This window comes from Pedococcus sp. P2_D7 (genome assembly GCF_056404295.1).
In genome coordinates this window covers 283,514-338,837 of sequence record NZ_JBFUEH010000006.1, presented here as the reverse complement: position 1 = coordinate 338,837, position 55,324 = coordinate 283,514, and the positions used below count along the sequence as shown (strand labels likewise).

Annotated in this window: 53 protein-coding genes (2 of these 53 cut by a window edge); 32 read left to right on the top strand and 21 right to left on the bottom strand. The window is 71.4% G+C overall.

Translation table 11 applies throughout. The features are described from left to right. Both groL and AC1DWJ_RS16585 read left to right on the top strand, forming a co-directional pair. On the top strand, positions 1 to 1,036 hold the 3' portion of the coding sequence (gene groL / locus AC1DWJ_RS16590; RefSeq protein ID WP_457252733.1) for a chaperonin GroEL. The gene continues 584 nt to the left of window position 1, outside the view; only the last 1,036 of its 1,620 coding nucleotides appear in the window; its start codon lies off the left edge, out of view; it ends in the stop codon at positions 1,034 to 1,036. 233 nt (positions 1,037 to 1,269) lie between these two features. Further along, on the top strand, positions 1,270 to 2,757 hold the full coding sequence (locus AC1DWJ_RS16585; protein ID WP_477621386.1) for a SigE family RNA polymerase sigma factor: 1,488 nt from the start codon (positions 1,270 to 1,272) through the stop codon (positions 2,755 to 2,757). A 24-nt stretch (positions 2,758 to 2,781) separates the two neighbouring features. On the opposite strand, the gene AC1DWJ_RS16580 is transcribed toward AC1DWJ_RS16585, so the two are convergent. Together AC1DWJ_RS16580 and AC1DWJ_RS16575 are read right to left on the bottom strand one after the other, a co-directional pair. Further along, positions 2,782 to 3,006, bottom strand: coding sequence for an RNA-binding S4 domain-containing protein (locus AC1DWJ_RS16580; protein WP_477621385.1), 225 nt, complete (start codon positions 3,004 to 3,006; stop codon positions 2,782 to 2,784). A 19-nt stretch (positions 3,007 to 3,025) separates the two neighbouring features. Then, positions 3,026 to 3,319: a WhiB family transcriptional regulator gene (locus tag AC1DWJ_RS16575; RefSeq protein WP_457252730.1), complete on the bottom strand. Its 294-nt coding sequence runs from the start codon at positions 3,317 to 3,319 to the stop codon at positions 3,026 to 3,028. A 236-nt stretch (positions 3,320 to 3,555) separates the two neighbouring features. Here AC1DWJ_RS16575 and guaB point away from each other — a divergent pair, with 236 nt between their 5' ends. From guaB to AC1DWJ_RS16555, 4 genes are all read left to right on the top strand, one after another. After that, a complete protein-coding gene (gene guaB, locus AC1DWJ_RS16570; RefSeq protein ID WP_457252729.1) occupies positions 3,556 to 5,157 on the top strand; it encodes an IMP dehydrogenase in 1,602 nt (533 codons plus the stop codon). A gap of 362 nt (positions 5,158 to 5,519) precedes the next feature. Next, complete coding sequence (locus tag AC1DWJ_RS16565) at positions 5,520 to 6,641, top strand: GuaB3 family IMP dehydrogenase-related protein (protein ID WP_056923048.1); 1,122 nt, start codon at positions 5,520 to 5,522, stop codon at positions 6,639 to 6,641. An 81-nt stretch (positions 6,642 to 6,722) separates the two neighbouring features. Then, positions 6,723 to 8,315, top strand: a complete 1,593-nt coding sequence (locus AC1DWJ_RS16560) for a succinic semialdehyde dehydrogenase (protein WP_477621384.1) — start codon at positions 6,723 to 6,725, stop codon at positions 8,313 to 8,315. Next, positions 8,312 to 10,030 (top strand): GMC oxidoreductase, encoded by a 1,719-nt coding sequence (locus tag AC1DWJ_RS16555; protein WP_477621383.1) that lies wholly within the window; start codon positions 8,312 to 8,314, stop codon positions 10,028 to 10,030. The genes AC1DWJ_RS16560 and AC1DWJ_RS16555 overlap by 4 nt, the downstream gene beginning before the upstream one ends. 214 nt (positions 10,031 to 10,244) lie before the next feature. On the opposite strand, the gene AC1DWJ_RS16550 is transcribed toward AC1DWJ_RS16555, so the two are convergent. Continuing rightward, the gene (locus AC1DWJ_RS16550) at positions 10,245 to 12,008 is read right to left on the bottom strand and encodes an ABC transporter ATP-binding protein (protein ID WP_477621401.1); all 1,764 of its coding nucleotides are present in this window, start codon (positions 12,006 to 12,008) and stop codon (positions 10,245 to 10,247) included. Positions 12,009 to 12,046: 38 nt separating this feature from the next. Next, positions 12,047 to 13,774 (bottom strand): ABC transporter transmembrane domain-containing protein, encoded by a 1,728-nt coding sequence (locus AC1DWJ_RS16545; protein WP_477621382.1) that lies wholly within the window; start codon positions 13,772 to 13,774, stop codon positions 12,047 to 12,049. A 122-nt stretch (positions 13,775 to 13,896) separates the two neighbouring features. Here AC1DWJ_RS16545 and AC1DWJ_RS16540 point away from each other — a divergent pair, with 122 nt between their 5' ends. The 7 genes from AC1DWJ_RS16540 (at position 13,897) to AC1DWJ_RS16510 (ending at position 19,702) form a co-directional block, all read left to right on the top strand. Beyond that, entirely contained in the window at positions 13,897 to 15,150 is a 1,254-nt protein-coding gene (locus tag AC1DWJ_RS16540; protein ID WP_477621381.1) for a YncE family protein, read from the top strand. 4 nt (positions 15,151 to 15,154) lie between these two features. Beyond that, entirely contained in the window at positions 15,155 to 15,898 is a 744-nt protein-coding gene (locus AC1DWJ_RS16535) for an SURF1 family protein (protein WP_457252724.1), read from the top strand. Next, complete coding sequence (locus tag AC1DWJ_RS16530) at positions 15,891 to 16,241, top strand: DUF3817 domain-containing protein (RefSeq protein ID WP_457252723.1); 351 nt, start codon at positions 15,891 to 15,893, stop codon at positions 16,239 to 16,241. Before AC1DWJ_RS16535 ends, AC1DWJ_RS16530 begins: the two co-directional genes overlap by 8 nt. A gap of 63 nt (positions 16,242 to 16,304) precedes the next feature. Next, complete coding sequence (guaA, locus tag AC1DWJ_RS16525) at positions 16,305 to 17,915, top strand: glutamine-hydrolyzing GMP synthase (RefSeq protein WP_477621400.1); 1,611 nt, start codon at positions 16,305 to 16,307, stop codon at positions 17,913 to 17,915. Positions 17,916 to 17,969: 54 nt separating this feature from the next. Then, positions 17,970 to 18,665: a lysophospholipid acyltransferase family protein gene (locus AC1DWJ_RS16520; protein WP_477621380.1), complete on the top strand. Its 696-nt coding sequence runs from the start codon at positions 17,970 to 17,972 to the stop codon at positions 18,663 to 18,665. Positions 18,666 to 18,771: 106 nt separating this feature from the next. Then, a complete protein-coding gene (locus AC1DWJ_RS16515) occupies positions 18,772 to 18,894 on the top strand; it encodes a hypothetical protein (protein ID WP_457252721.1) in 123 nt (40 codons plus the stop codon). Between the two features lie 346 nt (positions 18,895 to 19,240). Continuing rightward, positions 19,241 to 19,702, top strand: a complete 462-nt coding sequence (locus AC1DWJ_RS16510) for a hypothetical protein (protein ID WP_477621379.1) — start codon at positions 19,241 to 19,243, stop codon at positions 19,700 to 19,702. Between the two features lie 9 nt (positions 19,703 to 19,711). Here AC1DWJ_RS16510 and AC1DWJ_RS16505 read toward each other — a convergent pair whose 3' ends face one another. Then, on the bottom strand, positions 19,712 to 20,479 hold the full coding sequence (locus AC1DWJ_RS16505; RefSeq protein WP_457252719.1) for an IclR family transcriptional regulator: 768 nt from the start codon (positions 20,477 to 20,479) through the stop codon (positions 19,712 to 19,714). Between the two features lie 127 nt (positions 20,480 to 20,606). On the opposite strand from AC1DWJ_RS16505, the gene AC1DWJ_RS16500 reads away from it, so the two are divergent. Genes AC1DWJ_RS16500 through ptsP form a run of 4 tightly spaced genes read left to right on the top strand, consistent with a single transcriptional unit; the run spans position 20,607 to position 25,676 of the window. Then, positions 20,607 to 21,398 (top strand): MIP/aquaporin family protein, encoded by a 792-nt coding sequence (locus AC1DWJ_RS16500; RefSeq protein ID WP_457252718.1) that lies wholly within the window; start codon positions 20,607 to 20,609, stop codon positions 21,396 to 21,398. A gap of 37 nt (positions 21,399 to 21,435) precedes the next feature. Next, on the top strand, positions 21,436 to 22,437 hold the full coding sequence (gene dhaK, locus AC1DWJ_RS16495; RefSeq protein WP_457252717.1) for a dihydroxyacetone kinase subunit DhaK: 1,002 nt from the start codon (positions 21,436 to 21,438) through the stop codon (positions 22,435 to 22,437). Positions 22,438 to 22,439: 2 nt separating this feature from the next. Continuing rightward, positions 22,440 to 23,078 (top strand): dihydroxyacetone kinase subunit DhaL, encoded by a 639-nt coding sequence (gene dhaL / locus AC1DWJ_RS16490; RefSeq protein ID WP_457252716.1) that lies wholly within the window; start codon positions 22,440 to 22,442, stop codon positions 23,076 to 23,078. A 57-nt stretch (positions 23,079 to 23,135) separates the two neighbouring features. Then, on the top strand, positions 23,136 to 25,676 hold the full coding sequence (gene ptsP / locus AC1DWJ_RS16485) for a phosphoenolpyruvate--protein phosphotransferase (protein WP_477621378.1): 2,541 nt from the start codon (positions 23,136 to 23,138) through the stop codon (positions 25,674 to 25,676). A gap of 64 nt (positions 25,677 to 25,740) precedes the next feature. Here ptsP and AC1DWJ_RS16480 read toward each other — a convergent pair whose 3' ends face one another. After that, positions 25,741 to 25,977, bottom strand: a complete 237-nt coding sequence (locus AC1DWJ_RS16480) for a hypothetical protein (protein ID WP_477621377.1) — start codon at positions 25,975 to 25,977, stop codon at positions 25,741 to 25,743. 159 nt (positions 25,978 to 26,136) lie between these two features. Between AC1DWJ_RS16480 and AC1DWJ_RS16475 the strand changes: the two genes are divergently transcribed. Beyond that, on the top strand, positions 26,137 to 30,264 hold the full coding sequence (locus tag AC1DWJ_RS16475) for an nSTAND1 domain-containing NTPase (RefSeq protein ID WP_477621376.1): 4,128 nt from the start codon (positions 26,137 to 26,139) through the stop codon (positions 30,262 to 30,264). A gap of 34 nt (positions 30,265 to 30,298) precedes the next feature. Then, positions 30,299 to 30,640, top strand: a complete 342-nt coding sequence (locus tag AC1DWJ_RS16470) for a hypothetical protein (protein WP_457252712.1) — start codon at positions 30,299 to 30,301, stop codon at positions 30,638 to 30,640. 20 nt (positions 30,641 to 30,660) lie between these two features. Here AC1DWJ_RS16470 and AC1DWJ_RS16465 read toward each other — a convergent pair whose 3' ends face one another. Both AC1DWJ_RS16465 and AC1DWJ_RS16460 read right to left on the bottom strand, forming a co-directional pair. Next, entirely contained in the window at positions 30,661 to 31,011 is a 351-nt protein-coding gene (locus AC1DWJ_RS16465; RefSeq protein WP_457252711.1) for a VOC family protein, read from the bottom strand. Positions 31,012 to 31,143: 132 nt separating this feature from the next. Then, positions 31,144 to 31,659, bottom strand: coding sequence for a cupin domain-containing protein (locus tag AC1DWJ_RS16460; RefSeq protein WP_457252710.1), 516 nt, complete (start codon positions 31,657 to 31,659; stop codon positions 31,144 to 31,146). A gap of 32 nt (positions 31,660 to 31,691) precedes the next feature. On the opposite strand from AC1DWJ_RS16460, the gene AC1DWJ_RS16455 reads away from it, so the two are divergent. Further along, a complete protein-coding gene (locus AC1DWJ_RS16455; protein ID WP_457252709.1) occupies positions 31,692 to 32,375 on the top strand; it encodes a TetR/AcrR family transcriptional regulator in 684 nt (227 codons plus the stop codon). A gap of 77 nt (positions 32,376 to 32,452) precedes the next feature. Here the strand turns inward: AC1DWJ_RS16455 and AC1DWJ_RS16450 are convergent, their stop codons facing one another. After that, positions 32,453 to 33,214: an alpha/beta fold hydrolase gene (locus AC1DWJ_RS16450; RefSeq protein ID WP_477621375.1), complete on the bottom strand. Its 762-nt coding sequence runs from the start codon at positions 33,212 to 33,214 to the stop codon at positions 32,453 to 32,455. A 220-nt stretch (positions 33,215 to 33,434) separates the two neighbouring features. After that, positions 33,435 to 34,436: an AraC family transcriptional regulator gene (locus tag AC1DWJ_RS16445; protein ID WP_477621374.1), complete on the bottom strand. Its 1,002-nt coding sequence runs from the start codon at positions 34,434 to 34,436 to the stop codon at positions 33,435 to 33,437. A gap of 75 nt (positions 34,437 to 34,511) precedes the next feature. Between AC1DWJ_RS16445 and AC1DWJ_RS16440 the strand changes: the two genes are divergently transcribed. The 3 genes from AC1DWJ_RS16440 to AC1DWJ_RS16430 all read left to right on the top strand — a co-directional run bounded on the left by AC1DWJ_RS16440 (position 34,512) and on the right by AC1DWJ_RS16430 (position 36,429). Next, positions 34,512 to 34,787, top strand: coding sequence for a hypothetical protein (locus tag AC1DWJ_RS16440; RefSeq protein ID WP_477621373.1), 276 nt, complete (start codon positions 34,512 to 34,514; stop codon positions 34,785 to 34,787). A 275-nt stretch (positions 34,788 to 35,062) separates the two neighbouring features. Then, a complete protein-coding gene (locus tag AC1DWJ_RS16435; RefSeq protein ID WP_477621372.1) occupies positions 35,063 to 35,638 on the top strand; it encodes an ArsR/SmtB family transcription factor in 576 nt (191 codons plus the stop codon). After that, complete coding sequence (locus tag AC1DWJ_RS16430; RefSeq protein ID WP_477621371.1) at positions 35,638 to 36,429, top strand: SRPBCC family protein; 792 nt, start codon at positions 35,638 to 35,640, stop codon at positions 36,427 to 36,429. Before AC1DWJ_RS16435 ends, AC1DWJ_RS16430 begins: the two co-directional genes overlap by 1 nt. A 149-nt stretch (positions 36,430 to 36,578) precedes the next feature. Here the strand turns inward: AC1DWJ_RS16430 and AC1DWJ_RS16425 are convergent, their stop codons facing one another. Continuing rightward, positions 36,579 to 36,929, bottom strand: a complete 351-nt coding sequence (locus AC1DWJ_RS16425; protein WP_457252702.1) for a hypothetical protein — start codon at positions 36,927 to 36,929, stop codon at positions 36,579 to 36,581. Between the two features lie 203 nt (positions 36,930 to 37,132). Between AC1DWJ_RS16425 and AC1DWJ_RS16420 the strand changes: the two genes are divergently transcribed. Then, complete coding sequence (locus AC1DWJ_RS16420; RefSeq protein WP_477621370.1) at positions 37,133 to 37,465, top strand: hypothetical protein; 333 nt, start codon at positions 37,133 to 37,135, stop codon at positions 37,463 to 37,465. Between the two features lie 39 nt (positions 37,466 to 37,504). On the opposite strand, the gene AC1DWJ_RS16415 is transcribed toward AC1DWJ_RS16420, so the two are convergent. Beyond that, a complete protein-coding gene (locus tag AC1DWJ_RS16415) occupies positions 37,505 to 38,731 on the bottom strand; it encodes an AGE family epimerase/isomerase (protein WP_477621369.1) in 1,227 nt (408 codons plus the stop codon). A 77-nt stretch (positions 38,732 to 38,808) separates the two neighbouring features. Here AC1DWJ_RS16415 and AC1DWJ_RS16410 point away from each other — a divergent pair, with 77 nt between their 5' ends. Both AC1DWJ_RS16410 and AC1DWJ_RS16405 read left to right on the top strand, forming a co-directional pair. Beyond that, complete coding sequence (locus tag AC1DWJ_RS16410; protein ID WP_477621368.1) at positions 38,809 to 40,161, top strand: DUF1727 domain-containing protein; 1,353 nt, start codon at positions 38,809 to 38,811, stop codon at positions 40,159 to 40,161. Beyond that, on the top strand, positions 40,158 to 40,967 hold the full coding sequence (locus AC1DWJ_RS16405; RefSeq protein WP_457252698.1) for a type 1 glutamine amidotransferase: 810 nt from the start codon (positions 40,158 to 40,160) through the stop codon (positions 40,965 to 40,967). Before AC1DWJ_RS16410 ends, AC1DWJ_RS16405 begins: the two co-directional genes overlap by 4 nt. On the opposite strand, the gene AC1DWJ_RS16400 is transcribed toward AC1DWJ_RS16405, so the two are convergent. From AC1DWJ_RS16400 to AC1DWJ_RS16385, 4 genes are all read right to left on the bottom strand, one after another. Then, positions 40,957 to 42,342, bottom strand: a complete 1,386-nt coding sequence (locus AC1DWJ_RS16400; RefSeq protein ID WP_477621367.1) for an HNH endonuclease — start codon at positions 42,340 to 42,342, stop codon at positions 40,957 to 40,959. The genes AC1DWJ_RS16405 and AC1DWJ_RS16400 overlap by 11 nt on opposite strands. Before the next feature lie 136 nt (positions 42,343 to 42,478). Beyond that, positions 42,479 to 42,916 (bottom strand): hypothetical protein, encoded by a 438-nt coding sequence (locus AC1DWJ_RS16395; protein ID WP_477621366.1) that lies wholly within the window; start codon positions 42,914 to 42,916, stop codon positions 42,479 to 42,481. Beyond that, positions 42,909 to 44,009 (bottom strand): lysylphosphatidylglycerol synthase transmembrane domain-containing protein, encoded by a 1,101-nt coding sequence (locus tag AC1DWJ_RS16390; protein WP_457252695.1) that lies wholly within the window; start codon positions 44,007 to 44,009, stop codon positions 42,909 to 42,911. Before AC1DWJ_RS16390 ends, AC1DWJ_RS16395 begins: the two co-directional genes overlap by 8 nt. Continuing rightward, positions 44,006 to 44,827 (bottom strand): PIG-L deacetylase family protein, encoded by an 822-nt coding sequence (locus tag AC1DWJ_RS16385; protein WP_477621365.1) that lies wholly within the window; start codon positions 44,825 to 44,827, stop codon positions 44,006 to 44,008. Before AC1DWJ_RS16385 ends, AC1DWJ_RS16390 begins: the two co-directional genes overlap by 4 nt. Positions 44,828 to 44,868: 41 nt before the next feature. Here AC1DWJ_RS16385 and AC1DWJ_RS16380 point away from each other — a divergent pair, with 41 nt between their 5' ends. Together AC1DWJ_RS16380 and AC1DWJ_RS16375 are read left to right on the top strand one after the other, a co-directional pair. Continuing rightward, a complete protein-coding gene (locus AC1DWJ_RS16380; RefSeq protein ID WP_477621364.1) occupies positions 44,869 to 45,990 on the top strand; it encodes a glycosyltransferase family 4 protein in 1,122 nt (373 codons plus the stop codon). Positions 45,991 to 46,043: 53 nt separating this feature from the next. Continuing rightward, positions 46,044 to 46,715, top strand: a complete 672-nt coding sequence (locus tag AC1DWJ_RS16375) for an NUDIX hydrolase (protein WP_477621363.1) — start codon at positions 46,044 to 46,046, stop codon at positions 46,713 to 46,715. 31 nt (positions 46,716 to 46,746) lie between these two features. Here AC1DWJ_RS16375 and AC1DWJ_RS16370 read toward each other — a convergent pair whose 3' ends face one another. Then, entirely contained in the window at positions 46,747 to 47,196 is a 450-nt protein-coding gene (locus AC1DWJ_RS16370; protein WP_477621362.1) for a hypothetical protein, read from the bottom strand. Positions 47,197 to 47,201: 5 nt separating this feature from the next. Next, positions 47,202 to 48,671, bottom strand: a complete 1,470-nt coding sequence (locus AC1DWJ_RS16365; protein ID WP_477621361.1) for a PspC domain-containing protein — start codon at positions 48,669 to 48,671, stop codon at positions 47,202 to 47,204. 125 nt (positions 48,672 to 48,796) lie between these two features. On the opposite strand from AC1DWJ_RS16365, the gene AC1DWJ_RS16360 reads away from it, so the two are divergent. Beyond that, positions 48,797 to 50,176: an ATP-binding protein gene (locus AC1DWJ_RS16360; RefSeq protein WP_477621360.1), complete on the top strand. Its 1,380-nt coding sequence runs from the start codon at positions 48,797 to 48,799 to the stop codon at positions 50,174 to 50,176. After that, positions 50,163 to 50,843 carry a LuxR C-terminal-related transcriptional regulator gene (locus AC1DWJ_RS16355; protein ID WP_457252688.1) on the top strand — a complete coding sequence of 227 codons (681 nt, stop codon included), beginning with the start codon at positions 50,163 to 50,165 and terminating at the stop codon, positions 50,841 to 50,843. Before AC1DWJ_RS16360 ends, AC1DWJ_RS16355 begins: the two co-directional genes overlap by 14 nt. 7 nt (positions 50,844 to 50,850) lie before the next feature. On the opposite strand, the gene AC1DWJ_RS16350 is transcribed toward AC1DWJ_RS16355, so the two are convergent. From AC1DWJ_RS16350 to AC1DWJ_RS16340, 3 genes are all read right to left on the bottom strand, one after another. Continuing rightward, positions 50,851 to 51,945, bottom strand: coding sequence for a DNA polymerase IV (locus AC1DWJ_RS16350; RefSeq protein WP_477621399.1), 1,095 nt, complete (start codon positions 51,943 to 51,945; stop codon positions 50,851 to 50,853). Between the two features lie 102 nt (positions 51,946 to 52,047). Next, a complete protein-coding gene (locus AC1DWJ_RS16345; protein WP_477621359.1) occupies positions 52,048 to 53,052 on the bottom strand; it encodes a quinone oxidoreductase family protein in 1,005 nt (334 codons plus the stop codon). Positions 53,053 to 53,118: 66 nt separating this feature from the next. Next, on the bottom strand, positions 53,119 to 54,222 hold the full coding sequence (locus AC1DWJ_RS16340) for a hypothetical protein (protein WP_477621358.1): 1,104 nt from the start codon (positions 54,220 to 54,222) through the stop codon (positions 53,119 to 53,121). A gap of 145 nt (positions 54,223 to 54,367) precedes the next feature. Between AC1DWJ_RS16340 and AC1DWJ_RS16335 the strand changes: the two genes are divergently transcribed. Both AC1DWJ_RS16335 and AC1DWJ_RS16330 read left to right on the top strand, forming a co-directional pair. After that, positions 54,368 to 55,087: a response regulator gene (locus tag AC1DWJ_RS16335; RefSeq protein ID WP_457252685.1), complete on the top strand. Its 720-nt coding sequence runs from the start codon at positions 54,368 to 54,370 to the stop codon at positions 55,085 to 55,087. Then, a protein-coding gene (locus AC1DWJ_RS16330; protein ID WP_477621357.1) for a HAMP domain-containing sensor histidine kinase crosses the window boundary here: on the top strand, positions 55,084 to 55,324 show its 5' end (the start). 1,115 nt of this gene lie beyond the right edge of the window; the window shows 241 of its 1,356 coding nt (coding positions 1-241); it begins with the start codon at positions 55,084 to 55,086; the stop codon falls past the right edge of the window. The genes AC1DWJ_RS16335 and AC1DWJ_RS16330 overlap by 4 nt, the downstream gene beginning before the upstream one ends.

Genomic DNA, 55,324 nt, shown 5'->3' with positions numbered 1-55,324 from the left:
GGGCTACATCTCGCCCTACTTCGTCTCCGATGCCGAGCGCATGGAGGCCGTGGTCGAGGACGCCTACATCCTCATCAACCAGGGCAAGATCTCGGCCATCGCCGATGTCCTCCCGGTGCTGGAGAAGGTCGTCAAGACCGGCAAGCCCCTGCTGATCATCGCCGAGGACATCGACGGCGAGGCGCTGTCGACCCTGGTGGTCAACAAGATCCGTGGCACGTTCAACGTGGTCGCGGTCAAGGCTCCGGGCTTCGGCGACCGCCGCAAGGCGATGCTCCAGGACATGGCGACCCTCACGGGTGGCCAGGTCATCTCCGAGGAGGTCGGCCTCAAGCTCGACCAGGCTGACCTCGACGTCCTGGGCCAGGCCCGCCGCGTCGTCGTCACCAAGGACACCACCACGATCATCGACGGCGGCGGCAACTCCGACGACGTCACCGGCCGGGTCAACCAGATCAAGGCCGAGATCGAGCGCACCGACTCCGACTGGGACCGCGAGAAGCTCCAGGAGCGCCTCGCCAAGCTCGCCGGTGGCGTCTGCGTCATCAAGGTGGGCGCCCACACCGAGGTGGAGCTCAAGGAGAAGAAGCACCGCATCGAGGACGCCATCTCGGCGACCCGCGCGGCCATCGAGGAGGGCATCGTCGCCGGTGGCGGCTCCGCCCTCGTCCACGCCTCCACCGTCATCGACGACCTCGACCTCGAGGGCGACGAGGCGACCGGTGCGCTGATCGTCAAGAAGGCCTCGGCCGAGCCGCTGCGCTGGATCGCCGAGAACGCCGGCATGGAGGGCTACGTCGCCGTCTCCAAGGTGCGCGAGCTCACCGCCGGCAACGGCCTCAACGCTGCGACGGGCGAGTACGGCGACCTCATCAAGGCCGGCGTCATCGACCCGGTCAAGGTCACCCGCTCCGCCCTGGTCAACGCCGCCTCGATCGCGTCGATGGTGCTCACCACCGACACGCTCGTCGTGGAGAAGAAGGAAGAGGAGCACGAGGCCGCCGGTGGCGGCCACGGTCACGGCCACGGTCACTGACCAAAGCACCTCTCGTCGAAGGCCCGTCCCCGTTCGGGGGCGGGCCTTCGCCATGCTGCGGCGGACCTGTGGTTGGCCGCGCTATGCCGTGCCCCTGAGGGTGGGGCACGGCATAGCAAGCCCAACCCCCGCGACCGCGCAGATCGCGGCCGGTCCGCTGCCGGGCCGCGCGGCATACGATGCGGTCGGCATACGATTCGGGCAGTGCAGGGTGGCGCAGAACGAAGGTGGCCATGGCGGACCGGTTCGCCGAACCCCCCAGCTTCGACGAGTACGTCGTCGCCCGGGGTGCCGACCTGCTGCGGACCGCCTGGCTGCTGGTGGGGGACGACCGGGGCGCGGAGGACCTGGTGCGCACCACGTTCGCCCGCAGCTGGCCGCAGTGGCGACACCTGTCGCACGTCGGCGCAGGCTCGTACGACGCCGAGCTGAGGCGTGCGCTCGTGGAGACCTACCTGCGGCGCCGCCACGTCCGGGTCCGCCGGTCGGAGCAGCGCGCTCCCGTGGCTGACCCGCCGTCGCGCGCTGATGTGCTGGGTGCCCTGGCCGGGCTGGGGCCGCGCGAGCGGGTGGCCCTGGTGCTGTGGACCTTCGACGGACTCTCCGACGGCCAGGTCGCTGCGGCGCTCGACGACGACGTCGCCGCGGCCCGGCGACACCGGCTGCACGCCCTCGACACGGTCGGTGGCCGGCTCGGTCTCGACGAAGAGCGGCTCCGGGTGGTGCTCGACGCGCTGCCACCACAGGACCCGTCCGTGGCCGGGCTCCTCGAGCAGACCAGACCGTATGCCGCCCGCTGGCGGGGCGCCCGCGGCTGGGCGTTGGGGGGAGTCGCCCTCGTGGCGGCGGTCACCGTCGGAGGCCTCCTCGCGGGGGGAGACCCAGACCGGGTCACCCCCCTTCCCAGCCCGAAGCCGTCGGGCGTGACCTGCCGCGACTCCGTCGCGCCGCCCACCCCACCGCCGGTCACGACCGAGCCCCTGAGCCGCTCCGTGTCGGCGGTGTTGGTGTGCGCGCAGACCGACGAGGGCTCGGTGTGGTCGGGCTCCCTGCCGCCCGATGCGCCGGTGAGCGTGCCCCTCGCCGTGGACGCGCTCGTGCTGGCGCCTCGCACGACCGGTGCGGAGTGCCCGGCCCTGCCGATCGGGCCGGCTTTCCGGTTGCTGCTGCTCGGCACCGACGGCGCGGTGCGCACCTACGCCAACGAGGGGCTGGCCTGCAACGGCTGGCCGGCGCTCGCGAGCTACTACGCCGCCCTGGCCGAGCAGGGAGCCATGGCCGACTCGGGGTCCGACGCGACCGACAGCGGGTTCCTCGGCTGCCCGTCAGTGCTGGGGAAGTCGCTCGCGCCCCCCGGGGTGGCCCCGCCGAGCCTGGCCCGTGGCACGGTGCTGGTGGCCGCGACCGCCTGCCTGCACCCGCGGGCCGTGGCGACCGCCGTTCCGCGGTTCCGGCCGGTCCGCACCAACGTCATGGGCACACCGCAGCTGGCCCAGCTCAATGCCGACCTCGCCAGGGGCGGGTCGAGGACGCAGGCGGGGAGCACCTGCACCACAGGGACGTCGCTGTTCGTCGTCGAGGCGCGGATGCAGAACGGGCGGATGCTCGAGCTGAGCAGCAACTGCGCAGACGTCTTCTCGGTGGACTGGCAGTCGCGGGACAACTGGGCGGCCAGCAGCCAGACCCGCGACATGCTCCGCGCCCTGCTCGTCGCCCAGTGACCTGAGGTGAAGGGACGGCGGCGCTCAGCCGCCGGCGACGACGTGCAGTGACTCCCCGGCATACCTCACGACCTGGCCGGGACGCACCTGCGCGCCGCGTCGCACCTCGACGGTGCCGTCGACGGTCACCTCGCCGAGCTCGATGACCGAGCGCGCCATCGCGCCGTCGTCGACCACGCCGGCGAGCTTGAGGAGCTGGCCGAGCCGGATGGACTCGTCGCGGATGGGGACGTCGACAGGGCTGCTCACGCAGCCGAGTCTAGGTCGGTCAGCTGGCGGCGGGGACGGCGTGGCCGGCGTAGTGCGCCTCACGCTCGTCCTCGGTCATCGCGCCCCACACGCCGTAGGGCTCGCGGACCCGGAGGGCGTGCTCGCGACACTGCTTGAGCACCGGGCAGGCGAGACAGACTTCCTTGGCCTGCGAGTCGCGCGAGCGGCGGGCCGGGCCACGCTCACCCTCGGGGTGGAAGAAGACCTCTGGGTTGATCTGCCGACACGACCCGTCGAGCTGCCAATCCCACAGGTCGGCGATGGGTCCCGGAAGCCGTGACAACTCAGCCATGTCGTCCTCATCTCCCCGCGGCACGATGCCGCACGTCTCGGACGCTACCGCCGTGTGACCTGCGGAAACAGGCCCGTAACGTAAGGGTTTGTTCAAGGCCGTTCACACCAAAGCGGGCTGTCCCAGATGCTGGACGGGGCAGCCGGCCCCGGTCTCGTGACTGGCGGTGGCCCGCTCGGGTTGGGTCGTGCGGTGGGTCGTCACGGGCCGGTGGTGGCGCCCGTTACGATTGGGCAATGAGCCTTGGTGTGGACCTCGACGACCGTCACCGCCTGGAGGAGTCCGCTCCTTCCCCTGCATCAGGTCCCGCCCCCTCCGAGGCCGCCGCTCCTGAGCCCGAGGAGCACGACCCGTTCGGCAAGCTCGGACTCACCTACGACGACGTCCTGCTGCTGCCCGGCGAGACCGACGTGATCCCCTCCGACGTCGACACCACCGCGCGGCTGACCCGCGAGCTGTCGCTGCGCATCCCGCTGGTCTCCGCAGCCATGGACACCGTCACCGAGTCGCGGATGGCCATCGCGATGGCCCGGCAGGGCGGCATCGGCATCCTGCATCGCAACCTCTCGATCGAGGACCAGGCCTACCAGGTCGACCTCGTGAAGCGGACCCAGACCGGCATGATCAGCAACCCGGTGACGATCGGCCCCGACGCCACGCTCGAGGACCTCGACCGTCGGTGTGGCGAGTACCGCGTGTCCGGTCTCCCGGTCGTGGACGAGGGCGACCACCTGCTCGGCGTGATCACCAACCGCGACCTGCGCTTCACCCCGGTCGCCGAGTGGGCGACCACCCGGGTGCGCGACGTGATGACCCCGATGCCCCTCGTGACCGGTCGGGTCGGCATCTCGCGGGAGGACGCCACGGCCCTGCTGCGCCAGCACAAGCGCGAGCGCCTGCCGCTGGTCGACGGCGAGGGTCGCCTCGCCGGACTCATCACCGTCAAGGACTTCGTGAAGTCCGAGCAGTTCCCCCACGCCAGCAAGGACGACCACGGCCGGCTGCTCGTCGGTGCCGCCATCGGTTTCTTCGGCGACGCGTGGGAGCGGGCGACCACCCTCGTCGAGGCCGGGGTCGACGTCCTCGTCGCCGACACCGCCAACGGCCACGCCCGGCTGATGCTCGACATGGTCCGCCGCCTCAAGACCGACCCGGCCACGCGCCACGTCCAGGTGATCGGCGGCAACGTCGCCACCCGCGCCGGCGCGCAGGCCCTCGTCGACGCTGGCGTCGACGCCGTCAAGGTCGGCGTCGGCCCGGGCTCGATCTGCACGACCCGCGTGGTCGCCGGGGTCGGCGTGCCGCAGGTGACGGCTATCTACGACGCCTCACTCGCCTGCCGCAAGGCCGGGGTCCCGGTCATCGGTGACGGCGGCCTCCAGTACTCCGGTGACATCGCCAAGGCGATCGTCGCCGGGGCCGACACGGTCATGCTCGGCTCGCTGCTGGCTGGCTGCGAGGAGTCCCCGGGCGAGCTCATCTTCGTCAACGGCAAGCAGTTCAAGTCCTACCGCGGCATGGGGTCGCTCGGCGCGATGGCCTCGCGCGGCAAGAAGTCCTTCTCGAAGGACCGTTACTTCCAGGCCGACGTCGCCAGTGACGACAAGATCGTGCCCGAGGGCATCGAGGGCCAGGTCGCTTACCGCGGCCCGCTCGGCAACGTCGTGCACCAGCTCGTCGGCGGCCTGGCGCAGTCGATGTTCTACGTCGGCGCACCCACCATCCCCGAGCTCAAGGCCCGCGGCAAGTTCGTGCGGATCACCTCCGCGGGGCTCAAGGAGAGCCACCCGCACGACATCCAGATGACCGTCGAGGCGCCCAACTACAGCGGTCGCTGACCGCCCGTCCGGCTGCGTCACCGCCGCCGGTATGCCCGCGCGGCCGGCCCCGCGCGCGTCGCGGCGACGGGAGTCTGGAAGCCGTCCAGACCGGCATACGCAATCTGGGTGAGTCGCCTCGCGAGCGCGCAACCTAGGGTTGCGACACGGACGTTCACACGCCCCAACAGGGGTGCCTCTGAACGTCGTCGCTGACGGGCCGCGGTCGGTCGCGACGATCCAAAGACGTCCCGTCGCCGGTCGCCCCCCTCACCCGGCGACGGGGCGTCGTCCCTTTCCGGGCGCTGGAGCGCGGCCCGTGCGGTGGCCGATGCGGTGGCCCATGGCGCGGCGCACCCGTCGGCTGCCGATAGCCTTGCGCGGTGACTGAGATCGAAATCGGCCGAGGCAAGCGCGGTCGCCGCGCGTACTCCTTCGACGACATCGCCGTGGTGCCGTCGCGCCGCACCCGCGACCCCGAGGACGTGTCAGTGGGCTGGCAGATCGACGCCTACCACTTCGACATCCCCGTCATCGCCGCGCCGATGGACTCGGTGATGTCGCCCGAGTCCGCGATCGCCCTCGGTCGGCTCGGTGGCCTGCCGGTGCTCGACCTCGAGGGGCTCTGGACCCGCTACGAGGACCCGACGCCGTTGCTGGCCGAGATCGCCACCCTCGACCCGGCGCTGGCCACCGCGCGGATGCAGGAGATCTACGCCGCCGAGATCCAGCCCGAACTCATCACTGAGCGGCTGCGCCAGGTGCGCGAGGCCGGCGTGACCGCGGCCGGGGCGCTCAGCCCGCAGCGCACCCAGCAGTTCTGGAAGACCGTCGTCGACGCCGGGGTCGACCTGTTCGTCATCCGTGGCACGACCGTCAGCGCCGAGCACGTCTCCGGCCGGGCCGAGCCGCTCAACCTCAAGCGGTTCATCTACGAGCTCGACGTGCCCGTCATCGTCGGTGGCGCCGCGTCCTACACGGCGGCCCTGCACCTGATGCGCACCGGTGCCGCCGGGGTGCTGGTCGGGTTCGGCGGGGGAGCGGCGCACACGACCCGTCGCACCCTCGGCATCCACGCCCCGATGGCCAGCGCCATCGCCGACGTCGCCGCCGCCCGTCGCGACTACCTCGACGAGTCCGGTGGCCGCTACGTCCACGTCATCGCCGACGGCGGCATGGGTGACAGCGGCGACATCGTCAAGGCCGTGGCCTGTGGCGCCGACGCCGTCATGCTCGGCGCCGCGCTCGCCCGGGCGACGGATGCTCCCGGCCGCGGGCTGCACTGGGGCTCCGAGGCCCACCACCCCGAGCTGCCGCGAGGCGAGCGGGTCGAGGTCGGGGCGCTCGCGCCGCTCGAGCAGATCCTCTTCGGTCCCGGTCGCACGGCGGACGGCAAGAGCAACCTGATCGGGGCGCTGCGCCGGGCCATGGCTACCACCGGCTACTCCGACCTCAAGGAGTTCCAGCGGGTCGAAGTCGTCGTCGCCCCCTACCAGCGCAGCTGACCGACCCGTCGGTCCGCGGTGTGGGGAAGGTCGCTAACTTACTACTGGTAAGAAGCGCTCGCCGGACCTAGGCTGCGAGGCATGGCTCACGACGTCGTCGCCGACCCCGAGACCGACCCCACCGCCACGTATGCCGTGGACCCGGCACTGGTCCGACGGCTGGCCCGGCGGGTGGTGGCGGCGCCCCGTGCCGCGCACCACGTCAGCCACACGCCGCTCACCGGCGCGCCGCTCGGCTCGCTGCCGCTGTCGACCCGTGAGGACGTCGTCGTCGCGGTGGACGCCGCACGAGCGGCCCAGCGCGAGTGGGCGCGGACGCCGATGGAGCTGCGCGAGCGGATCTTCCTGCGCTACCACGACCTCGTCCTGGAGCGGCAGGTCGAGCTGCTCGACATCGTGCAGCTGGAGTCGGGCAAGACCCGCCGCCAGGCGTTCGAAGAGGTCGCCGACGTGGCGATCGTGGCGCGGCACTACGCCCGCTGCGCCGCCGCATACCTGCGTCCGCGCCGTCGCGCGGGGCTGTTCCCGGTGCTGACCCAGAGCACGGTGCACCACCACCCCCGAGGGGTCGTCGGCATCGTCAGCCCCTGGAACTACCCGCTGTCGCTCGCGATCACCGACGCCATCCCGGCGCTCATGGCGGGCAACGCCGTCGTGCTGCGCCCGGACCTGCAGGCGTCCCTGACCGCCCTGCAGGCGGTTCAGCTGCTCACCGAGGCGGGGCTCCCCGAGTCGGTGCTGCAGGTCGTTCTCGGCGACGGGCCGTCGGTGGGTCAGGCGGTCGTCGACCTGACCGACTACGTCTGCTACACCGGCTCGACCGACACCGGGCGACGCGTCGCCACCTCGGTCGCGGGGCGCCTGGTCGGCTACTCCCTCGAGCTCGGCGGCAAGAACTCGATGTACGTCGCCGACGACGCCGACCTCGACAAGGCGGTCGAGGGTGCGGTGCGGGCCTGCTTCTCGTCGGCCGGCCAGCTCTGCATCTCGATCGAGCGGCTGCTCGTGCACGGCGCGGTGGCCGACGAGTTCACCCGGCGGTTCGTGGCGGCGGTCGAGGAGATGAGCCTCGGCGCCGAGCTCGCCTACGGCACCGACATGGGATCGCTGGTCTCCGCCCTCCAGCTCGAGCGCGTCTCGGCCCACGTCGAGGACGCCCGCTCCAAGGGCGCTCGGGTGCTCACCGGTGGACGCGCCCGCCCCGACGTCGGCCCCTACTTCTACGAGCCCACCGTCCTCGAGGGCGTGACGGCCGCGATGGCGCTGCGCGACGACGAGACGTTCGGCCCGGTCGTCGCGATCTACCGGGTGCACAGCGACGAGGAGGCGATCCGCTTCGCCAACGACACCGACTACGGCCTCAACGCCGCGGTCTACACCCGCGACGTCACGCGCGGCCGCCGCATCGCGACCGCCATCAAGGCCGGCACCGTCAACGTCAACGAGGGGTATGCCGCCGCGTGGGGGAGTGTCGCGTCCCCGATGGGTGGCATGAAGCAGTCCGGCGTCGGCCGGCGGCACGGCAGCGAGGGCATCCTCAAGTACACCGAGTCGCAGAACGTCACCGCGCAGTACGTCCTCCCCATCGCTCCGGTCGCCGGGATGAGCGAGGAGACCTACACGCGCCTGATGACCGCCGCCCTCCGAGTGCTGAAGTCCGCGGGGCGCGCGTGACAGGTGCGGGTCCGGGCGGCAGGGGCAGCGACTACGACGTCCTGGTCGTCGGGTCAGGGTTCGGCGGCTCGGTCACGGCGCTGCGGCTGGCCGAGAAGGGCTATCGCGTCCACGTCGTCGAGTCCGGCCGCCGGTTCCGCGACGAGGACTTCGCCAAGACGTCGTGGAACCTGCGCAGCTACCTGTGGGCGCCCAAGCTGAAATGCTTTGGCGTGCAACGGGTGCACCGGCTGCCCGACGTGATGATCCTCGCCGGAGCGGGCGTCGGTGGCGGTTCGCTCAACTACGCCAACACCCTCTACGTGCCTCCGGCGTCGTTCTTCGCCGATCGCCAGTGGGGTGACATCACCGACTGGCAGTCGGAGCTGGCGCCCCACTACGACACCGCCTCGACCATGCTCGGCGTCGTCACCACCCCGTGCGAGGGCGTCGTCGAGGGCGTCATGCGCCAGACCGCCGAGGACCTCGGGGTCGGCGACACCTTCCGCAAGACCCCGACCGGTGTCTTCTACGGCATGCCCGGCAAGCGCGTGCCGGACCCCTACTTCGGGGGCGCCGGCCCCGACCGCACCGGCTGCACCGAGTGTGGCAACTGCATGGTGGGCTGCCGGGTGGGTGCGAAGAACACCCTCGTGAAGAACTACCTGGCCCTGGCCGAGCAGCTCGGGGTCACCATCGAGCCGATGCGCACCGTCGTCCGCGTCGCCCCGCGCCGCAGTGGTGGGTATGCCGTGACGCACGAGGCGAGCGGCGCGTGGTTCCGGCGGGCGCGGCATACCGTCACTGCGGACCAGGTGGTGTTCGCGGCGGGGACGTGGGGCACCCAGAAGCTCCTGCACGCCATGCGCCAGACGGGCGTGCTGCCGCGCCTGTCTGCCCGGCTCGGCCACCTCACCCGGACCAACTCCGAAGCCGTCAACGGCGTGATGCTCGAGAAGGTCAAGCCCGGCCAGGACCTCTCGCACGGGGTCGCCATCACGTCGTCGTTCCACCCCGACGCCGACACCCACGTGGAGAACGTGAGGTATGGCAAGGGCTCCAACGCGATGGGTCTGCTCGCGACGATCCTCGTGCCCGGGGGTGGGCTGCCGCGGCCCGTCCAGTTCCTCGTCGAGGTGGTGCGGCACCCGGTGGTCTTCCTCCGCTCGCTGTCGCAGTACCGCTGGAGCGAGCGGACCGTGATCGGCCTGATCATGCAGTCGCGCGACAACTCGCTGCAGGTCACCGGCAGGAGCGGGCTCTTCGGCGGGCGGGGCCTGACCTCGCGCCAGGGGCACGGCGAGCCCAACCCCACCTACATCCCGGCCGGTCAGGAGGCGATGAAGGCGCTGGCGGTGCGGCTCAGTGCGGCGACCGGGCTGAGGGCCTTCGCGGGCAGCAGCGTCAGCGAGATCGCCAACATCCCCCTGACCGCCCACTTCCTCGGCGGGGTGACGATCGGGTCGAGTCCCGAGCGTGGGGTGCTCGACGCCTACCAGCGGGTCTGGGGCTACCCCGACCTGCACGTCGTCGACGGCTCGGCCGTCTCGGCGAACCTCGGCGTCAACCCGTCGCTGACGATCACCGCGCAGGCCGAGCGAGCCATGTCGCTGTGGCCGAACAAGGGCGAGACCGACCCGCGTCCTGCGCAGGGTGAGGCCTACCGCCGGCTGGAGGCGGTGAAGGCCGCCAACCCGGCCGTCACGCGGTACACCCACGAGAGCGCCAAGGTCTGACGGCTCCGCACCTCTGGCCACCCAGGTGGCACGGGACGCGGTCTTCGCCGGTCCGGTGGGGCATGGCTGGCCAGCAGTGCGGGAATGGAGAAAGACGGTGGGCGACGCACGCCCCTGCGCTGCGTCGACCACCGTCCCAGCGGTGTGGCTGGAGACGAGCCGGGGGGTGGGTCTCCAGCCACACCACCCAGACAACGACGCTGGTGAGCGGGGGTTACGGCGCCCCTGAGACATTTCTCCCGGTGGCCCCCGAGGCCGCCCCGGGCTGGTCGCGCCACGAGGCCCACAAGGCGGCATACGGACCGTCGGCGGCGACCAGCTCGTCGTGCGTGCCGATCTCGGTGACCACGCCGTCCTCGACCACGGCCACCCGGTCGGCGTCGTGGGCGGTGTGCAGCCGGTGGGCGATCGCGACCACGGTGCGTCCCTCGACCACGGCAGCGAGCGAGCGCTCGAGGTGGCGCGCGGCACGCGGGTCGAGGAGCGAGGTGGCCTCGTCGAGGACGAGCGTGTGCGGGTCGGCCAGCACCAGGCGGGCGAGCGCGACCTGCTGCGACTGAGCCTCGCTGAGCGGGTGGCCGCCGCTGCCCACCCGGGTGTCGAGGCCCTCGGGCAGCCCGGCTACCCACTCGTGGGCGTCGACGGCGCGCAAGGAGTCGTCGAGCTCCTTGCGGGACGCACCCGGTCGGGCGAGCAGCAGGTTGTCGGCCAGCGTGCCGACGAAGACGTGGTGTTCCTGGGTCACCAGGGCCACCTCACCGCGCAGCCGGCCGAGGGTGAGGTCGACCAGGGGCACGCCCCCGACCTCGACGCTGCCCTCGCGAGGCCCGTCGATGCCGGCCATCAGGCGGCCGAGGGTCGACTTGCCCGCACCCGACGGGCCCACGATGGCGAGCCGTTCGCCGGGTCGCAGGTCGAGCGAGACGCCCCGCAGCACGTCGTGCCCGGGTCGGTAGGCGTAGCGCACGTCGTCGACCGCCAGGTCGGAACCGTCGGGCTCCTCCCCGGTGGCGACGCGGTCGGGCGGCACGTCGCCCACGCCGATCACGCGCGCCAAGGAGGTCGCGCCGACCTGGATCTCGTCGAGCCAGCCGAGCACCTCGTCGAGGGGGTTGGTCATCTGGTGGATGTAGAGGGTGACCGCCGTGGCCGCCCCGGCGCTGATGTGGCCGTTGATCGCCAGCCAGCCGCCCCAGAGCACCGCGCCCGCCGTCGGCACGTAGTAGCCGAAGACCACCGCCGGGAACCAGTGCAGCCGCAGGTTCAGGGTGTAGCGCTCGGCCTGGAAGCACTCCCGCAGGGCCCCGTGGAACCGCGCCCGCCGCGCCTCGCCGAGCGAGAGCGCGTCGATCGTGCGCGCCCCGTCGACGGTCTCGGCGACGACGCCGTTGAGCTGGGCGTAGGTCGCGCGCTCCCAGAGGTAGCCGTCCGACGCGTGCCGCAGGTAGCGCCGCGTCGAGAACCAGTAGAACGGCAGCCCCAGCAGGATCGGCAGGGTGGCCAGGGGCGAGGTGAACAGCGCCGCGACCGTCGTCATCAGCACCGTCATCGAGGCGACGAACAGCGACGGGATGCCGAACCGCACCACGTGGGACAGGGCCTCGACGTCGTTCGTGGTGCGGGCCACGAGGTCACCGGTGCCCGCTCGCTCGACCGTGGACAGTGGCAGGTTGACCGCGCGGCCGACGAACTGCTCTCGCAGCTCGGCGAACACGGTCTCCCCGAGGATGAACGACCACCGGCGCGCGGCCCAGGTCAGCGCCGTCTGCGCGACGACGGCCACGGCCAGGCCGATCGCGATCTTGTCGACGGTGCCGGTGTCTCCCCGGTGGCCGCTGACGACGTCGACGAGCCGGCCCACCAGCCACGGAGCGGCCAGGGCCGCGAGCGCGGCGAGGGCGTGCAGCCCCAGGACTCGCGTCACGAGCCCGCGGTGCTCGCGCACGAGTCCGTGGGTGTGCTGCCAGACCCCAGCCATGTCGGCGATCGGCAGGGTGCGTCGGGCGTGGTCGGTGATCACTGGTCGTCCTCCTCTCCGCGGATCACGATGTGTCGGTATGCCGCGTGGTCCAGCAGCTCGCGGTGCGTGCCGGTGAGCGTGGCGAGCCCGTCCTCGAGCACCACGACCACGTCGGCCTGGCCGAGCAGCAGCGGGCTGACGGTGGTGACCACGGTCGTGCGACCGCGCCGGTGCTCGGCGAGCCGGCCGGCGATGCGTGCCTCGGTGTGGGCGTCCACCGCGCTGGTCGGCTCGACCAGCACGAGGACGGGGGCCTCGGTGAGCAGCGCCCGCGACAGCGCCAGGCGCTGGCGCTGGCCGCCCGAGTAGGACCGACCGCGCTCCTCGACGGTGCCGTCGAGGCCGTCGGCGACCGCGTCGAGCACGTCGAGGGCGCTCGCCGTGGTGAGGGCGGACAGCACTTCGCGGTCGGCTGCAGCGCGTCCGTGGGCGTGGCCCCCGAGCTGCTCGCGCAGCACCCCGGTGAACAGTCGGGGGTCGGGTTCGCTGACCACGACGTGCCGGCGGACGTCGGCGATCGACAGGTCGTCGAGGCGCACGCCACCCCAGGTCGTCTGGTGCGGACCGGGTCCGTGTCGGCCCAGGCGGTCGGCCACTGCCGACGACTCCTCCGGCCGCGCGGACACGATGGCCGTCAGCAGGCCGCCGCGGATGACCGTGCCGGACAACGGGTCGACGAGGTCGGCGTCGGCGGACGGCACCGGGACCGTGCCCGGCCTCGCGGCGTCATGGTCGGGTTGGACCGCCATGACGCGCAGCATCTTGCCCGCGGCGATCTGCGCCCGGATGCCCCGGTCGACGACCTCGATCGCGGTCTGGAGCGGCATCGTGAGGAACGCCGTGTAGCCGTAGAAGGCCACCAGCTGACCGGCGGTGATGTCACCGGTCACCGCCTCGCGCGCGCCGAGCCAGGTCACCAGGACCACGAAGATGCCGGGGATGAGCACCTCGGCGGAGTCGAGGGCCGCCTGGATGCCGGCGACCTGGAACCCGCGCTCGCGGACCCTCGCCGACTGCTGCTCGTAGCGGCGCAGGAAGGTCTGCTCGCCACCGATGCCACGCAGCACCCGAAGCCCGGCGACGGTGTCGGCGCCGAGGGTGGTCAGGCGCCCGGCCTCCTCGCGCTGCCTCGCCTGGCGTCGCTGGAGCGGCCGGACGATGAGGCTCAGGCTGGCCAGCATGACCGGACCGCCGAGCAGCACCAGCCACCCGAGGGCGGGCGATGCGGCCAGCAGGATGGCGCCGACCACCGCGTAGCTCACCACGGCGCCGGAGAACCGACCCATCACGTCGTAGAGGCCGCCGAGCCGCATCACGTCGTTGGCGAAGACCGCCACGACCTCACCCGAGGGCATCGTGCGCGTCAGGGCCGGCCCGGCGCGCTCGGCTCCCCGGGCGGTGAGCTGCGCGCCGCGGTAGGAGGCGAAGAGCCAGTTGTAGACAGCGAAGTAGTGCCGGATGGCGGCCGTGACCGCGCAGATCGCGCCGAGCCCGATCAGCACCAGGGCCCAGCGGACCAGACCACCGAGGTCGCCCGGGACGATGCCGTCGTCGACGCCCTTGCCAACTGCGGCCGGCACCAACGCGATCGCCAGCATCCAGGCCATGCCCGCGAGCATCCCGAGCACCTGGGTGCGCCACTGCTGCCGACCGACCCAGAGCATGAACTGCGTGGTGCTGCGGGTGTCGGGTCGGCCGGGGTCAGGGAACGGGATCGTCTGCATCAGGGTCCCCACCGTATGCCGCGGCGACGACACCCCGACACCGATTTTCCGCCCGCCCGGTGAGCCTTCGGGGCGGCCGCGAGCACGCGGCATACCGTGACCTGCGGAAGGGGTGACTGGCGATGATGGTGCGCAAGGAAGCCGTCTACGTGCGCCGCAGGCGCGTTGCGCTCCTCGTCGTCGTGGCCTTCGTGGCGCTCAGCGTCCTCGGGGTCAGCCGGCTGGTCGGCGTCCTCTCCGGCGGCCCCGCTGAGGCCGCTGCTCCCCGGCCCGCGGCCGCCAAGCCGGCGGCTCCCATGCCCACCATCGCGGTGCCGACACCCCACCCGGTCGAGGTCCAGGGCGCCCCCGGTCCCGCGGCGAAGACGGCCATGGTGCGGGTCCTGCGCCTGAGTGGCGACCTGACCCCGAAGTCCGTGGTGGCCTCGAAGCAGGGCCTCGTCTTCGCCCAGAACATGATGTACAAGCACACCATCACGGCCTTCCGGGCCGACGGCGCGCGGCTCAAGTCCATCGACGACTCCGTCGACCTCGCGTCGTTCGGCGTCAAGGGGCACGAGGGCACCTCGAAGGGCTCGCCCGTCGAGGCGGCCTTCACCCCGGACGGGCGCTACGCGTGGGTGTCTAACTACTCGATGTCCGGCAAGGGCTACGGTTCCGAGGGGCTCGACACGTGCACCAAGGGCGACGGCACGTCGCCCAGCACGGTCTACCGGGTCGACACGACCACCTTAGCCATCGACAAGGTCGTGGCGGTCGGGTCGGTGCCCAAGTACGTCGCGGTGACGCCCGACGGCAAGACCGTGCTGGTCACCAACTGGTGCTCGTGGGACCTGTCCCTGATCAGCGCCTCCACCGGGAAGGAGGCGGCGCGGATCCCGTTGGGCGGCAAGTACCCTCGCGGCATCGCGGTCTCTCCCGACAGCCGCACTGCCTACATCGCGCTGATGGGTTCGGACCGGGTGGTCCGGGTCGACCTCGCCGCCCGGACGGTGCACCCCTTCGCGCAGACCGGGGACGGCCCGCGACACGTCGTCGAGAGCCCGGACGGGAAGTTCCTCTACGTCACCAACAACGGCGACGGCACCGTGAGCAAGGTCGAGCGACGCACCGGCACGGTGCTCGAGTGGGTCCGCACCGGCGAGCAGCCGAGGTCGCTGGCGATCTCGACGGACGGGGCAGCCATCTACTCGGTGAACTACGCGTCGTCGACGGTCACCAAGCTGCGCACGTCCGATCTCGAGGTCGTCGACGAGGTCAAGACCGACTACCACCCGATCGGCATCACCTACGAGCCGACCAGGAAGATGGTGTGGGTCGCCTGTTACGGCGGCAGCATCCTCGTCTTCGACGACTCGAGGCTTCCCGTAGCCTGACCCGGTGCTGCGAACCGCCCTGAAGCCTCGCTGGCTGGGCCTGTTCGCCCTGCTGCTCGCGATCATGGCCGCCTGCGCCCAGCTCGGGCTGTGGCAGCTGCACGTCGCTCAGGACAAGGGGCTCGCCGATGCGCTGCGCAAGGCGCACGAGGCGCGCCCCGCGCTGCTCGACACGGTCATCCGACCGCACGAGGCGTTCCCGAACCCGCAGTCCAACCGTGCCGTCACCGCCATCGGCAGGTATGCCGCGTCGGACCAGTTCCTCGTCGGGCCGCGCCGCCTCGGCGGGGTCACCGGCTACTGGGTCGTGACGCCGCTGGACGTGACCGAGACGGGTGCGCGGCTCGCCGTCGTGCGCGGCTTCGTCACTGACACGACGACCCCGATCGACCCGCCTGCCGGGGTGGTGTCGGTCGACGGCACCCTCGCGCCGGGGGAGGCGCCGGCCGACCCGCCTGCCGGTCTGCCCGCCTGGCCGCAGGAGGCTCGCGGATCGATCGACTTCTCGCTGCTGGTCAACGAGTGGCCGGGAGAGCTCTACAACGCGTTCGTCTTCGCCCAGGCGGAGAAGACCGGTGCGGGAGTCGGGATCCCGGCACCGGACGGGGTGAAGCGGGTGCCGCCGCCCGAGGTGACGGGCGGCCTGAAGTGGCGCAACGCGGCATACGCGCTGCAGTGGTGGATCTTTGGCGGCTTTGCCGCGTTCATGTGGTTCAGGATGGTGCGAGAGGATGCCCAGCGTGACTGAGACCGGTGTGAGTGAGATCAAGGACGTCGAGGCCGCCCGCAAGGCGCTCGGCTTCTTCAAGGTGATGGCGTTCGTCGTCGGCGTGGGGCTGTTGGTCCTCGTGACGGAGATGGTGCTGCGCTACGGGTTCGACAACCACGTCCTGGACTGGTGGCCCCAGCCGCACGGGTTCATCTACATCGTCTACCTCGTCGCCACCGCGAACCTCGGGTTCAAGGTCGGCTGGTCGCTCGGGAAGATGGTGCTGGTCATGCTGGCCGGGGTCGTGCCGTTCCTGTCGTTCTGGGCAGAGCGCAAGGTCGCCAGTGAGACCGAGGCGCGGCTGGCTGGGGCACGCCGGTAGCCTGTGCGCGTGAGCGACCCCGCAGCCGCCGACGTGGTGACCCAGGCCCAGGACGACGACCGGGTGGAGGCCCCCGACGCCGAGCGTTCGGACGAGCCGGCCACCCCTCTCCAGGCTCGGCCGGTGCTGGTGGTCGACTTCGGGGCGCAGTACGCGCAGCTGATCGCGCGGCGCGTGCGTGAGGCCAAGATCTACAGCGAGGTCGTGCCCCACACGATGGCGGTGGCCGAGATGCTCGCCAAGGACCCTGCGGCCATCGTGCTCTCCGGTGGCCCCTCCTCGGTCTACGAGGAAGGGGCCCCCGAGCTCGACCGGGCCCTGCTCGAGGCCGGCGTGCCGGTGTTCGGCATGTGTTACGGCTTCCAGGCGATGTCGCAGGCGCTCGGCGGGACCGTCGCCCACACCGGGCTGGGTGAGTACGGCGCGACGCCGGCGAACGTCTCCGACACCGAGTCGACGCTGTTCAACGGCCAGCCCGTCGACCAGTCGGTCTGGATGAGCCACGGCGACTCGGTCACCGAGGCCCCCGCCGGCATGTCCGTCACCGCGACCACGGCTGGTGCCCCGGTCGCGGCCATCGAGGACGACGAGCGGCACCTCTACGGCGTGCAGTGGCACCCCGAGGTGATGCACTCGACGTTCGGGCAGCGCGTGCTGGAGAACTTCCTCTACCGCGGGGCCGGGCTCTCGCCCGACTGGACCGCCTCCAACGTGGTCGACGAGCTGGTCGACGCGATCCGCGAGAAGGTCGGCGACTCCCGGGTGCTCTGCGCGCTGTCCGGTGGCGTCGACTCGTCCGTCGCGGCGGCCCTGGTGCAGAAGGCCGTCGGCGACCAGCTGACCTGTGTCTTCGTCGACCACGGTCTGCTCCGCGCCGGGGAGGCCGAGCAGGTCGAGAAGGAGTTCGTCGCGGCGACCGGGGTCGACCTGGTGGTCGTGGACGCGCGCGAGCAGTTCCTGTCGGCGCTGGCCGGGGTGTCGGACCCCGAGGAGAAGCGCAAGATCATCGGCCGCGAGTTCATCCGCGTCTTCGAGCAGGCCGCCCGTGACGTCGTAGGGTCGCGCGGTGACTCCGACCACCCCGTGGAGTTCCTGGTCCAGGGCACGCTCTACCCCGACGTCGTCGAGTCCGGCGGCGGCACGGGCGCAGCCAACATCAAGTCGCACCACAACGTGGGCGGGCTTCCCGAGGACCTGCAGTTCAAGCTCGTCGAGCCGCTGCGTTCGCTCTTCAAGGACGAGGTGCGCCAGGTCGGTCTCGAGCTCGGGGTGCCGGAGGCGATCGTGTGGCGCCAGCCCTTCCCGGGGCCGGGGCTCGGCATCCGCATCGTCGGCTCGGTGACTGCCGAGCGGCTGGAGATCCTGCGGGCCGCTGACGCGATCGCGCGACACGAGCTGTCGGCGGCTGGGCTCGACCGCGACATCTGGCAGTGCCCGGTGGTGCTGCTCGCCGATGTTCGTTCGGTGGGCGTCCAGGGTGACGGGCGCACCTACGGTCACCCCGTCGTGCTGCGCCCGGTCTCGTCCGAGGACGCGATGACCGCCGACTGGACCCGCGTGCCCTACGACGTGCTCGCCAAGATCTCCACGCGCATCACCAACGAGGTCCGTGAGGTCAACCGGGTCGTGCTCGATGTGACCAGCAAGCCGCCGGGCACCATCGAGTGGGAGTAGTGCGTGCGGCCAGGTAGGGCGCGCGGTCTCAGCACGGCCAGCGTCAACGACGCCGTGAGCCGTGCCGTGATGCGCCATGTGCTCATCGGGCCCCCGCTCAAGCTGCTCACCGGGCTGCACGTCGAGGGTCGCGAGAACGTGCCGCGCGAGGGTGGGCTCATCGTCGCGTCGAACCACCTGTCGTTCATCGACTCGATCGTGATCCCGCTCGCCTCGGGACGACAGGTGCACTTCCTCGGCAAGGCCGAGTACTTCCAGGGGTCTGGTCTGCGTGGGGCTGCCGTGCGCTGGTTCCACTCGACGGCCGGCACCATCCCCGTAGACCGCTCCGACCCGCGGGCCGCCGGTGCGTCGCTCGAGCTGTCGGAGGACGTGCTGCGCCAGGGGGAGGCCTTCGGCGTCTATCCCGAGGGCACCCGCTCGCCCGACGGGCGGCTGCACCGCGGCCGCACCGGCGTGGCCCGCATGGCGCTCTCCACCGGGGCGACCTTGCTGCCCTGCGCCGTGATCGGCACCGACCACGTGCAGCCCTCTGGTTCCAACGGTTTCCGCCCCGCGAAGGTCACCGTCAAGTTCGGTATGCCGGTCGACGTCGGCGGTCTCTCGGCTCGCTTCCAGAAGGCTGCCCTGTTGCGAGCCATCACGGATGCCACGATGGACGCGATCGGTGAGCTGTCAGGGCAGGAGCGTTCCGGTCTCTATGCCTCCGACGTGAAGGCCGCCATGGAGGCGAGCAAACCGTCCGCGTGAGCGTGGCCCACTGAGCCCCAGTTGGAAGGCGGACGCTGCCAGGACGGGGTGCGCCCCGACTCCCGCGCATGGTGTGAACGGAGGCAGCGCGGGGTAGACATGCCGCATGCGTATGGGAAGAGTCGACGTCCGGCCCCTCGGGGGCGCCGCAGGCTGCCTCATGATGATCCTCGTGTCAGTGCTCCTGTCGGTGGTGCTGACAGTCGGCCTCAACCTGCTCTTGCGCTGAGGCCCTCCCGGTTCGTCAGGGGTCCACCTGTTCGGCCACGGAGCCGACGTCCGCAATCTCCCACGCTTCGGAAACCTTGCCATCGCGCGAACGCCTCGACGTCTCCCGGGTCCCCGGCGGCCAGCCAGCGGGCAACCACAGTGAGGCGCTGATCCTCCTCCCCATTGTCGCGCCTCATGGGCAGTGACGTCAGGCCGATGGAGCGGGTCTGTGTCGTCCTCGGGTCCACAACGGTGGCCCCGCGGATGACGCACTCGGACCGTGCGGCTGATGACATGCGTCGTGGCCGGCGAGATGGTTTGTGGGTAACCCGTTGCAGGACAGAGAAGACTTCTCAGGAGCTGCCATGCAAGCGTTCGCGAGTCTGATCCGACGGGTGATGCCGCAGCCTTGGAACGGATACCTGCTCGCGGCGCTGGTGTTGTGGCTCCTTGCGCTGGTCGCTACCCAGGCGGCGGCGTTCTTGACCGCCCCGGAGCCTTCCGCCTCGGCCTATCACCTGGCGGCTGGGCTCATGGTCACAGTGTGGGTGGCCACGGTCCTGTTCGGGTTCGCCATCGGCTGGACGAGACGCGCCTCGAGCATCGTGCGGTGTGCCCTCTTCGGCGCGTTCGTGCTGACCACGGCGCAATTTCTGCTCACCCACTGGGTGCCTGGAGGTGGCGAGCCCGTCTTCCCCATGCCCGTCAACTTCCTCATTGCCATGGTGATCAACGGAATCTGTGCAGGAGTCTTGCTGGGCCTTGGTGCCCTCGCCGCGGCAGGAGCTCACCGGTGGGGGCGCCCTCGCACCACACACCGCGTGTGATGGTGCGCTCTAGTTGCGCCCATCCACGCGTGGGGGCCACGCCTGCGCGCCCAGCTCCCGCGACACGGATCGCGCCGTGTCCCGAACCAGGTCACGCGACTCGTGGCGGGCAACGTCGCCATCCGAGGGGATCACGACCCCCACGGCCCCGACGGCCTCTCCGTACGAATCGAAGACAGGGCTCGCCAGCGAGCTCTCACCAAGCACAGCCTCGTCCTGCTCGAGGGCGATGCCGGTCGAACGGATCTCCTCCAGCTGCTCGCGAAGCTGGTCGGCGGAGGTGATCGTCTCGCCGGTCATGCTGCGCAGCTCTCCTGAGGTCAGCACTCGCTTCTCATCCTCAGGCAGGAAGGCGAGCAGAGCCTTGCCGAGGGCGCTCGCATGGGCCGGGATGACAATGCCCACCTCCGGCATCTGGCGACTGCCATCCGGGCGCGGCTCGTGGTGGATGATCACGACGTCGTCGACGAGGAGCACGCCGGTGCGCACGGCCAGACCCGTGCGCCGGGCGAGGTCTTCGGCCCAGGGGATGGCCTTGGACCTGAGCTCCAACGTGTCGAGATAGACGTTGCCGAGCCGAAGAACGGCCGGGCCGAGCTGATAGCGACTCGAACCGCGCTCCTGCACCACCATCCCGTGCTCGACCAGGCTGCGGACGATCCCGTGAGTGGTCGAGGGCGCGAGATCGAGGCGGGCGGCCAGCTCCGACAGGCTCATCCGCCGCGCTCCCTGAAGCGCGCTGAGAACCCGGATGGCGCGATCGACCGATTGGATCACGTTTGTCCTCTCCGCTGTGACCTACTTCACGAAAACTCTTGCCGTCCAGTGAATCATAGGGGTAGCCTCCAAATCACGTTCGACAATATCGAATACAATTCAGACAACTTGCAAAGGGGCAAGGGCGATGCTTGACGAGACCAATCTCCTCCAGCGTTTGGGCGCTGAGGTCATCGGAACGGCTTTCCTGGTGTTCATCGGCGTGGGATCCGTCCCCGCCACTCTCATCGTCAACGGCAAGGCGCCGTTCACCATGGCCGACCTGGGCGTCATCTCCCTGGCGTTCGGCACCGTGGTCGTTGCCACCGTCTACGCCTTGGGGCATGTCGGCGGCAACCACATCAACCCGGCGGTCACCCTGGGCCTGGCCGTATCCGGCAAGTTCCCGTGGGCCCAGGTGCCGGCCTACATCGGAGCCCAGGTCGTCGGTGCGATCGTCGGGGCTGCCGCGATCATCGGTGTCCTCGGTCACAAGGCGAGCGACGTGGGCCTGGGTGTTGCTTCCTACGGCGACATCAGCTGGCTGCAGGCCTTCACGGCCGAGTTCGTGGGCACCTTCATCCTCGTGTTCACCATCTTCGGGGTCATCCACCGCAAGGCCGCCGCGGGGTTCGCCGGCGTTGCCATCGGCCTGGTCGTCTTCGCGGCCATCATCCCTGTCGCTCCGGCAACGGGCGCATCCATCAACCCGGCTCGTACCGTGGGTCCCATGCTTGTCCAGCAGCTCGCGGGTGGCGAGGTGAAGTGGGCCCAGCTCCCGGTGTACCTCGCGGCCGAGCTCCTCGCCGGAGTGGTGGCCGCCCTGCTGTACGGCCTGCTCACCCGCACCCCGGCTGACCGTGCCGTCGCGGCTCCCGGGCTGGACCTCGGAGACCCCGACCCGCAGGCCACCATCTCTCGTCAGACCAGCACCGTCTGACGCCTCTCGAACCCGTTGACTGCGAAAAGAGACTCTGATGAAGAAGTTGATCAACGACCCGAACGACGTCGTCGTGGAGGCACTGCGCGGCATCGAAGCCGCTCACCCCGACCTGCGGGTCGACCACGACAGCAAGGTCATCTACCGCGGTGACGCGCCCAAGCAAGGCAAGGTGGGCCTCATCTCCGGTGGAGGGTCCGGGCATGAACCGCTGCACGGCGGATTCGTCGGCCTGGGCATGCTCGACGCGGCGTGTGCCGGTGAGATCTTCACCTCCCCGGTGCCGGGGCAGATCCTGGCCGCGACCAAGCTGGTTGACGGAGGGGCAGGGATCCTGCACGTCGTGAAGAACTACACCGGCGACGTGATGAACTTCGAGATGGCGGCAGAGATGGCGGCCGCGGAGACCGGAGCCCGCATCGTGTCGGTGGTCACCGACGACGACGTGGCGGTCCAGGACAGCACCTGGACCGCTGGGCGACGGGGAGTCGGCGTCACCGTCCTCCTGGAGAAGATCGCCGGAGCGGCGGCGGAGCAGGGTCGTGACCTCGACGAGGTCGCCCAGGTCGCGCGCACCGTCAACGAGAACGGTCGAAGCATGGGCCTTGCCCTCACCTCGTGCACGGTGCCGGCTGCAGGCCGCCCGACCTTCGACCTGGGCGACGACGAGATGGAGCTCGGTGTCGGCATCCACGGAGAACCCGGCCGGGCGCGGTTGCCGCTCGCCCCGGCGAGCGAGATCGCCGCCCTTTTGGTCGAGCCGATTCTGGCCGACCTGCCGTTCGCCAGGGGCAACCCCGTCATCGCGTTCGTCAACGGTCTCGGCGGCACCCCGCTCATCGAGCTCTACGTGATCTTCAACGAGGTCCAGAAGATCCTCGGCGGGCGCGGCGTGCCCATCGCCCGGTCGCTCGTCGGCTCCTACATCACCTCACTCGACATGGCCGGCGTCTCGATCACCCTGCTCAGGGTCGATGACGAGCTGCTCTCCCTCTGGGACGCTCCTGTCAACACCGCAGCATTGAGATGGGGCATCTGAGCATGAGCGACACCGTGACCACGGCGGTCTTCGAGCAATGGGTGCGCGGATTCGCACATCTCATCGCCACCAACCGCGAGCACCTGACCGAGCTCGACGCAGCGATCGGCGACGCCGACCACGGGTCGAACATGGACCGGGGCATGAAGGCCGCCGTGGCTGCGCTCGATGAAAGCCAGCCGCCGACGGCGGGCGCGCTGCTGACCAAGGTGGGGATGACGCTGGTCTCGACGGTAGGCGGGGCCAGCGGGCCTCTCTTCGGGACGTTCTTCATGAGGATGGGCGGCTCGCTGGGGCCCACCGCCGAAACGGTCTCGGCAGGCGACGTCGCAGCGGCGCTGCGAGCCGGTCTCGGAGGCATCGTCGATCGAGGTAAGGCCGCCCCCGGCGACAAGACGATGTATGACGCCCTGGCGCCTGCCGTCGATGCGCTGGAGGCAGCGCTCGCCGACCACGCCTCCCTGGCCACCGGGCTCAAGGCGGCCCGGGATGCCGCCGCTGCGGGTCGCGATGCCACCACACCCATGCTGGCGCGCAAAGGGCGGGCCAGCTACCTCGGGGAGCGCAGCGTGGGCCATCAGGATCCCGGGGCGGCGAGCGTGGCGCTGCTGCTCGAAGCTGCAGCCGATGCGGCCTCCTGAGCCGGCCCGCCATCGAACACTCACGTTCAGCACGAGCAGCAGCGGAGGGCAGTACCAATGACCGAGGGCACATCCGCCAACCCGCCCGCAACAGACACCGAGTGCCGTGTCGGCCTGGTCGTGGTCTCCCACAGCCGCGCGCTCGCCCTGGCGGCCGTGGCGCTGGCCGGGGAGATGCTCCATGGCCGCCCGGTGAAGATCGAAGTGGCGGCCGGCCTTGATGGAACGACCTTCGGCACCGACGCGGTCAGCATCATGCAGGCGATCGAACGGGCGGACGGCCCAGGCGGCGTCGTGGTCCTGATGGACCTCGGCAGCGCGGTACTCAGTGCCGAGCTGGCGCTCGACCTCCTTCAGGACACCTCCATCCGCGATCGTGTGACGCTGTCGCCGGCCCCCTTGGTCGAAGGCCTCATCGTTGCCGCTGTCGCCGCAGCGGGAGGCGCCAGCAGGGCGGAGGTCGCGGCTGAGGCGCGAAACGCGGTGATGGGTAAGGCAGCGCACCTGTCGCCCCCGGAGCCCGGGATCACGCCGGAACCCGGCGACGAGGCTGGAGCAGCCGTCGTCGGAGTGTTTCCAGTGGCCAACCCCCACGGCCTGCACGCCCGACCGGCCGCCCGACTCGTCAGCGAGGTGCGCGCCCTCGATGCGTCCGTCCAGCTGCGCAACCTCACCACCGGCGCCGGGCCTGTTCCTGCCGCCAGCCTGAGCCGAGTCGCAACGCTCACGGCGCTGCAGGGGCACGACGTCGAGGTTCGTGCCACCGGGCCGCAGGCCCAGGAGGCCGTCGAGCACGTCCTCGCGCTCGCCAGGCGACGGTTCGACGAACCCCCCGAGCAGGTCCCAGCACGACTCGCTCTGCCCCGACCCACCCCCCGTCGCAGCGGACCGCTGCCAGCCTCCCCAGGAATCGCCATCGGGCCGGTCCGCCGCCTTGCCGCAGCGCCCGTCGACCTGGACCAGCAACCCGCGGGGGAGCCGGCCGCGGAATGGCGGCGGGTCCTGGAGTCTGTGGCGGCCGTACGCCGCGAGATCGAGCACGTCCGGGTTCTCACCGAACGCGAAGTCGGGCCTGACCAGGCCAGCATCTTCGACGCGCACCTGTCCCTTCTCACCGACACCGAACTGCTCGGCGACGTCAAGGCCCGCATTCGTCCCGGCACTGGCGCGGTTGCCGCCTGGGCCGGCGCACTTGCCGACATCGAACGACAGTGGGCCGAGCTTCCCGACCCCTACCTCCGGGAGCGAGCAGCCGACGTCCACGCGGTGGGCGAACAGGTGCTGCAGGCTCTGACCGGCCAACCAGCACGCCAGATGACGGGACAGGGTGTTCTGGTTGCCAGCGACCTCACGCCCGCCGAGACCGCAGGCTTGGACCTCGCTCAGGTGACCGGAGTGGTCCTCGCCCAGGGGAGTGCCACCTCGCACGCGGCCATCCTGGCGCGGGCCCGCGACATCCCGGTCGTCGTCGCGGCCGGCCCCGAGGTACTGGGCATCCCCGAAGGCACGACGATCCTCCTGGACGGCGGGACCGGCGCGCTGCACCTCGATCCCGCGCCCGAGCTGATCGACGAGTACCAGCGCCGGGCCGCCGAGGCCGCGCAGCAACGTGTTCGGCAGGTTGCCCTTGCCGACCAGCCCGCGGTATCCCGTGACGGCACGCGCATCCTCGTCGCTGCCAACCTCGGATCCCTGAGCGACGCGCGGGCCGCGCTCTCGGCCGGGGCGGACGGCGCCGGCCTGGTGCGCACGGAGTTCCTCTTCCTCGACCGGACCGCCGCTCCCGACATCAACGAACAGCAGAACCAGTACGACTCCATCGCCGAGGCCATGGAGGGTCGGCGCATCACCCTGCGAACCCTCGACGTCGGCGGAGACAAGCCACTGCCATACCTGCCCATGCCACAGGAGGCCAACCCGTTCCTCGGCCAGCGCGGCATACGGCTGAGCCTGACGCACCGGGACCTGCTGCGCGATCAGATGGCCGCCATCTGCCACACGGCGCGGCACTCCCCGACCAGCATCATGCTCCCCATGGTCTCGACCCCCGACGAGATGATCGAGGCGAGACAGGTCCTCATCGAAGCTGCCGGACCATTGGGCCTGCCTTCCGGTCTGCACATCGGCACGATGATCGAGGTCCCCGCCGCTGCGCTCAAGATCGAGGCCTTCCTGCCGTACGTCGACTTCGTCAGCATCGGCACCAACGACCTGACCCAGTACACGCTCGCGGCAGAGCGCGGGAACGGCGCCGTCGCCGCCCTCTCAGACGCCCTCGACCCGGGCGTGCTCCGCCTGATCGACCACGTCTGTCGAGCAGCGAAGGGTCGAATCGACGTTGCTGTCTGTGGCGAGGCGGCTTCCGACGAACTAGCCATTCCGGTCCTGGTCGGGCTCGGCGTTCGAGAGCTCAGCGTCTCGCCTCCCGCGGTTCCCAGGGTCAAGGCGGCCATCCGTCAGCTCGACGTCGAGCAGTGCGCATCCCTGGCGCGGCAGGCACTGACGTTGCCGGGCGCCAACGAGGTCCGCAAGCTCGTCCTCGCCACCATGGCGGAGACGCAGGGCGACCCGGAAAGCGCAGATCCTGGCGCGATGTAGGGCTTCACTCATGAACCAGAACCGGGAAGGCCAAGGTTGAGCGGCATCCCGAAGCGACGGATGGTCAGGCGAGAGGGATCCAGCTCGGAGCGGGCACACCATTGCCGGTGAGGTTGTCGCACTTGACGAACTGGGTCCCCACCCGGGCGAGTGCGCAGGGGCGGTCGTCGGGAATGATCTGGACGACCTTCGGGCCCGGGTCCTGGCGGGCGCTGGCGGGGAGGGTTCCGGCGCCGAGGAGGCTGGTCATGACGATGGAGGTGGCGATCGTTGTGGCGATGGTGCGGCGAGTGGTGAACATGATCGGTTCCTTTGAGACTCGAGGGCGGTCGACCTGGGTGCCGGACCTCCCGTGGTCAGACCGTTCTGACACGAGGTGGTTCCAGCCCGGTGCTGGGGCGGTATCAGCGGGGTATCAGCACGATTGACCGCGGTCTCAGGCCGGAGGACTGTGAGGCGCATGGACATTGGCGTCCTCGGGCCACTCGTGGTGACCGGAGCGCTCGAAAACCTCCCTCGTGGCCTGCCGCCACGAGACAGGGTCGTGCTGGAAGCCCTGGCGGTGTGGCCGGGCGAGGAGCTGAGCCTGGAGGTGCTGGCCGACGCGCTGTGGGGTGACGCGCCACCGGAGTCATGGCCCAAGGTCGTGCAGGGGTGTGTGATGCGGCTGCGCAAGGCGTTGGGGGCCGAGGTCATCGAGACGACGCCACACGGATACCGTCTCGTCGTTCACGCTGACGGCCTCGATCACCGTCGCTTCGAGCGGCTGGTGGCACTCGCCGGGGAACACCTGGCCCGTGGTGAGCCGGAGCGGGTGGCCTTCCTCGCGGGTGAGGCGTTGGACCTCTGGCGCGGCCGACCACTGGCGGACCTCGAGGAGTGGGCACCTGGCCGCGCCTTCGCCGAGCGGCTGTCCGAGCTGCGCCTCGACGCAGAAGACCTGCAGACAGAGGCCGCCCTCCGGGTCGGGCGCCAGCGGGAGGTGCTCCAGAGCGCTCAGGCGCGGGTCGTCGATGCGCCGATGCGGGAACGCCGGTGGGCGCTCCTCGCGCTGGCGCAGTACCAGTCAGGGCGGCAGGGCGACGCACTGCAGACCCTGCGGCGTGCCCGGTCGATGCTCGGCACGGAGCTGGGGCTGGACCCGGGCCCCGAGCTGGTGCAGCTCGAGCAGGCCATCCTGCGGCAGGACCCCTCCCTGGTAGCGGCGACAGCCATGCCCGAGTCGAGCGTCACGTGTCCCTATCCCGGCCTTCTGCCCTACGAGCTGTGGGACAGCGAGGTGTTCTTTGGTCGGGACACCGACGTGACCTCCTGCCTGGCACGGCTGGACACGGCGGGCGTCCTGGCTGTGGTGGGCCCGTCCGGATCCGGGAAGTCGTCCCTCGTGCGCGCCGGGGTGGGGGCTGCGCTCCAGCGCGATGGCCGACGGGTGGTGGTGGTCACCCCTGGCGCCCATCCGCTCGACGCCCTCAGCGCGCTGCGGTCCAAGCGGGCCGTCCTCGTGGTGGACCAGTGCGAGGAGGCGCTCGCCTCAGACGGCGACGCCACGGAGCAGTCGGCGTTCTTCGACGCGCTGGTGCAGCACTGTGAGACGGGCGCCCTGGTCGTCGCCTTCAGAGCGGACCGGCTGGGCGGGCTATCTGAGCACCTCGAGCTGGCACGGCTCGTCGAGCGCGGCCTCTATGTGTTGGGAGGAATGGGAGTCGAGGACCTGCACAGCGCTGTCGAAGGCCCCGCCCGGCGGGCCGGCCTTCGGCTCGAACCCGGACTCGTGGACCTCGTGGTGCGGGAGGTCGAGGGCGAGCCGGGCGCGCTGCCCCTGCTGTCGCACGTGCTCCGCCAGACCTGGGAGCGCCGCGAGGGCAGCACGCTGACCGTGGGCGGCTACACGGCCTCTGGTGGGGTGCGCGAGGCGGTGGCGCAGTCCGCGGAGGCGGTCTACGAGCAGGTCGAGCCGGACCAGCGAGGCATGCTGCGAGATCTCATGCTCCGCCTGGTTTCCCCGAATCCTGACGGCGACCCGGTCAGGACGCGGATGGCCCGGCACCAGCTCGCCATCGACGAGCAGCACGAAGCGATCATCGAGCAGCTGGTGCGCGCCCGTCTGGTCAGCAGCGACGACGGTTCCCTCGAGATCGCTCATGAGGCGCTGGCGCGGGTGTGGCCACGGCTGCGCGCTTGGCTGGACGACGACGTCGAGGGCCAGCGGATTCTGCGTCACCTCGTCGTGACGGCGGAGACCTGGTCGTCGATGGGCAGACCCGATAGCGAGCTCTACCGAGGGGTCCGGCTCGACAGGGCGGTGGAGTGGCGCCGGGCCGCGGCACCCGACCTCACGGCGGCCGAACAGGAGTTCCTCGACTCATCGGAACGGACGGCCGAGCAAGAACGCAGGAACGCCGAAGCACAGATCCGGCTCGAGCGCCGCACGAACCGTCGCCTGCGGACGCTGCTTGCCGGTGTGGCCGCCCTCCTGGCGGTGGCCATCGTCGCCGGCTCCATAGCCGTGACAGCAGCGCAACGCGCCGACACCCAGGCCCTGGCCGCCGATGCCAGACGCGTCGGCGCCCAGGCTTTGGCCTCCGGGGAGGCAGACACCTCGCTCATGCTCGCGATGGCCGGCGTCGCGGCGTACGACTCCGTTGACACGCGCAGCAACCTCCTGGCCGAGGTCGACAGGCTGCCCGGCCTGCTGAGATCCGTGCACGCCGACGTCGGGGCGATCTTCACCGTCTCGACCAGTGCCGTGCACGGGCGCGTCGCCGTGGGGGCCCTTGATGCGGGAGTGGTCGTCTTCGACGGGACGACCCTGCGCGAGCTTGGTCGCAACCGGGTGGGGGGTGCCCTGGCCGCCGAGTACAGCCCGGACGGCACGCTGCTCGCGGTCTCCGCGGGCGACCTGACCAGCCAGCAACAGGGTGAGGGTCGCACCAACCCACTACCGGTTCGCCTGCTCGACGTGCAGGGGCGGCTGGCGCCGCGCCAGCCACGCGGCATACCGGCGGGTTTCTTCGCCTACGACCGGGCCAGCTTCAGCCCCGACGGACGCTGGCTGGCAGTCGCGCTCCGCAAGGACGAGCGGTGGCTCGTGGCGGTGTGGGACGCGCGCGCCCCCGACACGCCGGCAGCCCTGCTGACCATGCCCACATGGGTCAGGTTCGTCGGTGTCAGCAAGGACGGCAGGACGCTCTACACCGAGGGCACCGACTTCCGGATGTGGGACCTGCCCGCCGGGACGCTGCGCCACGCCGTGACCTTTGAGGAGCTCGGCTTCGCCGGACTCCCCGAAGACTTCAGGCTCAGCCCGGACGGCCGAACCATCGCCATCCCCCTGGGCATTGACGTGGCGCTCCTCGACACCGCCACGCTGCGGGTGCGCCAACGCGCTGTCACCAAGGGTCGCCCGGGCAATGTGAGCTTCTCCGCCGACGGCACCCGGCTGGCCAGCAGCGACGACGGATATGTCGTCTGGGACCTGAGCGGCCCTGAGCCCGCCGAGATGTTCCGCACCGACCGGTGGGGCACGATGGCACCGGCCCTGAGCCCTGACGGGCGGACGCTGTACACGGCCGGGATCAACGGCCGCGTCCTGGCGTGGGACGTCGAAGGCAGCCGGCGATTCCTGCCCGTGAGGCCGGGCCCTCCGCGGGACGAGCCGGACGGCCCCGCACGCGTGTCGGACGACGGCCAGGCGATCGCCTACTGGGGTGGCCAAAAGCTCCAGGCGCGCGACGTGGCGACCGGAAAGGTCGGCCCGCTGATCCGCCCGGGAACGACCGGGGGGCGGTGGGCGGACCTCGCCTGGTCACCCGACCACCAGCGCCTGGTGGGGGTCTATGGCGATGACCTCGTGCAGGTGTGGGATCCATGGACCGGCCGCAGGATCGCCAGGGCGAGCGTCGCCCCCGATGCCGTCAGCACCGCAGGCTTCACCAGGGACGGCAGGCTCCTCCTCGTCGGCACCGCAGGCGGGATGATCCACGTGTTGGACGCATCCACCCTGAAGCTGATCCGGTCGGCCGTCCCCGTGGGAGTCGGCGCGATCGTCTCCCTCGACGCCAGCCCGGACGGGCACACCGTCCTGGTCAACGGGAGGGACGGCCCCCGTTTCGTGGACTTCCGCTCCGGACGGGTGGATCCCACTCCACCACCCGCGTCCGGGATCTACTCACCGGACGGCCAGCGGATCGGCGCGACCAAGGGCGACCAGATCGGGTTGCTCGACGCGGAGTCTCGTGACTGGATCGCGCGACCGAGCGCCGCCCAGCCGTATGGCGGTCCGTACAGCGCCTTCTCCAGCGACGGAAGTGCGTTCGCCACCAGTGACCTCAAGAAGGTGGCCGTCTGGAACGGCCGCACCGGCGAGTTCATCGGTGCAGTTGCTGTTGCCGAGGCGGCCATGGGGTTCCTGAACCCGTCAACCCTGGTCATCGCAGGCGCCGACGGCTCGGTCAGGACGTGGGACCTCCGTGCCGAAACGTGGACAGCGAAGACGTGCCAGATGGCAGGACGCGGTCTCACGAAGGACGAATGGAACATCTTCCTCCCCGACCGTGCCTACCGGGACCCATGCCGAGCCAGGCGATGATGAGATTGCCTGCCGTTTCGAACGGGAAGGTGACATGACCGTTGAGCCGTCGAGAGACGCCGCACGCCACGTCCGGCGTGCTGCTCTCCTCCTTGCCCTGGCGAGCCTTCCGTCTGTGGTGGCAACAGCCCTAGAGCGTGGCTGGGTCCCGGAGTCCGGTATGACCCGATGGATGTTTGACAGCGACTTCGTCCTGCTCGGGATCTGCCTCACGCTTGGGCTGGCCATTGCCGCCTGGCGCTCTTCGCTGGCCGCCATGAATGCTCGCCCGGCCGGGAGCGTCGCTTCCCCGATGTCGTCAGTCGTGTTTCTCCTCTCGGTCCTGGTCACCATCGCCACGGCGCTCGTGGCCATCGGGTTACTCCTCCTGAACTAGGACCGGGGCCGCGGCGCCGGTCACACTTGCTGGGCCAAACCGACGACATGACCCTGAGGGTCGGCGATCAGCGCGAATGACACGCCGGGAACGCTGACCGGCTCCTGGACGACACGTCCGCCGAGGCGAGTCGCGTCGGCGATGGCGCTGGCCATGTCCTCGACGCCGACGAAGAACGTGACCAGGTCGCCGTCGCCCTGCAGCGGGCTGATCGCGGTGTACAGGGCGTCGGGCACGCCTGTCTCGACGAAGGTGTAGCCGGGGAAGGCGCCTTCGGTGGGGTAGGTCCACCCGAACAGCTCCCCGAAGAATGCTCGTGTTGCGTCGGGGTCGCTCGAACGGATCTCGGCGTGCACGATCGAATGACTCATGATGACCTCCGGCTCTGCGGGGCCACCGGGCGTGGCCTCCAACCAGATGACGTTCGAGCCCGGCCCGAATCGACAGTGGTCAGCGACCAGTTGCCCGAGCGACTGCGACGATTCCCGCTGCAGGCAATCGGCTCAGCGGGTGCCGGGCGGCGGCGTGAGGTCGTAGCGGGCGATCACGTCGTCCAGCCACGGCGCGCCCCCCATCTCAAGGCCGTGTCTCCGCGCGAGAGCTGCGATGACCTCGGGGTCTGGTGGGCCGTCGGCCGCGGCCTCGCCGACTCCCCAGAAGAAGTGCTCGAAGCCAGCCGGGCTGATCACCTCGATCATGCGAGCCGGGACCTTGCCCGCGTTCCACATCGTGTGGGTCTCGCCCCGGGGCTTCGTGATGTAGCCGCCCGGACCCAGGACCACCTCCCGGTCCCCAGAACGGAAGCCGATCTCGCCTTCGGTCACGATGGAGTACTCGTCCTCCTTGGTGTGCAGATGCGGCGGAACGCAGGCGCCGACGGGGAACGGGTGCTCGACGATCGACACGAGCCCGTTGGTCTGCTCGCCGAACAGCTTGAAGACCACCCCGATCGTGCCGAGGAAGGTCTCCTGTCCCTCGCCTGGCTGAAGGATCGTCAGTTCCGGTGCCTCGATGCTCATGCGCGGGCTCCTCATCATTACCGCGTACAGTGGTGTACTACGAAATCGTCGCGCTCACGAGAGTTGGTGTCAAGACTTTGACTGAACACACTAGTTCGGCGAAACAACGTGCGTATCGCAAGGTGAAGCGCGCCGAAGACGAGCAGCGAACTCGGGCCCGCATCGTCGACGCCGCCGAAGCCCTTCATGCCGAGGTGGGGCCGGCTCGTACCACCATCTCCGCGATCGCCGAGCGGGCCGACGTCACCCGGGCCACCGTGTACCGGCACTTCCCCGACGACGAGTCCCTGTTCCTGGCCTGTTCGGGGCAGTGGCTCTCTCGCCAGACGCTCCCAGACCCCGACGCGTGGGAAGTCGGTGGCGACCCCTTTGCCGTGCTGCACTCCGGCCTCACCGACATCTACCGCTACTTCCGCGACGGCGAGTCGATGCTCACCTCGGTCCATCGGGACGCGGCCGTCGTGCCAGCCAGGATCAAAGCGGCCCGGCTTGCCCGGGAAAGCGAATGGCTGGCGCGGCTGACCCGTGGGCTGCCCATGCGGCGGCGCAAGAGCGTGCAGGCGGCGGTCGCGCACGCCCTGTCGTTCGGCACCTGGCGATCGCTCTGCGTGGACCTAGGGCTGTCGAACGCCGCAGCGATCGACCTGATGGTCGCGATGACGGCTGCAGCAGCCAGTCCAGCTGATCAGGTGCGTGGCCGAATGGCGCGAGCCTGACGAGTACTTGCGCGCCCGAGACGACCCTGACCGATTCTTCGCCCAGAGCCGACCTACCGCGTCCCGTGATCGGGTGGTCAGGTCGCTCGCGACAGGGCGGTGGCGATCACCGCGGCTGTCTGTTGAGGCGCCTCGTCGGGCAGGAGGAACACCGAACCGGGGATCGTCACCAGGGTCACGTGGGCAGCCGCCTGGAGGGTGGCGCGCTCCGCCTCGGTGAGCCCCCCATCCCCTTTCTCGGCGTGGACGACCCACGCCGGTGTGTCCGATGCAGCCAGCCGGGTGGCGTAGTCGGTGTCCGCGGCGATGTAGTCCAGGTAGTCGCGGCATACACGGACCGAGTCCCGTGCGTTGTTCTGCCTGAGGTCCTCGACCAGCTCGCGACGGTGCTGCTCAGGCAGCTTGGCGGACCGGGCCATGAGGGGCAGGAGGCCAAGCATGCCGGCCATCGGCCAGCGGCCGACCCGCTGTGATGCCCGCACCACTGCGCGGAAGAACCACGCCTCGTCCTCAGTCGTCAGACTGATGCCGAGCAAGACGACCGGACCGCGGAAGTGACCCGACAGCAGCGCCTCCAGCGCGACCGTGGCGCCGTGCGAGAAACCCACGAGGACATCGCAACGGTGCAGCTCCGCCAGCTCGCCGGCCCGACGGGCCATGCCGGGGACGGATGGATCCTCGCCCAGCGGCGCGCCAGCCATACCCGGAAGGGTCGTGGCCACCAGGCGCACCCGCGACAGCGCCGGCTCAGCCATCACCAGGTCGAACGAGCGGGCCGCGTTCGCCCCGCCCGGCAGGAGCAGCACGGACTGGACCGCATCCTCGGGTCCCGAGGTCACGAGCTCCCAGGCTTCCCTCATCGCGCCTCCGCAACGATCGGCTCGTTCGCCAGACCGGTGTGCTGGCGGCGGCCCTTGTCCCTGTTGCTCAGGCGATCCCTGCGGTCGTCCTGTCCAGCGTATGCCGTGAGGCGGGCGGGCGCGTCGGGCAAAGTGGCTACGACCCGGGGACGAGCGCCGGTGCCTAGCGACACCGAGCCGCGGCGCGTCCTGGGGCGGGTCAGGGTGCGACGCGCCAGACGCTGGGGGCGGTCCCGTGGTCGCGCTTGAAGGCGCGGCTGAAGGCCTCCTCCGACTCGTACCCGACCCGCGGCGCGATCGCGGCGACCGGCAACGTCGTCGTGCGCAGGAGGTCCTCGGCCACGTGCATCCGCCAGCCGGTGAGGTAGCGGATAGGCGCCAGTCCGAGCGCTGCCCGGAATCGTTCGTCGAGGACGCTCGACGACGTGGTCGCCGCGCGGGCGAGGTCTGTCAGGGTCCACTTGCGGCCTGGGTCGCCGTGTATGGCGGCGAGCGCCGGTGCGACCACGGGGTCGCGTAGCGCGGCGAGCCAACCGCTGTCTGTGGCCGGCGCGTTGGCCAGGTGCAGCTTGAGCACCTCACGAAGCAGGAGCTGCGGTATGTCGGTCGGTGCCGCGATGCGGTCGTCGGCGACCTGGCTCGTCTGCTGGAGGACCAGGTCGCTGCTGGCCTTGACCCACGAACGGATCGGTCCCTCCGGCGGGGTCACGACGAACACGGGCGGGAAGACGCCCAAGCTCGGGTCGAACAACCGGTCGTCACAGGCGAGGAAGCCGCACACGAGCTCGCTGCGCGCCCCTCCGAGGCCGTGGACTATGTGCGGCAAGGCATTCCACGGCGGCGGGTCGATGAGCTGCATGACCGGGACGATCTCAGCCGTCTCCTGGCCACCCATCCGGTGCTGGTCGTTGTAGGGCAGCACGATCACGTCGCCCTCGTGGGCCCAGACCATGTGGGACCCGGCCTCGATCCAGCAGCTGCCGGAGACGACGACGTGGAAGATCACGATCTGCGCGGCGTCGGGGGCCAACACGGCGGCCAGGTCCTGCGACGCCATCGACTCGTAGGCCCAGGCCTCGGTGTACTCGCTGTGCAGGAAGATCGCGCCGGACAGCTTGACCCGTGCCAAGGCAGTCGCCAGGGCGGTGGATCGATCAGCTGCCGCGGCATCCCGGTCATGGTGGGGCCCAGCGCTCCTCATGAGACTGAGTCTGTCAGCAGGAAGCACGTGGAGACAGGAGACAGCGATGGCGCTCAACCCGGGTGCGGGGCTCTGATGGCCAGGGCCGATCGGTTCAACGCAACCGCATTCTCGCAGTGGGTCAACGGGCCGAGTGGCCTGGCGTTCCGGATGGCAGCCGGCGCGGCCTGGCTCCTCTTCGCCCTGGTCGCCCGCGATCACTGGTGGGGGATCCTGGCGGGAGCCTGGGGTCTTTTCCCCCTCACCGCAGGACTTTTCGACATCTGCTGGATCAGTTTGTTCCTCGGCGGGCCGCTGCAGGGGAGGGCCATCCGCGCCGGGCAGGCGGCGATCCGCGAGGTCAGACAGTAGGGACCTCCTAACCGGCGACGTGCTGGAAGCCGAGCGACACCAGGACACCGGTTGACGGGTTCGGTCCGGGCAGCGTGTGGGCGGTGACGTGGTCGACCTCGCCGGTGGAACGGCACGGTTGCCGCCGGGACGAGCCAGACCTGTGGATCGAATGACATTCCCAGTCTCCCGTCGTGGTGCCTCCCATCGGAACCATCCAGCATCCTCCGGCCCACGCAGTTGGGGCAGGCAAGAACCCTTGACAAGAATATTTGTCAAGGGGCACCATCGACACCATGCACGACGTCGAAGTCATCGAGAGCGCGGATGCAGCCGCGGCCGCGCTGGACCCGGTCCGGGCCCGGCTGCTCGGCGAGCTGGCCACCCCGGCCTCCGCCGCCGGCCTCGCCGCGAAGGTCGGCATCACCCGCCAGAAGGTCAACTACCACCTCAAGGCCCTCGAAGGGCACGGCTTGGTGACGCTGTCCGAGGAGCGCCACCACGGGGGCATCACCGAGCGCGTGTTGCAGGCTTCCGCAGCCTCGTATGTCGTGTCGCCGGCTGCCGTGTCCGCGTCAGCGGCTGACCCCGACGCCAACGACGACCACCTCTCGGCGGCATACCTCGTCGCGTTGGCCGGTCGGCTGGTGCGTGAGGTCGGCGCGCTGTCCCGCCGCGCGGGCGCCACCGGCAAGCGCCTGCCCACCCTCACGATCGACACGCAGATCGGTTTCCGGTCGGCCGCCGACCGCGCCGCGTTCGCCGACGACCTGACCGCCGCGGTGCTCGACCTGGCCGCCCGCTACCACCATGACGACGGGCGTCCGCACCGGCTCGTCGTCGCCGCCCACCCACTTCCCGAGGAGAGCTGATGAGCACCACCCCGAACGTCCCGTACCGCCTGGAGTTCAGCGTCGAGGTGCCAGGCACCCCGGAGCAGGTCTGGCAGGCCATCGCCACGGCGAAGGGCATGAGCGCCTGGTTCCTGCCGACCGAGCTGGAGGAGCGCGAGGGAGGCGCCCTGCACTTCGAGATGGGTCCCGAGATGGGCTCCGACGGCCACGTCACCGAGTGGGACCCGCCGCGCCGCATCGTCTACGAAGAGGACTGGGCCGCCCTCATGGGGCAGGACCCCGATGCCCTGAGCCCGCTGACCTCGGAGTTCCTCGTCGAGGCGCAGTCGGGTGGCACCTGCGTCGTGCGGGTCACCAGCAGCGGCTTCGGGACCGGCGCCGACTGGGAGGCGGAGTTCTGGGACGACATGGGCACGAGCTGGATGCCGTTCTTCGACAACCTGCGCCTCTACCTCTCGCACTTCCCCGGACAGGAGGCCACCCAGCTCGAGGTCAGCGCCTCCCACCCCGGTGATGCAGAGTCGGTCTGGTCGACCCTGCGCGAGGCGCTCGGGCTGGGCGCCGAGGGGTCGGCCGTCGAGGTGCGGGGAACCACCGGCACGGTCGAGCGCGTCGGCCAGCGGCAGACGCTGGTCCGGCTCACCGGACCCGTGCCGGGGATGCTCACCGCCTTCGCGCACGGTGCGGGCGAAGGGACCTCGACTGCGGGCGTGCGCGCCTACCTGTTCTCCGCGGACGCGGCCGGCTACGTGCAGCGAGAGCAGCCCGGCTGGCAGGCCTTCCTGCAAGGACTGTCCGTCCCGGCCTGACAGCTCCAGCGGAGGGTCCGCCAGCCGGTGAACCGTCGACGGCGGTCAAGGCGAACAAGGAGGGATAGGCCTCCGCCTCGCTCTGACGAACGAGGCGGAGGCGCCGGAGTCCAGGTCTACGTCTGTCCAGGTTTACGTCCGTCTCGGGTTTACGGCTCCCCGCCGCCGCCGGCCAGGAAGCCGGTGTGACCGTTGCAGGAGTCGCCGGGCTGGAAGCCGGACGCCTTCAGGTCCTGCACGGTGGCGCCGTTGGCACGCTCGACCTGCTGGACGTGACCCCAGTTCTGGGGCGGTGCTCCGCCGGGTCCGGGGAAGCCGGCGCCGTCGCCGTCCTCCAGTCCGGAGAAGGCACAGATGGAGTTGGCGTGGGCCGACCCGAGGCCCTCGCCGCCAGGTGGCTTGCCGTTGCCGGTGATCTCACCGGCACTTGCGGCGGACATGCCGAGAAGTACGAGCGCACCGGCTGCCGCCGGGACGATGACCAGACGAGTGAGGCGCATGGTGCTCCTTCATAGACGGACGACCACCCTGCCCAGCGCAGGGCGTCACTCGACGCTAGAACCGGCCAGCCGCAGACCGCCTCCACCGGCACGGTGACTCCGCCTAGAACATCTGCGGTGATCGATGATCCAAATCGGGGCAATCGGACGCGGTCGGCGCATATTCGCTTGCCTGCGGGCGATCGGCGTTGGACCCTCGGCGCATGACCACCCCTGCGTTCAACCCGCCCTACGACCAGCTGCTCGCCACCGCCGAACGGGTGGCAGCGGAGCGCCCGGAGGTCGACCTCGACATGGCGCGGGAGGTGTTCGAGGAGGCGGCGACCCTGCTGTACAACGGCCTTGCCCTCGAAGGCCTGGACGACCACGACGCCCACCTGGTCGTCGCGGGCCTGTGTGACGACCTCGTGTCCGGCGACCCCAGCGCAGCCGTGCGTCGGCGTCCGCAGGCGGTGCTGGCCGACCCCGGTGAGGTGCACGACCCGAGGAGCGTCGCCGCGGCATACGAGATCAGCGCACGGATCCTGCAGCTCTAGGCGACTCGCGCGCCACGCCCACCCAGGCGCTGGGGCGGGCTAGCGACGGGCGAGGGCGCCGGCGAAGGACGCGGCGGGCTCCAGCGACGGCAGCAGCGCGGCCTGGTAGGCGTGGTAGACGTCTGGCTTGCCGGACCAGACCGTCGCTGCGGGTCGGTTCGACGGGTCCAGCTCGTGCCGCCAGGAGCCGGCCTCGCGGTCGATGAAGTACCGCTCCGCCTGACCCCACCACGCGGCATACCAGTCGTCGTAGGACGGGTCATCCACGGCACGCCCCAGGGCCCAGGCCGCGCCGATCCCCTCGGCGAGCACCCAGTGCAGGCGGTTGCGCACGACCGGCTGCGCGTCGAAGTCGGTGGTGTAGACGAACCCGTCCTCGCCGTCGGCGTGCCACCCGATGCCGACCGCGGTGTCGAACAGTGACACCGCGTCGTCGAGCAGCCACGGGGGAGCGGCGACCCCGAGGGCGGTGCGCAGGTGCAGCGCCAGGCGCGACCACTCGAGCAGGTGGCCGATGGTGACGCCGTAGGGCCGGAACTGGTCGGCCGGGTGGTCGCGGTTGTAGTCGGGCAGCGGCAGCCAGTCGGCGGTGAAGTGCTCGGGGAGCCGCCAGTCGTTGGCGCGCGCGAACCCGTGCACGACGTGCTCGACGATCCGGGCGGCCTGGCCTCGCGGCACGGGGTCACCGGTCACCTCGTGGACGGCCAGCAGCGCCTCGACCGTGTGCATGTTGGCGTTGGCGCCCCGGTAGTCCTCCGGGGTGCGCCACTCACGGTCCCAGCTCTCGACGGCCAGTCCGTCGGTCTCGCTCCAGAAGTGCGTCGCGAAGACGTCGCGGGCGTCGTCGAGCAGCGCCTGGCCGTCCGGGTGCCCCGCGGCCGTGGCGCTCGCCGCGGCCAGCAGCACGAAGGCGTGGGCGTAGCACTCCTTGGAGCCCGAGACCGGCTCGTGCGTCGCTGGGTCGACGGCGCTGAACCAGCCGCCGTGCTCGGTGTCGCGCAGCACCTCGCGCAGCGCGCGAACCCCATGGTCGAGCGCCGCCTGGGCCTCGGTGTTGCCCTGCAGCACCTCGAGCGCGGCGACATGGGTCATCCGGCAGGTGAGCCAGGCGTGCACCGGCCGGTCGAGGTCTGGCGTGCCGTGGTCGTCGAGCCACGCGAAGCCGCCCGCCGGGTGCACCGACCCGCGCGCGAAGCTCCACAGCCGCTGGCGCTCACCCGCCAGCCAGGTCTCGTCGGGCGTGAACGGCGAGGGCACGGACGACATGTGTGGATCGTATGCCGCGTGGCGGCGGCCCTGCCCGGTGCCGGGTCGGTGCGGCTGCACGCACTAGGGTTTGGGGCGTGCTCAGGACGACGGCGGCGGTGGTCGCAGGCAAGGCGGCGAGGGCTGCCTCGCGGCTGCGCGGGGGCGGCTCCGCGCTCCCCGGTCTGGTCGCCGAGCGCGTGGATCCCGGGTTCCTCGCCCACGCCCTGGCCGATGTGCCGGGCGGGATCGTGGTCGTCACGGGCACGAACGGCAAGACCACGACCACGAAGATGCTGGTGGCGGTGCTGCGGGCGCACGGACGGACGGTCTTCACCAACCCGACCGGCTCCAACTTCACCCGCGGGGTGATCTCGTCGATGCTGGGCGAGCTGCCCCTGCGCGGTCGCCTCACGGCCGACCTGGCGGTGCTCGAGCTCGATGAGGCGCACGCGCTCAAGTTCGCCGCAGCGGTGCGGCCCACGCACGCCCTGCTGCTCAACGTCGCCCGCGACCAGCTCGACCGGTTCGCCGAGATCGACCACACCGCCCAGCTGCTCGCCTCGCTCGCCGAGCAGGCGACGACGGGCGTGGTGCTCAACCTCGACGACTCCTTCGTCTCCCGGATCCGCGACCGGGTCGGCGCTGGCGTGGAGGTCCGCTACTTCGGTGTCGACGCGTCGATCGCCGACCGGCTGCCTGAGCTCCAGGAGCAGGACGTGCGGTTTGACGACGACTTCGTCGCGCCGGTCGCAGGACCCCAGGACGGCCTGCTCAAGCCCAGCGACGAGCGCACCTTCGAGGTGCTGTTCGGTGGCGGTGGCGGCGACGGCGACGGCGACGGTGACGGCGACGGTGGCGCGGGCTCCGGCACGGTCGGCCCGTTGGAGCTCCAACAGCGCGGGCTGGCCGCGATGATCAACGCCACCGCGGCGACTGCCACGGCCCGGATGCTGCTCGGTGACGCGTTCGACCCGACCGCAGCGGCGAGCGCCCTACGGGCCGTGACGCCGCCGTTCGGGCGCGGCGAGGTGGTCATGGTCGACGGCCAGCCGCTGGAGCTCGTTCTCGTCAAGAACCCCGCCGGGTTCACGGTGGCCCTCGGCACCTACGGCACGACCCCCGTCGCCACGATGATCGCCCTCAACGACAACTACGCGGACGGGCGAGACGTGTCGTGGCTCTACGACGTCAGCTTCGACTCCCTGCGCGAGCGCGGCGTCACGACGACGAGTGGGGTCCGGGGCTACGACATGGCGCTGCGGCTCCAGTACGACGACGTCCCGGTGGCGGGGGTGCAGCCCGACCTCGACCAGGCCCTCGACGCCTTCCTCGCCCAGCACCCCGACGAGCCCAAGCGGATCTTCTGCACCTACACCGCGATGATGGCGCTGCGACGCACGCTCGCCGCCCGCTACGACCTGCCCGACATCGGCGAGGAGGCGTCATGAGCCAGCCCGGCGGCATACCCGACGTCGCGATCCCCGGCGAGCCCGCAGGATCGGCGGTCGTCCCTGACGCCGACCGCGCCGGCAAGGGGGTCATCCACGTGGTGCACCTCTACCCGCGTGAGATGAGCATCTACGGGGACCTCGGCAACACCCGCACCCTCGCGGCCCGGATCCGCCGCCACGGCTACAGCCCCGTCGTCCACCAGCACCACCCCGGCGGTGAGTTCCCCGAGCAGGCCCACCTCGTCGTCGGCGGCGGCGGCCAGGACTCCGGCCAGGTGCGGGTCGAGGCCGACCTCGAGCAGATCGCCGACCGGCTGCGCGCCCTGGCTGACGGCGGCACGCCGATGCTGATGATCTGCGGGATGTACCAGCTGCTCGGCAACGCGTTCATCACCGTCGACGGCAAGCGGCTGCCGGGTCTTGGCATCCTCGATGTGACCACCCAGGGCAACGCCAAGCGGATGATCGGGCCGGTGGTGCTCTCGACCGACTTCGGCGACGTCGTGGGCTACGAGAACCACTCCGGCTCGACCACGCTCGGTGACGGGCAGGCGCCGTTCGGGCGGGTGCGGTCGGGATTCGGCAACAACGGCACCGACGGCACGGAGGGCGCCCGCACGGGCAACGTCTTCGGGTCCTACCTGCACGGCCCGATCCTGCCGGCCAACCCCCGCCTCGCCGACGCGCTGATCGGGCTCGCGGCAGAGCAGGCCACCGGTAGGCCGTTCGAGCCCGCCCCCCAGGACGACGCCATCGCCGACGAGGCCCGTTCGCGCCAGGTCCGCCGCCTCGTCAGGCGCTGAGCAGCAGCGCCGCGTAGCGACTCTCCAGCGCGCTGGAGGTGGGCCCCGCACGGACCCGCGAAGGCAGCACGGGTGGAGCCGACGAGTCGTAACAGTGACCGGTGGGTGTTGTCGTGCGCACCGTGTGCCCGGGTCCGGCCCGGACCGTTCGAGCCCGCCAGCCGGGCGCCTCCTTGGCGTAGTTGCAGGCCTCGCAGAGGCCCTGCCCGTTGGCCGTGGTCGTGGCACCGTCGGCGCGGCTGGCGATGACGTGGTCGATGTGCCTGATAGGCGCGTCGCACCAGGGCGTACGGCAGGTCTGGTCCCGCAGCAGGATGAAGCGCCGCATCGGGCCCGTGAACCGTCGACCTGGTGCGCTGACGGCGGTGCCCGGGAGGTCGGGCGCACTCGGCCAGCCCAGCTGGCCGACGAGGCCGGCGCCGGCACCACGGTCCGGAAAGGGCTCTGGGCGTGGCGAGATGCGCTCCAGGTCGGCCCCGTCGGCGGTGGCGAGGGCCCTGCGCATCGTCACGCGGGCACCGTCGCGCCTGGCGTGGGACACGAGGTCGCGTGCCGTCTGCGCCGGCAGCACGTGCCCGCCCAGCAGAGCCGGCTCGTTGCCGGCTGAGGCAGGCATCACCAGCTGGACCTCGATGGGGACCGCGGCCGCAGTCGCCTGGCCCGTGACGCGTTCGACGAGGGTGTCGGCCATCACTTGGCCACGACCGCGTGCGTCACCCTCGGCTCGGGCGGATCCGGCGGCCCGCTCCAACGCGGCGAGGACCGCGACGCCCTGGGCGACGGGCAGCAGTGCGGTGAGGTGGGTCATCGTGTCTGGAGCCGGGCGCAGGCTGACGCGACGCTCGCGGTGTGCCCGGCCGGCCCGCTCGGCCATCGCCGCCGCGTCGAGCTGACACGCGAGCGCCTTGGCCCTGGCCTCGACCTGACGGTCGCCGAGACGCGGCAGGTCGGCGGCAAGGGCCGCGTCGACGGTGGCGCGGTCCGCGGGACTCAGGCACGCGGTCTCGCGGCAGACGATGGTGGCCCGCCACTCGCTGACCGATCCCGCCTCGAGGTGCCTCATGGTGTGCGGAAGCTCGCGGACCAAGGCCTCGGCAAGGCCGAGGTGCCGGGAGCCACGAGCCGGAGAGTCCTTGCGCGCCAACGCAACCTGCGCCCCGATGCCTCTGCCGCGCTCGCGAGCCGGCAGGCCCGAGACCGCCTGCGACTCGCGCTGGGCCGCGGCGAACGCCGCTGTCACCCGCGCCTGGGCGCCCGCCGCGGCAGCCTTGATCGACTCCAACAGGCCGATCTGGTCGATGCGCTCCGCGTCGTCCACGGCGGTGTCGAGGAAGGGCAGGCGCGCCAGGACCTCGCGCAGGTCGTGGGTGGTCAAGGCAGACGGCACAGCTCGCCGGTCGGCCACCAACGCTGCTGTCATCGCACGCCCCCCGACGTCTCTCGATCCCCTGCGAGCACCCTCTTCGGAGTGCTGTGCCAATCATGGCAGGAGGGTCTGACAGCCGAAGGCCTCAGGTGAAGGTGGGGCCGGCGTCGAGCCGGAGCTTCAGCAGGCCGTCGAGCGCGATCGACTCGCCGTCCCGGGCGCCGGCGCCGACCTGGAGCGGGGGAGGGCTCGGCTCGAGCGCCACAGTGCGCCAGCGCCCGAGTCGTTGCGGTGCGGTGACGAGCACGTAGTAGCCGCCGTCGGTCCCCACGCCGATCGAGAGGTCTCGCCGCAGGTACCAGCCCTGCACCCCGGTGCGGTAGCGCCCGCTCCCGGACCACGGCTTGGCGGTCAGCTCCTCGGTGGGAAAGCCCGCCTCGCGGGCGCTCGCCACGAACGCGTCGACGAGCACCTGGGCCTTGGCCGACTCACGTTCGCGCCGCTTGCGGTCCGCGTCGACGTGGTATGCCGCGCGCTCGGCACGCTCGGCCTTCTCCCGTTCGACGTCCTCCGGGTCAGCCATCGAGGGGCTCCTCTACCGGCGCCGCGGTCTGCTCGACCGGCGCCTTCTTGGGGCTCATCGACCACGCCAGCCAGCCGAGTGCGCCGAGGGGGATCTCCATGAAGTGCGTGAAGAGGGAGAACAACACGACGGTAGCGGCGGCCTCGGCGCTAGCGGCACCCCACCCGACCAGCGCCACGGTCGTCGCGGCCTCGGTGACGCCCAGTCCGCCGGGGGTCACCCCGACCGCGGTGAGCAGCCGGCCGATCGCGTAGGCCGCGAACAGCTGGCCGTAGGGCAGGTCGACTCCGGTGGTGTGCGCACAGAGCAGGAAGAGCAGGTAGTAGACCCCGAAGAAGCCGAGCAGTCCCAAGGTCATGCTGAGCCAGCCGGTGCGGACGACGTCGTTGATGCGGGCGCGCAGGTCGACGACGAGGCTGCGCACGCCCATGCTGCGTCGCTTCCACAGGCGCCCGATGACCTTGTCGATGCCCTGACCGATCGCCACGGCAGCCCGCTCCGACGCGAGGATGGAGACGAAGACGATGAGGATGACCGACCCGCTGATCGCCCCCGCGACAGCGAGGTCCTCCAGCTTGGTGGGGACGTCCTGGTCGTTGCCGGCGAGCAGCCCGAGGATGGCCAGGACCGGGAGGGCGATCCGGGCCAGGACGTTCCAGACGCCGGTGACGATCGCCGAGGTCGAGATGTCGCGCCGCGAGAAACCCCACGAGCGGCAGATCGTGTAGGTCGCGGCCAGCCCGGCGGCCCCACCACCGGGCAGGAGGTTGCCCACCGACGACCCCGCGACGTTGACGATCAGCGCCTGCCAGTGCCGCAGCCCCTTCATCGACCCGGTGAGGGTGAACGTGTAGCAGTAGAGCCCCACGACGACCCCGCCGAGCAGCAGCACCGCTGTGCCGGTGGGGACCTGGGTGAGGACGTCCCAGATCTTCGACCACGAGGTCTTGGCGAAGTGCGGCACACCCCAGCCCAGCAGGAAGGCCGCCAGGCCGAGCCCCAAGACCCCCTGCACGACGGTCCGCACTCGAGAGCGCGGCGGGCGGGTGCCGGGACCGTCCGCGGGGCCGTCGGTGGCCTCGATGGTGCTCACGACAACCCCTCGAAGACGTCGTGCGAGACCTGAAGGCCCGCCGGACGCGCGCGGTCCACGAACCACTCGCGCCCGAACACCAGGTCGTAGAGCGGCCTGGGGATCCTCAGGAACGCCGCGAGCGTGCGGTCGGCCCCGTCCTCCGCACTCGCCTGGGAGGCGTGCGCGCGCATGGAAGCCCGCTTCGCGGCGGCATACCGACGCACGTCGATGCGGTGGGTGATCTCGGACCGCGCGCTGAACGCCCGGCTGAACGCCTCGCGGTCGAACTCGGGCGGGAAGCGGTAGACCTTCGCGGCCAGGTCCACGGCGCGCGCGATGGTGTCGCGCGGGACCGTTGCCTCCAGCACGCGCGGCGTCCCCGCGAGGTATGCCGCCCGCGCACCGACCTCGTGTACGCGGACGTGGTCGCGGTGTCCGTAGCCGCCGTTGCGGTCGTAGCTGAGCAGGACGTCGGCGCCCTCTTCTCGCAGGACCTCGGCCAGCCGCTCGGCCGCCTCGTCGAGAGGGGCGCGCACGAAGCGGAGGCGGTCCGGGGGGTCGGGGAAGAGCTCGGGGCCCAGGCCGCTGTCGGCGTAGCCGAGGTAGACGACGCGGTCCACGCCCAGGGCCGAGGCCGAGCGCCGCAGCTCCTCGAGCCGGCGCGCGCCGAGCCCGCCGTCGGCCGCGAAGGCGTCGGAGGCGAGCCCGAGGGCGCCGTCGGTGGCCACCACCACGACCACGCGATGGCCCTCGGCGGCCGCACGCGCCAGCGTGCCCGAGGTCAGCAGGGCCTCGTCATCGGGGTGGGCGTGGAAGGCCACGAGCGTGTGGGTCATCACCGGCCATCCTGTCGCATGGCAGGCTCTTGCCTGTGAAGGTGGCCCTGCTGACGGACTGTTACCTGCCCAGGCTGGGCGGGATCGAGGTCCAGACGCATGACCTCGCGGCCCAGCTGCAGGCGCGCGGCCACGAGGTCGAGGTCTTCACCGCCACGCTCGGGGAGCGGGGGGAGCGGCACGGTTTCGTCGAGGACGTCGACGGAGTCCCGGTCCACCGGATGGCCATCCAGCTCCCGTGGCAGCTGCCCGTCAACCCGTTCGCGCCGCCCGAGGTGCGGCGACGGCTCACGGCCGGTGGGTTCGACGTGGCGCACGTGCACATGGGCGTCGTGAGTCCCTTCGCCACCGACCTGGCGGGCGTCGCCCTCGGGCTCGGGCTGCCCACGGCGATCACCTGGCACTGCCTCATGGAGCGCTCGCAGCCCGTCTTCCGAGCGCTCGGCCACGCGCGTCGGTGGGGTGCCCGGGGCGCTGCGCTGTCGGCCGTGTCCGGGGTGGCGGCGACCTCGGTGCAGTCGGTCGTCGGGCGCGGCACCGAGGTGCGGGTCTTCCCCAACGGCATCGACACCGCGCTCTGGCGACCGCCGCCGCGAGCGGCACGGGAGCAGCGCGCCCCGGTCGAGGTCGTGGCCGCCATGCGCTTCGCCGCCCGCAAACGCCCCCTGGCGGTGCTGGAGGTCGCCGCGCGGGCGCGCGACCTCTCCGGTGGCGACCGGCCGATGCGGCTCACGGTGTTCGGGGAGGGCCCGGAGCGGAGCAGGCTCGAGCGGTTCGCCGAGCGGCACGACATGACCGACTGGGTGTCGCTCCCGGGACGCGTCGGGCGCGACGCGCTGCGGGAGCGCTACTGGGACAGCGACATCTACCTCACTCCTGCCCGGCTCGAGGCGTTCGGGATCGCCGCACTGGAGGCTCGCACGGCCGGACTGCCGGTCGTCGCCCGGCTCGACACCGGGGTGGGGGACTTCGTCGTCGACGGCGTCAACGGCCTCCTCGGCGCGGACGACGAGGCGCTCGCGCAGGGGCTGGCTCGACTCCTCACCGACCCCCCGCTGCGGCTGGCCATCGCCGGGCACAACCGCGACGTCGGTCCCGCCCAGGACTGGCCCTCGGTCGCGGCGTTGGCGGAGGACGAGTACCGCAGAGCGGGCGCGTCGTGACCGAATCCGTTGGCCCCCAGAATTCCCTTGAACCACAAGGCGATCCGATCGTCGTGCGTGCTGACGCAGCCCCCGGGCGGCGGGTGGCCGAGTTCGTCCTCGCCCACGGCGCCGACCCTGTGCGCGAGCTGGCCCGGCTCGGGTGGTCGCGTCCGCACCTCGGCGACGCGCACCGCGCCGAGGACGGCTCCTTGGTCCTGCACTACACCGTGGCGCCGGCGTCCGCGGTCGTGACGGCGCAGGCACCGGTGCCCACCGACCCCGGTCTCGTGCTCGCACCCGGGGAGGAGGCGAGCCCCTACCAGCGCACCGCGGCATACGGCGTCGTCACGAGCGCACGCGGCGTGCTGCTCACCGAGCTGTCCGAGCTGACCTCCGCCCCCGGTCGGTGGACCCTTCCCGGTGGTGGGCTGGACCCGGGTGAGGAACCGGTGGCCGGCTTGCACCGCGAGGTCTGGGAGGAGAGCGGTCAGCTGGTCGAGTCGGTCCGCCTGCTCGAGGCGCACACCTCGCACTGGATCGGGCGGGCGCCCAGCGGTCGCCTCGAGGACTTCCACGCCGTCCGGATCGTGTATGCCGCGTGGTGCCCTGAGCCGTCCGAGCCGGTCGTCCACGACGTGGGCGGCTCCACCGCCGCCGTGCGTTGGGTGGCTCGCGACGAGCTGGAGCGGTACCACCTCAGCCGGTCCTTCGCCCCGCACATGCGACGCTGGCTCGGAGCCTGAGCGGCTCCGAGCCAGTGACGACCGGCGCGGGTCAGCTGGTCTTGCTGGTGCGGCGCGAGGTGAGCAGGCCGACCAGGCCGAAGAGCACCAGCACGGCGCCGGTGAGGATGATGCCGAGGGGGCCGACGTTGCCCCAGTCGACGGTGAGCTGGCCCAGCTCCTGGGCCAGGATGATCCCGGCCACGGCCAGGCAGACCAGTCCCAGCACGATGGCCGGGGCGTGCGGTCCGCTCGGGCGCTCCGGCAGGACCGGAGTGGTGGCGGGCTCCTCGACCCCGATAGCGCGGTTCGAGTCGGTGGTGTCGAGCTGCTCGGTCCGGTCGAACTGCTCCGTGGTGTCGCTGTGCACGGTCTGCTCCAACTGTTTCGTGTCGTCGGCGGTCGTGTCGTCGGCGGTGTCGTCCGCCGTGGTGGCGAACGTCGTGTCGTCCTGCGGGTCGTTGCGCTCGTCGTCGTTGCGGGGTGCGTCGGGGTTGGTCATGGGACTCACTCCTTGCCGATCAGGATCTGGCCGAGGCCGACGTGGGCGTCGACGACGACGTCGGGCGTGCCGGTGCCGAAGGTCTCGACCGTGCTGATGTTGCGGCCGTCGCGGCCGTCGAGCTGGATCGGGTCGCCGTCACCGTCGACCCCGAACGGGGCGACGGGGCCGAGGTCGGCCGTGCCGATCCGCGAGATGTCGCCGGCGCCGACCGAGCTGCGCACCTCGACCGTGAGGTTCTCCGGGATGTAGATCCTGAGCTCACCGATCCCGACGCGGGCCTCGATCTCCCGGGCCGTGCCCGGGTTGTCGGGGGCGTTGGCGAGGTCCAGCTCGGCCGACCCGATGCTGAGCCGGTAGCGCTCGGTGGTGTCGGTGGAGGACGGACGCCAGGTGCGCTCGCCGATCCCTCCGCCGAAGGTCACGTCGGGCACGACGGACGCGGTCCAGGTGACCAGGGCCAGCACGATCGCCAGGAAGCCGGTGAACCCGGCGCGCCGACCGAGCAGGCCGAGCACGAGGGTGCCGAGGCCGAGGACGCCGAGGGCCGCGGCCAGCGCCACCGTCTCGTCACTGCCCGGCCAGTTGGCCGCGTCGTGGATCGAGAGCGTCGCGCCATAGGCCGCCAGGGCCAGGCCGCCGACGAGCAGGGTGGCGACGAAGCCTCCGCTGCGGCGACGGGGGACCTTCGGGGGCCTGGGCCGAGGCGCGACCGGGGTGGGTGGCGGGCCGTAGACCCCGCCCGGGGGTGTGGCCACGGGAGCTGTGGCTCCGGGGGCGGGGGCGTACGTGGTGGTGGACACGGCGGCATACTCCTGCGTCGGGGAGTCGGTGGACTCGGGAACGGGGCTCGTCTGTCCGGGGTGGGCGGGCGAGGCGGCGGGTGCGGTGACACCGGGCTGCGCGGCATACGGAGCTGGTGCGGCGGCGTAGGGAGCGGGTGGGGCGTACGGCGACGCGTACGAGGCCGGCGGGGGACCGTAGGCGCTCTGGCCGGCCCGGGCCTTGCGACCGTCGCGGTTGCGCGTGACCAGCCACACCACGAGGCCGACGGGGACGACCACCCACCAGATCCAGCCGATCCCGGACGCGTCGCCCGTCAGGCCGTTGGCGCCGATGAGCGACAGCCCGATCACGACGAGCAGGATGATGCCGAGCACGTCACCGTCGCGCAGCGCCTTCTCGGCGATGATCTCCTCGCGGTTGTTGGGCAGGAACGCCCACGCGATGAGGTAGACGGTGATGCCGACGCCGCCGAGCACGACCAGGAGCACCAGGACCGCGCGGATCACGATCGGGTCGACACCCAGGCGGGTGGCGATGCCGGAGCACACGCCTGCGAGCCACTTGTCGTCGCCGTCGCGGCGCAGGTCCACGGAGCGGATCCAGCCGAAGAAGCGGTCGAGCCCGTTGACGTGGCCGTCGGCGTTGGTCTGGTTGGTCGGGCCTGCGGTCGGCCCAGGGTTCTGCGTCATGTCATCCATGGTGTCCGTGGCGGGAGGTCGCTGCCATGAGGGTCGACCCTGAACCGACCCTGAAGGGTGCCGAGTCCACCCTGAATACGTTCGGTATCCACGCGTTCGTGCGTCAGGATGAGGTCATGCCGACTCCCTACGAGCGGCCCGTCCCCCCAGCGGAGGCGAGGGCCGCAGAACGCCGCGCCGCGCGTCCGCAGCTGACCCGCCCCGCCGAGGGCAAGGTCATCGCGGGGGTCGCGATCGGGCTGGCCCACCACCTGGGCTGGCCGGTGCGGTGGATCCGGTTGGCGTTCGTGCTGATCTCGATCCCCACCGGTGCGGGCCTGGTCGCCTACGTCTTCCTCTGGGCGCTCACGCCGCAGTCGCGCGGCGGGGTGGTCGGTCGGGGTCGTCGCGCGGTCGACCCGGCCGATCCCGACGCCGTGGCCAAGGCCGGGGTCATGGCCGAGCCGGTCACCGGCGCCGGCGAGCGCGACGCGACCCGGGTGCTGCTGGTCGGTGGGCTGATGCTCGGCATCGGGCTCGTCGTCGTCGCCCAGAACGCCGGGCTGAACGCGCGCCTCGGCATCCTCGTGCCCCTCCTAGTCGTGGCTGCCGGCGCGGTCCTCGCGTGGTCTCAGCTCGACGACTCCCAACGTGGTCGCTGGCTCGGATCCGAAACAGGCACAAGGCGATTCAGCGTGGCGCGCCTTGCCTTCGGTGGCGTGCTGGCGCTCACGGGCCTGGTCATCATGGCCACCCGCGGTCGGTCGCTCGCCGCGATCTGGGACATCGGCGCTGCCGTGCTCGCCGTCCTCGCGGGCGTCGCCCTGATCGCCGCCCCGTGGGCGCTGCGCTTCTGGTCGGACCTGCGTCACGAGCAGGCCGAGCTGGCCAGGGCGACCGAGCGCGCCGACATCGCCGCCCACCTGCACGACTCGGTGCTGCAGACGCTGGCCCTGATCCAGCGCAAGGCCGGCGACGCGGGTGCCGTGACCCAGCTGGCCCGCGCCCAGGAGCGCGAGCTGCGCTCGTGGCTGTATGCCGGCCCCGCCGACTCCGACGCGTCGCTCGCCACCGCGGTGGTCGAGGCGGCGCACGAGGTCGAGGACCTGCACGGCACCCCCATCGAGGTGGTGTCGACGGGTGACCGTCCGCTCGACGACGGTGGACAGGCCCTCGTGCGGGCCGTGCGGGAGTCCCTGCTCAACGCCGTCCGCCACGGCGCCCCGCCGGTGTCGCTCTACCTCGAGGTCGGCCCGTCGGGGGTCGAGGCCTTCGTGCGCGACCACGGTCCGGGCTTCGAGGTCGGCGAGATCCCGGAGGACCGGCTCGGCGTCCGCCAGTCGATCCTGGGCCGGATGGAGCGCCACGGCGGTGCTGCCAAGGTCCGTCGGCTCGAGCACGGCACCGAGGTCAGCCTCACCCTGCCCCCCGACCTGCGCCCGGCTCAACCCGTGCCTGACACCGACCAGCCGACGAACGTCCAGCCTGCAGTGGAGGAAACCCGTGAACACGCCTGAGAAGAAGCCCGTCGAGGTCGTCCTCGTCGACGACCACCGCATGTTCCGGTCGGGGGTCAGGGCCGAGCTCGGGCAGGCGGTGACGATCGTCGGTGAGGCACCCGACGTCGACGCGGCGATCGCCGTGATCCGGCAGGTCAAGCCGCCGGTCGTGCTGCTCGACGTCCACCTGCCCGGGGGCAACGGGAACGGTGGCATCGACGTCATCCACGGCTGCAAGGGCCTGGAGACCGCAGACGGCCAGCCGGTGCGGTTCCTGGCGCTGTCGGTCTCGGACGCGGCGGAGGACGTCATCGCCGTCATCCGCGCCGGCGCCCGGGGCTACGTCACCAAGACCATCAGCGCCACCGACCTGACGCGGGCCATCCAGCGGGTGGCCGACGGCGACGCGGTGTTCTCCCCGCGCCTGGCCGGGTTCGTCCTCGACGCGTTCGGCGCCGCCGCCGGTGAGGTCGCCCAGGTCGACGAGGAGCTCGACCGGCTCTCGGCCCGCGAGCGCGAGGTGATGCGGCTGATCGCCCGCGGCTACCAGTATAAGGAAGTCGCCAAGGAGCTGTTCATCTCGGTCAAGACCGTCGAGACCCACGTGTCGTCGGTGCTGCGCAAGCTCCAGCTGTCGTCCCGTCACGAGCTGACCGCCTGGGCGATGGGGCGACGCCTCCTCTGACGTGGGGCTACGGGGTGACGTCGTCGGTGCCGCCACCGGTGCCGGCGGCCCGGGCGCTGGGACCACCGCGTCCGGTCGTGCGGGGGTCGACGTAGCCACCTGCGGGCGGCACCATCTCGGCCCGCACGCCCAGCAGCCGGATCGGCCGGTCGTCGTCGAGGGCCGCGAGCAGGTCGAGCGCGGTCTGGGCGATGACCTCGGCGTCGAAGGTGGGCTCGGCCAGCTTGCGCACCCGGTTCGTGGTGAAGAACGGCGCGAACCGCACCTTGAGGAACACCCGCTGGCAGGCCCGCCCCTCGCGGCGGATGTCCTCGACCACCTGGGCTGCGAGCAGGCGCACCGCGTCAGCGACCTCGGCAGGCTCGACGAGGTTGGTCTGGTAGGTGGTCTCCCGACCGTGCGCCCGCGCGATCCACGGGGTGTCGTCGACCGTCGCCGAGCTCACGCCCCGCCCGAGCCGGCCGTAGTGCGGGCCCATCGACGGGCCGAACTCCGCCACCAGGGTCGCCTCGTCGGCCTCGGCCAGGTCGCGCACCGTCTCGTAACCGTGGGCGGCCAGCCGTTGCGAGATCTTCGACCCCACGCCCCACAGGGCGATCGTCGGCCGGGCGCCCATCACCTCGAACCAGTTGTCCCGGGTGAGGACGTAGACCCCACGGGGCTTGCCGAAGTCGGTGGCGATCTTGGCGCGCACCTTGGTGTCGCCCACCCCCACCGAGCAGGGCAGGTCGGTCGCCTCCAGCACGGCCGCCCGGATCGCCTGGGCGTAGGCGACCGGGTCGTCGGTCGTGACGCCCACGAACGCCTCGTCCCAGCCGAGCACCTCGACGACCGCACCCGGCATCCCGCGGAGCGTCTCCATCACGCGTGCGGACGCCTCCTCGTAGGCCGGCCCGTCGACCGGGAGGAAGACCGCCTCCGGGCAGCGCCGCACGGCCACCTTGAGCGGCATACCGGAACGGATCCCGAACTCCCGCGCCTCGTAGGACGCCGTCGACACCACGGCGCGCTCGGTCGGGTCGCCGCGGCCACCGACGACGAGGGGCACCCCGGCCAGCTCGGGGTGGCGCAGGATCTCGACAGCGGCGATGAACTGGTCCATGTCGACGTGCAGCACCCACGGCCGGGCCACGGGTTCGGCGCGCTCGGTCGGCTCCGTCGTCACATCACCATCCTGCCCTGAGCGGGTGACAGCGTGCCGGTGTCAGGGAACGAGCAGCAGCTTGCCGGTGGTCCGCCGGGCTTCGAGGTCGTCGTATGCCGCGGCCGCGTCAGCGAGCGGGTAGCGGCCGCCGACCTCGACGAGGAGCCGTCCGGCCGCGATGTCGGCCAGCACCGAGGTGCCGCGCTCGAGCAGCTCCTCTCGGGTCGCGGTGTAGCTGCCGAGGGTGGGGCGGGTGAGGAACAGCGACCCGGCGGCGTTGAGCCGCTGGATGTCGAAGGGCGGCACCTGTCCGCTCGCAGCCCCGAACAGCACCAGCATCCCGCGCGGCCGGAGCGACGACAGCGACGCGTCGAAGGTCGCCTTGCCGACACCGTCGTACGCGACATCGACGCCGGCCCCGCCGTTGGCCTCGCGCACCTGGCCGGCCAGGTCGTCGGCCTCGCGGTAGTTGATCACGGCGTCAGCGCCGAGCCCGCGGGCGATCTCGAGCTTGTCGGGCGAACCCGCCGTCGCGATCACCCGACCGCCCTTGGCCTTGACCATCTGGACGAGCAGCTGGCCGACCCCGCCCGCCGCCGCGTGGACCAGCGCCGTGGTGCCCGGCCCCACGGCATACGTGGAGTTGACGAGGTAGTGCGCGGTCATGCCCTGCAGCATCGCCGCCGCCGCGACGTCGAGCTCGACGCCGTCGGGCACCGGCACGAGGCTGTCGGCCGCCCGGTTGGCCACGGAGGCGCCCGCGCCGAGGCCGGAACCCCACGCGACCCGGTCGCCGACGGCGACCTCGCTGACACCGGACCCGACGGCCAGGACGGTGCCGGCGCCCTCGGAGCAGGACACGAACGGCGTCGAGAGGGGGTAGACACCCTGACGCTGGTAGACGTCGACGAAGTTGACGCCGACAGCCGCGACCTCGACCTGTACCTCGCCCGCTCCAGGGGGTGCCACCTCCACGTTGCGGACCTCGAGGACCGAGGAGTCGCCGGTGCGGGGGACGACGAGGGCGCGGGCAGAAGCGTCGGCGGGGGTCGCGTCAGAAGCCATGCTCCGACCCTACGTCCTGCCTCCCGGACGAGGCCGGGAGGCAGGACGAGGCGGACGAGCAGCCGTCTAGGAGAGCGACTTCTGGTAGGCGACCATGGCCTTGAGCGGAGGCTTCACCGCGTAGGCCTGGGCCAGCTGCGCGGAGTCGACGAACCACAGGTGGGTCATCGCCCCGGACGTCCGCAGCGTCGTCCCGGCGGCGCAGGCGCCGTTGACCGGCTTGAGCTTCGCCAGACCGCCGCCGGTGCAGGCCTCGTGGGTGTGCCAGCGGACGTAGGGCTGGTAGCTCGTCGGCGGAGCCTTCTTTTCCGCCGTGAACATCACCCCGACGAGGGTGAACTTCCCGTCCGCGTTGCGACGGTAGATGAGGGTTTCCGGGGCGCTCGGGTCGAGGACCTTGCCGTCGGTGCGGTTGGCGGGGTTGGGCACGTGCACGGCGCCCTTGTCGCGGGCCTCCTTGCCGAGGGCGGCGAGCTTCTTCTGCTTGCGGTTCCAGGCAGCTTGCACGTCGAACCCGGCCTTGGTCGCGGCGGCTGGGTCCCGGTAGGCCGTCGTCGCCGCGATGGTCCTCGCCAGGAGGTCCTTGGCGGCCGCCGTCTGGGCCGGCGTGGCCGACGCGGTGTCGGGCAGGTTCGGCACGTCGGAGTGGTCGTGGGCGGCGCTCGCGGCGTCCGTGTCGCCGTGGTCGTGGCCCGGCGCTGCGATCGCCGCGCCGCTCGCGACCAGCGTGAGGGCGGCGACGGCGCCCGTGAGTGCGGCCGCCCTGCGCGGTGTCGACGGAGTCGTGAGGCGGGCCGGTGCCCAGGCGGTGGCGGCGACGGCAGCCAGCCCCGCGCTGAGCACCTCCAGTGCGACGCAGACGGTGTCCGCGACGCCCACTGGCTCGGCGACGCCGGCTCCGGGCCCGAACGGCAGGCCGCTGGTGCGCGACACCGCCCAGACCAGCACCAGCGCCACCGAGCCCCCGGCCCCCGCCAGGAGGACGCGTCGGGACGACGCGCGCGACCAGCACCACAGCGCCCACCCGAGCTGGGCAGCAGCCGAGACGAGGAAGAACAGGCCCGCGGCCCACCACTCCTGGAAGTGGTCGGCGCTGACCCCGACATGGATGAGCGCGGCGCCCACGGTGAGCAGCGCTGCGCAGCGGATGAGGAGGGTTCGTGTGTCCATGGGGCCGACCATGGCCTGCCGATGTGCGAGCGGCGTGACCGCAGTGTTCGGGGAGTGTTCGGGTTCGGCCACGACCGGGCACCGATTGCCCGGTATGCCGCGGGGCTGCTTGCCGTCGCACCCTCGCGTCGGCGACGGTTGCGCCATGACCACAGCCTCGTCGGGTGCGACCCCGGGGACCTCACGCGTGCTCCTCGTCGAGGACGAGCCTGCCCTCGCCGAGCTCGCCCGCCTCTACCTGGAGCGCGACGGGCACCGCGTGGACGTCGTGGGCGACTCCGACGCGGCGCTCGCCGCGCTGGAGCGCCGCGACCACGACCTGGTGCTGCTCGACATCGGCCTGCCCGGCAGTGTCGACGGGATCGAGGTCTGCCGCCGCATGCGGGCCGGCGACGACTGGACACCGGTCATCTTCGTGACCGCCCGGGACGACGAGGTCGACCGGATCATCGGCCTCGAGCTCGGCGCGGACGACTACGTCACCAAGCCCTACTCGCCGCGAGAGCTCGCCTCCCGCGTGCGCGCCCTGCTGCGCCGACAACAGCGCGCTGCGCAGTCGGCGGGCGAGCGCCCGCGGTCGCTCGCGGTCGGCCCGCTGGTCCTCGAGACCGACACCCGGCGTGGGCGACTCAATGATCGCCCGTTGCCTTTGACGACAACGGAGTTCGACCTGCTCGCCCACCTCATGGCCAGGCCCGGCCGGGTCTACACACGGGGCGAGCTGCTGATGGCGGTGTGGGACTACCCGGCCGATGACCCGACCCGCACGGTCGACGTCCACATCGCCCAGCTGCGCGCCAAGCTCGGTGACGACAGCCCGATCCGCACCGTGCGCGGCGTCGGCTACAGCGTCGAGCGACCGTGACCGGCAGGGGCTCGCTGGAGCGGCGCACCACCGCCCTGATGGCGGTCGTCGTCACCATCGCCGTCGTCGTGGCCGGTCTGGTGACGGTCGGCCTGGTCCGCGGGGCAGCGCAGGACGAGGCGCGAAAAGCATTGCGCAGCAAGGCCGATCTGGTGAGTGCTGTCCTCGAGGCGAGTCGCCCCGTCGACATCGCACCCGCCCTGCGGGTCGTCCGCCAGCAGGACACCCCTGTCGCCT

Bases quoted from the DNA above. Each gene is read 5' to 3' on its own strand.
- AC1DWJ_RS16585 (WP_477621386.1), top strand. From the start codon at position 1,270: ATGGCGGACCGGTTCGCCGAACCCCCCAGCTTCGACGAGTACGTCGTC.
- AC1DWJ_RS16575 (WP_457252730.1), bottom strand. From the start codon at position 3,319: ATGGCTGAGTTGTCACGGCTTCCGGGACCCATCGCCGACCTGTGGGAT.
- guaB (WP_457252729.1), top strand. From the start codon at position 3,556: ATGAGCCTTGGTGTGGACCTCGACGACCGTCACCGCCTGGAGGAGTCC.
- AC1DWJ_RS16560 (WP_477621384.1), top strand. From the start codon at position 6,723: ATGGCTCACGACGTCGTCGCCGACCCCGAGACCGACCCCACCGCCACG.
- AC1DWJ_RS16550 (WP_477621401.1), bottom strand. From the start codon at position 12,008: ATGGCTGGGGTCTGGCAGCACACCCACGGACTCGTGCGCGAGCACCGC.
- AC1DWJ_RS16545 (WP_477621382.1), bottom strand. From the start codon at position 13,774: ATGCAGACGATCCCGTTCCCTGACCCCGGCCGACCCGACACCCGCAGC.
- AC1DWJ_RS16540 (WP_477621381.1), top strand. From the start codon at position 13,897: ATGATGGTGCGCAAGGAAGCCGTCTACGTGCGCCGCAGGCGCGTTGCG.
- AC1DWJ_RS16515 (WP_457252721.1), top strand. From the start codon at position 18,772: ATGCGTATGGGAAGAGTCGACGTCCGGCCCCTCGGGGGCGCCGCAGGC.
- AC1DWJ_RS16510 (WP_477621379.1), top strand. From the start codon at position 19,241: ATGCAAGCGTTCGCGAGTCTGATCCGACGGGTGATGCCGCAGCCTTGG.
- AC1DWJ_RS16500 (WP_457252718.1), top strand. From the start codon at position 20,607: ATGCTTGACGAGACCAATCTCCTCCAGCGTTTGGGCGCTGAGGTCATC.
- dhaK (WP_457252717.1), top strand. From the start codon at position 21,436: ATGAAGAAGTTGATCAACGACCCGAACGACGTCGTCGTGGAGGCACTG.
- dhaL (WP_457252716.1), top strand. From the start codon at position 22,440: ATGAGCGACACCGTGACCACGGCGGTCTTCGAGCAATGGGTGCGCGGA.
- ptsP (WP_477621378.1), top strand. From the start codon at position 23,136: ATGACCGAGGGCACATCCGCCAACCCGCCCGCAACAGACACCGAGTGC.
- AC1DWJ_RS16480 (WP_477621377.1), bottom strand. From the start codon at position 25,977: ATGTTCACCACTCGCCGCACCATCGCCACAACGATCGCCACCTCCATC.
- AC1DWJ_RS16475 (WP_477621376.1), top strand. From the start codon at position 26,137: ATGGACATTGGCGTCCTCGGGCCACTCGTGGTGACCGGAGCGCTCGAA.
- AC1DWJ_RS16470 (WP_457252712.1), top strand. From the start codon at position 30,299: ATGACCGTTGAGCCGTCGAGAGACGCCGCACGCCACGTCCGGCGTGCT.
- AC1DWJ_RS16465 (WP_457252711.1), bottom strand. From the start codon at position 31,011: ATGAGTCATTCGATCGTGCACGCCGAGATCCGTTCGAGCGACCCCGAC.
- AC1DWJ_RS16460 (WP_457252710.1), bottom strand. From the start codon at position 31,659: ATGAGCATCGAGGCACCGGAACTGACGATCCTTCAGCCAGGCGAGGGA.
- AC1DWJ_RS16445 (WP_477621374.1), bottom strand. From the start codon at position 34,436: ATGAGGAGCGCTGGGCCCCACCATGACCGGGATGCCGCGGCAGCTGAT.
- AC1DWJ_RS16440 (WP_477621373.1), top strand. From the start codon at position 34,512: ATGGCCAGGGCCGATCGGTTCAACGCAACCGCATTCTCGCAGTGGGTC.
- AC1DWJ_RS16435 (WP_477621372.1), top strand. From the start codon at position 35,063: ATGCACGACGTCGAAGTCATCGAGAGCGCGGATGCAGCCGCGGCCGCG.
- AC1DWJ_RS16430 (WP_477621371.1), top strand. From the start codon at position 35,638: ATGAGCACCACCCCGAACGTCCCGTACCGCCTGGAGTTCAGCGTCGAG.
- AC1DWJ_RS16425 (WP_457252702.1), bottom strand. From the start codon at position 36,929: ATGCGCCTCACTCGTCTGGTCATCGTCCCGGCGGCAGCCGGTGCGCTC.
- AC1DWJ_RS16420 (WP_477621370.1), top strand. From the start codon at position 37,133: ATGACCACCCCTGCGTTCAACCCGCCCTACGACCAGCTGCTCGCCACC.
- AC1DWJ_RS16415 (WP_477621369.1), bottom strand. From the start codon at position 38,731: ATGTCGTCCGTGCCCTCGCCGTTCACGCCCGACGAGACCTGGCTGGCG.
- AC1DWJ_RS16405 (WP_457252698.1), top strand. From the start codon at position 40,158: ATGAGCCAGCCCGGCGGCATACCCGACGTCGCGATCCCCGGCGAGCCC.
- AC1DWJ_RS16395 (WP_477621366.1), bottom strand. From the start codon at position 42,916: ATGGCTGACCCGGAGGACGTCGAACGGGAGAAGGCCGAGCGTGCCGAG.
- AC1DWJ_RS16385 (WP_477621365.1), bottom strand. From the start codon at position 44,827: ATGACCCACACGCTCGTGGCCTTCCACGCCCACCCCGATGACGAGGCC.
- AC1DWJ_RS16370 (WP_477621362.1), bottom strand. From the start codon at position 47,196: ATGACCAACCCCGACGCACCCCGCAACGACGACGAGCGCAACGACCCG.
- AC1DWJ_RS16365 (WP_477621361.1), bottom strand. From the start codon at position 48,671: ATGACGCAGAACCCTGGGCCGACCGCAGGCCCGACCAACCAGACCAAC.
- AC1DWJ_RS16360 (WP_477621360.1), top strand. From the start codon at position 48,797: ATGCCGACTCCCTACGAGCGGCCCGTCCCCCCAGCGGAGGCGAGGGCC.
- AC1DWJ_RS16350 (WP_477621399.1), bottom strand. From the start codon at position 51,945: ATGGACCAGTTCATCGCCGCTGTCGAGATCCTGCGCCACCCCGAGCTG.
- AC1DWJ_RS16345 (WP_477621359.1), bottom strand. From the start codon at position 53,052: ATGGCTTCTGACGCGACCCCCGCCGACGCTTCTGCCCGCGCCCTCGTC.
- AC1DWJ_RS16340 (WP_477621358.1), bottom strand. From the start codon at position 54,222: ATGGACACACGAACCCTCCTCATCCGCTGCGCAGCGCTGCTCACCGTG.
- AC1DWJ_RS16335 (WP_457252685.1), top strand. From the start codon at position 54,368: ATGACCACAGCCTCGTCGGGTGCGACCCCGGGGACCTCACGCGTGCTC.